The following is a 55,155-nucleotide window of genomic DNA, read 5'->3' on the forward strand; positions in this document are numbered from 1 at the left end:
GGGACGGGTGGCGCGAGGCGCACTGACCGTTCGCCCGGGACTGTCGGCGGGGCGTGGGATGCTGGAGCGCGATGGCCACCAAGAACTCGACCGACCACGTCGCCCGGCACCCACCATCGGCGCGGCCCCCGCCCCGCAGGGGCGCAACGGACCCGCACCCGCCCCCGGGAAGGCGCACCCCGTGCCAGACCCCGCCCCGCAGCGACACGCCCCCGGGCCGGGCCGGGCCCGCGAGCGCCACGCCCCCGACCGGATCAAGCCCGCCAGGGACGACACGCCACCGGCCGGGCCACGCCCGCAGGGCGCGACACGCCCCCGGGCCGGGCCGGGGCGGACAGGGCGCGGCCATGCCCGAGCGTGCAGCGCTCCAGGAAACTACTCGCGGCCCTCCCGGCCGTTCTCCTTCGTGGAGTGCAACCGGGCCCGCACGTCGTCCACCGGCAGGAACTTGGACCAGCGCTCCGGGAATTCGGACGGCATGTCCCCGCCGCCCTCCTCGTCGTCCGCGTCGTCGTCCGCGTCGCCGTACATCTCCGCGGCGCGTGCCCGCGCCAGCAGTTGCGCCGCGTCGGCGGCACGCGCCCGCTCGTTCGCGGCGCGGGCCGCGGCCGTGGCGACCGACGGCCAGACCCGGTCGATCGCGGCGTTGACGGCCGCGCCGACGAGGACGGCGAACGCGGAGATCCCCATCCACAGCAGGAAGGCGATGGGCGCGGCGAGTGAGCCGTAGATCGTGGGGCCTTCGACCTGGCTGGTGAGGTAGATGCGCAGCAGGAAGCTGCCGAGGATCCACATGCCGAGGGCCACGAGCGCGCCGGGGATGTCCTCGACCCAGGGGGACCGGACGGGCACGGACACGTGGTAGAGCGTGGTGAGGAAGGCGATGGAGAGCAGGATGACGACGGGCCAGTAGAGGAGCCGGACGACTTCCGTCCCCCAGGGCATGAGTTCGACGACCCGGTCGGGGCCGACGACGGCGAGCGGCAGGACGACCGCGCCGATCAGCAGGGCGACGATGTACAGCAGGAACGCCAGCAGCCTGGTGGCGACGATGCCGCGGTGGCCGTCGAGCCCGTACATGACGGTGATGGTGTCGATGAAGACGTTGACGGCCCGCGACCCGGACCACAGGGCGATCGCGAAGCCGATGGAGATGAGGTCGGGCCGGCCGCCGTGGGTGACGTCCTCGAGGAGGGGCTTGGCGATGTCGTTGACGCCGCGGTCGGACAGGACGGTGCCGACGGCGGTGAGGATGTTCTCCTCGATGGAGGCGACGGTGGTGGTGTTGGTCCAGTCGTCGATGTAGCCGAGGAGGCCGATCAGCCCGAGCATCAGCGGTGGGACGGACAGCAGTGTGAAGAACGCCGCCTCGGCCGCCAGGCCGAGGATGCGGTACTCGATGCACGAATTGACGGTGTCTTTCAGCAGCAGCCAGGCCATCTTCCGCTTCGAGACGTTGCGGTAGAGGACTCGGGCCCGGTGGAGCCGGCCCGACGGCCGCTCGGGTGTTTCGTTTGCTGCCTGCACCTCCTTACCGTATCGGCATGGCAGCCAGCACCCACACAGTGACCAACCAGCCTCCGCCCCTGGTGGGGCACGACGTGTTCGCCGCCGACCGTGCCCTCGTGGAGGCGGTCGACCGACATGTGGCGGCGGAGGCCGGTGACGCGGCGCGCGAGGAGCTCTCCGGGCTCGGACGGGCGGCGGGCTCGGCGGAGGCCCAGGAGTGGGGGGCGCAGGCGGACCGGTATCCACCGAGGCTGCGGACGCACGACCGGTACGGGCACCGGATCGACGAGGTGGAGTTCCATCCGGCCTGGCACAGGCTGCTGGACCGCGCCGTCTCCGCAGGTCTGGTGAGTGCCTGGGGCAGGCCCGGCGGACATGTGCGCCGGGCGGCCGGATTCCTGGTGTGGACGCAGGTGGAGGCGGGCCACGGCTGCCCGCTGTCGATGACGCACGCCTCGGTGCCGGCGCTGCGTACCGATCCGCTGCTGGCCGCCGAGTGGGAGCCGCGGCTGACGTCGACCGTGTACGAGGAGGGGCTGCGTCCGGCGTCGCTGAAGCGCGGGGTCCTGCTGGGCATGGGCATGACGGAGAAGCAGGGCGGCAGTGACGTGCGGACGAACACGACGCGTGCCGAACCGCTGGCGCAGGACGGCGAGTACGTCCTCACCGGGCACAAGTGGTTCTGTTCGGCTCCGATGAGCGACGGTTTCCTGGTGCTGGCGCAGGTGGCCCCGGCCACCGGACGGGGCGGGCCGACCTGTTTCCTGGTGCCCCGGGTGCTGGAGGACGGCAGCCGGAACGTCTTCCGGATCCAGCGGCTGAAGGACAAGCTCGGCAACCGGTCCAACGCCTCGGCCGAGGTCGAGTTCGAGGGGACGTGGGCGCGGCGGGTCGGCGAGGAGGGGCGGGGGGTGCGCACCATCATCGGGATGGTGGCGGCGACCCGGCTGGACTGCGTCCTCGGTTCGGCCGCGCTGATGCGGCAGGCGGTGGCGCAGGCGATCCATCACACGGCGTACCGGAGCGCGTTCGGCGGGCTGCTGATCGACAAGCCGTTGATGCGCAATGTGCTGGCCGATCTGGCTCTGGAGTCGGAGGCGGCGACGACGCTGGGGATGCGGCTGGCGGCGGCGTACGACGCGGACACGGAGCAGGAGCGGGCGTTCCTGCGGCTGGCGGTCCCCGCGGCGAAGTTCTGGGTGGCGAAACGGTGCACGCCGGTGGTCGCGGAGGCGCTGGAGTGTCTGGGCGGCAACGGCTACGTGGAGGAGTCGGGCATGCCGCGGCTGCTGCGCGAGTCGCCGCTGAACTCGATCTGGGAGGGGTCGGGCAATGTGCAGGCACTCGATGTGCTGCGTGCGCTGCAGAGGGAGCCGTCGGCGCTGAACGCGTTCCTCCAGGAGGTGGGCAAGGCGCGTGGCGCGGACCACCGCCTGGACGGGGCGATCAAGGGCCTGCTGACGGAGCTGGCGGACCTGGACGGCATCGAGGCGCGGGCGCGCCGGCTGGTGGAGCGGATGGCGCTGGTGCTGCAGGGTTCGCTGCTGGTGCGGTGGGCCCCGCCGGAGGTGTCTGACGCGTTCTGCGCGTCGCGTCTGGGCGGCGACGGCGGGTCGGTGTTCGGCACGCTTCCCCACACGCTGGACCTGGCCTCGATCGTGGAGCGTGCCCGCGCGGTGGCGTGAGCGCTGGGCCGCGCGGTGGCGTGAGCCCTGGGCCCGCGCGGTGGCGTGAGCCCTGGGGGCGGACCTCGCGTGCGGGCCCCGGGGCGGACACCGGGCCTGAGACACCGAACGGGTGCGGCCCGCTGTGAGACGGCCCGCACCCGCGACGGTTGACGGGTGGTGCTGCGCCGACACGGCACCACCCACACCGGCGAACCGGTGTTCCGTCACCTTCGTACACGCGCACGCCCCTTCGCGACGGTTGCAAAGGGTTGCATCCTTGTGTGGCATATCGCAGCGCACGGCGGCCGGGCGGGTGGAGGATCAGGACGGCCACCCCCGCACACCGGACGCCGGCGTCGCCGAGGAGGACCCCGTGAAGAATGCATCGCTCGACCTGGCCGGACTCGCGGCCATGGACACCGCTGAGGCCTTGCGGCTGCTGAAGGGTGTGCGGGACGCCGCCCTGTCCGGCCGCCGGCCGAAGGTCGGGCCCCGCGCGGACATCGACGAGTCGTGGCAGCGGATGCTGCGCCGGGGCCTGGACCCGGAGCGGGACCGCAGGGCCGGGCTGCTTCCGTTGGAGGAGCTGGAGCGGCGCAGGCTGGCCTCGCCGCTGCTGGAGGTGCTGCCGGTGCTGCGTGAGGGGCTGGTCGCCCTGGCGGAGGGCGCGCAGCACATCATGGTCGTCGCGGACGCCGAGGGCAGGCTGCTGTGGCGGGAGGGCAGCGCGGCGGTCCTCCGCAAGGGCGATTCGCACGGTTTCGTGGTGGGCGCCGACTGGAAGGAGGAGCTGGTCGGCACGAACGGTGTCGGTACTCCTCTGGTGTCCCGGCGTCCTGTGCAGGTGCACTCCGCCGAGCATTTCGTCTCCACGCACCACACGTGGACGTGCGCGGGGGCGCCGATCACCGACCCGCGCGACGGCAGGCTGATCGGTGTCGTCGACATCAGCGGTCCGCTGTCGACGATGCATCCGGCGACGCTGGCGCTGGTCACGTCGGTGGCCCGCCTGGCGGAGGCCGAGCTGCGCAATCGCCACCACGAGGCGCTCGACCGGCTGCGCAGTGTCGCCTCGCCGCTGCTGGGGCGGTTGGGCGGCCGGGCGGTGGCGGTGGACGCGAACGGCTGGCCGGCGGCGGTGACGGGCATGGCGCCGCCGGGACGGCTGCCGCTGCCGAGGTCGGTCAGGGCCGGCCGGCTGTGGCTGCCGTCGCTCGGCCTGTGCACGTTCGAGCCGCTGCCCGGTGGCTGGCTGGTACGTCTCGACGAGGCGTCTCCCGAGCCCGCGGAGCAGGGCCGGGTGGTGCTGGACCTGAGCAGGCCGCGGCGGCCCTGTGTCACCGTCACGGGCGCCTCGGGGAGCTGGTCGCACGAGCTCAGTCCCCGCCATGCCGAGCTGCTGTACGTCCTGGCGCGGTACCGCGACGGGCGGTCGGCGGCGGAGCTGGCGCAGGATCTCTTCGAGGATCCGTCGCGGACGGTGACCGTGCGGGCGGAGATGTCCCGGCTGCGGCGGCATCTCGCGCAGGTCCTGGCCCACCGGCCGTACCGCTTCGCGGAGGAGGTGGAGGTGGAGCTGGTGCTGCCCGAGCGGCCGGCGGACCTGCTGCCGCACTCGAGCGCCCCGGCCGTGCGTCGGGGGCGGCTGCCGTGATTCCCTGTCGCGCATGAGCACCGTCACCGTGACCACCTGGTCCCTCGAGCAGACCTCCTCCGACGACCAGCGGCCGGCGGCCGCCCCCGGGGGCGGCATACGTGTCGTCCGCGCCGAGGTCCCTTCGCCCGAGTTCAGCCGGTTCCTCTACACGGCGGTCGGCGGGGACGTCCGGTGGACGGACCGGCTGGGCATGACGTACGCCGAGTGGCAGAAGCTGCTGGACCGCCCGGGGGTCGAGACCTGGGTCGCGTACGAGAAGGGGACGCCGGCCGGTTACGTGGAGCTGGAGGCGCAGGACGACGGCGTGGTGGAGATCGTCTACTTCGGGCTGATCCCGGCCTTCCGGGGCCGCCGGATCGGCGGTCATCTCCTGTCGGCCGGGGTCGCCCGTGCCTGGGACCTGGCGGAGCGGTGGCCGGGGATCGCGCCGACGAAGCGGGTGTGGCTGCACACCTGTTCCCTGGACGGTCCGCACGCGATGGACAATTACCTGCGGCGCGGGTTCCGTGTCTTCGACACGAAGGTCGCGGAGGAGGCCGAGGTCTCCGCTCCCGGCCCCTGGCCGGGCGCCGCGGTCTGAGCGGTCCAACGGCTCCGCCCGGGGCAAGGCGCCGTGCCGCGGTCTGAGCGGTCCAACCGCCCCACCCAGGGGCACGGCCGGGTGCCGCGGTCAGAGCGGTCCCACCCCCGTGCCCCGGGGCCCGGCGTCCGTCCTCCGGTGACCCATGCCACACTGTCTCGCGATGCGGGACAGTGTTGTCCACATTTTGGATGAAGGTGGACTGGGTCCAAAGTCCCATGACACGCTTCCGTCATGTCCAGCACTGGAATTGCCTTGGTGAGTCGGCGGCACGTCGACCTCGGCCGCATGTCCAGCGCCATCTGTCCGGCCTGCTGAGAGCTCAGCACCGCCGCACTTCCGACTTTCTTCACCCCGCCCTGCGCACCGTCGCGCTTCCCCGCGAGTGTGCAGCTCAGAGCCGCCCTCCTGCAGTCTCGAAGGACTATCACCATGGCCGCCAGCCCTGAAAAGCCCGACTCCGTCACGCCCCGCCGCAAGGCCGGACGCCACCGTGGCGAGGGCCAGTGGGCCATGGGGCACCACACGCCTCTGAACGGCAACGAGCAGACCAAGAAGGACGACGACGGTCTCAATGTGCGGACACGCATTGAGACGATCTACGCGCACCGGGGCTTCGACTCCATCGACGGCGCCGATCTGCGCGGACGCATGCGCTGGTGGGGCCTCTACACCCAGCGCAAGCCCGGGATCGACGGCGGCAAGACCGCGATCCTGGAGCCGGAGGAGCTGGACGACGAGTTCTTCATGCTGCGCGTGCGTATCGACGGCGGTCGGCTGACGACCGAGCAGCTGCGGGTCATCGGCGAGATCTCGCAGGAGTTCGCCCGCGGCACCGCCGACCTCACCGACCGGCAGAACGTGCAGTACCACTGGATCCGGATCGAGGACGTCCCGGAGATCTGGCGTCGGCTCGAGGCCGTGGGCCTGTCGACGACCGAGGCCTGCGGTGACACGCCCCGCACCATCCTCGGTTCGCCGGTCGCCGGCATCGCCCAGGACGAGATCGTCGACGGCACCCCGGCCATCGAGGAGATCCACCGCCGGTTCATCGGCAACAAGGAATTCTCCAACCTGCCCCGCAAGTTCAAGACCGCGATCTCCGGATCGCCGCTGCTCGACGTGGCGCACGAGATCAACGACGTCGCCTTCGTCGGCGTCGAGCACCCCGAGCACGGCCCCGGCTTCGACCTCTGGGTCGGCGGCGGCCTTTCCACGAACCCCAAGCTCGGTGTCCGCCTCGGCGCCTGGGTCCCGCTGGACGAGGTCCCCGACGCCTGGGAGGGCGTGGTCTCGATCTTCCGCGACTACGGCTACCGCCGGCTGCGCAACCGCGCCCGGCTGAAGTTCCTGGTCGCCGACTGGGGCCCCGAGAAGTTCCGCCAGGTCCTCGAGGACGAGTACCTGAAGCGCAAGCTCGTCGACGGTCCGGCCCCCGAGCAGCCGGCGCAGCAGTGGCGTGACCACATCGGCGTCCACCGCCAGCAGGACGGCCGCTTCTACGTCGGCTTCGCGCCGCGTGTCGGCCGTGTCGACGGTGCGACCCTCAACAAGATCGCCGAGTTGGCGGAGAGCCACGGCTCCGGCCGGGTGCGCACCACGGTCGAGCAGAAGATGATCGTGCTGGACGTGACGGAGGACCAGGTCGACTCGCTGGTCTCCGGCCTGGAGGCGCTGGACCTGCGGGTCACGCCTTCGCCGTTTAGGCGGGGCACGATGGCCTGCACCGGCATCGAGTTCTGCAAGCTGGCCATCGTCGAGACCAAGGGCCGCGGTTCCGCCCTCATCGACGAACTCGAGCGGCGGCTGCCCGAGTTCGAGGAGCCGCTCACCATCAACCTCAACGGCTGCCCCAACGCCTGCGCCCGGATCCAGACCGCGGACATCGGTCTCAAGGGCCAGCTCATGCTGGACGACGAGGGCAACCAGGTCGAGGGCTACCAGGTCCACCTCGGCGGCGCGCTGGGTCTCGACCCGGCGTTCGGCCGCAAGGTGCGCGGCCTGAAGGTCACGTCGGCCGAGCTTCCGGACTACGTGGAGCGGGTCCTCAAGCGCTTCGAGGCGGAGCGCGCGGACGGCGAGCGCTTCGCCACCTGGGCGGCCAGGGCCTCCGAGGAGGCCCTCTCATGAGCGAGCGGGCGGCGCCGTTCTACTGCCCCTACTGCGGCGACGAGGATCTGCGTCCCAGCGAAGAAGGTCACGGCGCCTGGGAATGCGCGGCGTGCAACCGGGCCTTCCAGTTGAAGTTCCTCGGTCTGCTGACGCGAGGACTTCGGCGCAACGACGGTGGAGGGGAAGAGATATGACGACGGTTCAGGCCGAGCGGGATCTCAAGACGCTGGCCGAGCAGGCGGGCCGGGACCTCGAGGAGGCCTCCGCCCTGGAGATCCTCGAGTGGGCCACGAAGACCTTCGGCCCGCGGTTCTGTGTCACCTCCTCGATGGAGGACGCGGTGGTCGCCCATCTCGCCTCCCGGGTGCTGCCCGGCGTGGATGTCGTCTTCCTCGACACCGGCTACCACTTCGAGGAGACCATCGGCACCCGCGACGCCGTGGACGCGGTGATGGACGTCAACGTCATCACGCTCACACCCCGTCGGACGGTGGCCGAGCAGGACGCCGAGTACGGCCCGAAGCTGCACGACCGCGACCCCGACCTGTGCTGCGCCCTGCGCAAGGTCAAGCCGCTCGAAGAGGGCCTGACCGCCTACGACGCGTGGGCAACGGGCCTGCGCCGCGACGAGTCCCCCACCCGGGCGAACACCCCGGTCGTCGGCTGGGACGAGAAGCGGCGGAAGGTCAAGGTCTCCCCGATCGCCCGCTGGACGCAGGACGACGTGGACGCCTACGTCGCCGAGCACGGCGTGCTCACCAACCCGCTGCTGACGGACGGCTACGCCTCCGTCGGCTGCGCGCCCTGCACCCGCCGGGTGCTCGAGGGCGAGGACGCGCGCGCCGGCCGCTGGGCCGGGCGGGGCAAGACCGAGTGCGGGCTGCACGGCTGATGACGTACACACCGGAGATTCAGGAGAAGGAAGTGACCGGAGCCACCATCTGGCTCACGGGTCTGCCGAGTGCCGGCAAGACCACCATCGCCTACGAGCTGGCGGGCCGGCTGCGTGCGGAGGGCCACCGTGTCGAGCTCCTCGACGGTGACGAGATCCGGGAGTTCCTCTCCGCGGGCCTCGGCTTCACCCGTGAGGACCGGCACACGAATGTGCAGCGGATCGGTTTCGTCGCCGAACTGCTGGCGTCCAACGGTGTGAAGGTTCTGGTTCCGGTCATCGCCCCGTACGCGGACAGCCGGGACGCGGTACGCAAGCGCCACCAGAGCGAGGGCACGCCCTATCTGGAGGTGCACGTCGCCACTCCGGTCGAGGTCTGCTCGGTACGTGACGTGAAGGGCCTGTACGCGAAGCAGGCCGCGGGTGAGATCAGCGGACTGACCGGTGTCGACGACCCGTACGAGGAGCCCGAGTCGCCCGATCTGCGGATCGAGTCGCACAACCAGACCGTGCGGGAGTCCGCAGCGGCGCTCCACGCGCTGCTGACCGAGAGGGGCCTGCTGTGAGCCGCGCATGCGCGGCAGCCGGGCCGCAGCCGACCGCGATTCCCGCACCTCAGCGCCGTGCAGGCGGAGAAGCTCACGAAGGGGTCACCGCATGACGACCGTCGCCACTGTCCACGAGGGCACCGACAGCCCGTACGCGCTCTCCCACCTGGACGCCCTCGAGTCGGAGGCCGTGCACATCTTCCGCGAGGTGGCGGGCGAGTTCGAGCGGCCGGTGATCCTCTTCTCCGGCGGCAAGGACTCGATCGTCATGCTGCACCTGGCGCTGAAGGCGTTCGCGCCGGCGCCGGTGCCGTTCACGCTGCTGCACGTGGACACCGGTCACAACTTCCCCGAGGTGCTCGAGTACCGGGACCGCACCGTCGCCCGGCACGGGCTGCGGCTGCACGTCGCCTCGGTGCAGGAGTACATCGACGCCGGCAAGCTGCGCGAGCGCCCCGACGGCACCCGCAACCCGCTGCAGACCGTGCCGCTGACGGAGGCCATCCAGCAGCACCGTTTCGACGCGGTGTTCGGCGGCGGCCGGCGCGACGAGGAGAAGGCCCGCGCCAAGGAGCGGGTGTTCTCGCTGCGCGACGAGTTCTCGCAGTGGGACCCGCGCCGTCAGCGCCCCGAGCTGTGGCAGCTCTACAACGGCCGCCACGCGCCCGGTGAGCATGTGCGGGTCTTCCCGCTGTCCAACTGGACCGAGCTGGACGTGTGGCAGTACATCCAGCGCGAGAAGATCGAACTCCCGCAGATCTACTTCGCGCACGAGCGTGAGGTGTTCAAGCGCTCCGGCATGTGGCTGACCGCCGGCGAGTGGGGCGGGCCCAAGGACACCGAGACGGTCGAGAAGCGGCTGGTCCGCTACCGCACCGTCGGCGACATGTCCTGCACCGGCGCCGTCGACTCCGACGCCACCACGCTGGACGCCGTGATCACCGAGATCGCCGCCTCCCGTCTCACCGAGCGGGGTGCGACCCGCGCCGACGACAAGCTGTCAGAGGCCGCGATGGAAGACCGCAAGCGCGAAGGGTACTTCTAAAGATGACCAGCCCCACCGAGCAGCTGGCCGAACAGCTCTCCGCCACCACCCTGCTGCGCTTCGCCACCGCCGGGTCCGTCGACGACGGCAAGTCCACCCTGGTCGGGCGGCTGCTGCACGACTCCAAGTCGGTCCTGGCCGACCAGCTCGAGGCCGTCGAGCACGCTTCCCGCAGCCGCGGCCAGGAGACCCCCGACCTGGCGCTGCTCACCGACGGCCTGCGGGCCGAACGTGAGCAGGGCATCACCATCGACGTGGCCTACCGCTACTTCGCCACCCCCCGGCGGCGGTTCATCCTCGCCGACACCCCGGGCCATGTGCAGTACACCCGCAACATGGTCACCGGCGCGTCGACGGCGGAGCTCGCGGTCGTGCTGGTCGACGCCCGCAACGGCGTCGTCGAGCAGACCCGCCGCCACGCCGCGGTCGCCGCGCTGCTGCGTGTTCCCCATGTGGTGCTCGCCGTCAACAAGATGGACCTCGTCGACTACGCGGAGCCCGTCTTCGCGAAGATCGCCGAGGAGTTCACCGCGTACGCCGCCTCGCTGGGCGTCCCGGAGATCACCGCCATCCCGATCTCCGCGCTGGCCGGCGACAACGTGGTGGACCCGTCCGCGAACATGGACTGGTACGGCGGCCCGACCGTGCTCGAGCACCTCGAGACCGTCCCCGTCAGCCATGATCTGACGACCTGCCACGCCCGGCTGCCCGTGCAGTACGTGATCCGCCCGCAGACCGCCGAGCACCCCGACTACCGCGGCTACGCGGGGCAGATCGCCGCCGGTACCTTCCGCGTCGGCGAGTCGGTGACCGTCCTGCCCTCCGGCCGCACGTCCAAGGTCTCCGGGATCGACCTGCTGGGCCGGTCCGTGGACGTGGCCTGGACGCCTCAGTCCGTCACGCTGCTGCTGGAGGACGACATCGACGTCTCCCGCGGCGACCTCATCGTCCCGAGCGACGACGCGCCCGCCACCACGCAGGACGTCGAGGCGACCGTCTGCCATGTCGCGGACGAGCCGCTCACCGTCGGCCAGCGGGTGCTGCTCAAGCACACCACCCGCACGGTCAAGGCGATCGTCAAGGAGATCCCCTCCAGGCTCACCCTCGACGACCTCTCCCAGCACCCCGAGCCCGGCCGGCTCGTCGCCAACGACATCGGCCGCGTCAAGGTCCGTACCGCGGAGCCGCTGGCCCTCGACTCGTACGCGCACTCCCGCCGTACCGGCTCGTTCCTGCTGATCGACCCGGCCGACGGCACCACGCTCGCCGCCGGCATGGCCGGGGACGCGTTCGCCGCCGAGGACGACGCTCCCGCCGTGGACGACGAGGGCTGGGACTTCTGACGATGACCGACATCTACTCGACCTTCGCCAAGGAGGGCGGCCGCGTCGGCAGCGGGGCGCTCGGCGCGGGCACGGGCGGGGTGGCGCGATGTGCGCGATGACGTACGCGCACCGCATGCGCGCCCGCGCCCCGCACCGCCGAAGACCCCGCCTGTCCGCCGACGACCCGGCAGCGTCGCACATGACGTGAGACCGGGCCTACGAGAGGAAATCCTCCCGTGCCAGCCACCCGCACCTTCCTGAGGCGCGGCTTCGCCGCCGCAGCCGTAACGCTCCTCGCCGTCGTCCTGACGGCCTGCGGCTACGGCTCCCAGGCGAAGGACGACTCGGTCGCTCCCGCCGCCAAGGGCGAGAAGACCGGCGGTCTCGACACCGTGAAGATCGGGTACTTCCCGAACCTCACCCACGCCACCGCCCTGGTCGGTGACCAGCGGGGCATCATCCAGAAGGAACTGGGCGGCACCAAGGTGTCGGCCTCGACCTTCAACGCCGGTCCCTCCGAGATCGAGGCCCTCAACGCCGGGTCCATCGACATCGGTTTCATCGGCCCCTCGCCGGCGATCAACGGCTATGTGAAGTCCAAGGGCGAGAGCCTGCGGATCATCGGCGGCTCCGCCTCCGGCGGGGTGAAGCTGGTCGTGAACCCGAAGAAGATCAAGAGCATCGGGGACCTCAAGGGCAAGCGGATCGCCACCCCGCAGCTCGGCAACACCCAGGACGTCGCGTTCCTCAACTGGATCGCGGAGCAGGGCTGGAAGGTCGACGCCCAGACCGGCAAGGGCGACGTCTCCGTCGTCCGCACCGAGAACAAGGTCACCCCGAACGCCTATCTGTCCGGTTCGGTCGACGGCGCCTGGGTGCCGGAGCCGACCGCGTCGAAGCTGGTGAGCGACGGCGCGAAGGTGCTGCTGGACGAGTCGGACCTGTGGCCGGACAAGAAGTTCGTGATCACGAACATCATCGTGTCGCAGACGTTCCTCGCCGAGCACCCGGAGGTCGTCGAGGCGGTGCTGCGCGGCACGGTGAGGACCAACGCCTGGATCAACGCCAACCCCGACGAGGCGAAGGAAGCGGCGAACGCGAAGCTCCAGGAGCTGACCGGCAAGCCGCTGCCGCCCGAGGTCGTCGACCCGGCGTGGAAGTCGATCCGCTTCACCGACGACCCGCTGGCCGCCACCCTCGACGCGCAGGCGGACCACGCGGTGCGGACGGGCCTGCTCCAGCAGCCCGACCTCGCCGGGATCTACGACCTCGAGCCGCTGAACAAGGTCCTCGCGGCCGAGGGCCGGCCCGAGGTCTCCGACGCCGGGCTCGGCGTCAAGTAACCCGTAACAGCAGCCGAGTTCCCAGGAGGTGACGACCATGGCCACTGCCATCGCCAAGGCCGAGGACCGCGTCGGTGTCGAGCACGAGTACGCGGCTCGCATCGGGCATGTCTCCAAGTCCTTCAACGGGCCCACCGGGCCGCAGCTCGTCCTGGACGACATCACGCTCGATGTCGCGCCGGGCGAGTTCGTCACCCTCCTGGGGGCTTCGGGCTGCGGCAAGTCGACGCTGCTGAACCTGGTCGCCGGGCTCGACCGGCCGACCGTGGGGTCCATCGAGACGCCCGGCGGCCGGCCGGCCCTGATGTTCCAGGAGCACGCGCTGTTCCCGTGGCTGACCGCCGGCAAGAACATCGAGCTCGCGCTGCGGCTGCGCGGTGTGCCGAAGGGCGCCCGGCGCGAGGAGGCGGAGCGGCTGCTGGAGCTGGTACGGCTCAGCGGCGCGTACGGCAAGCGGGTGCACGAGCTGTCCGGCGGCATGCGGCAGCGGGTCGCGATGGCGCGCGCACTGGCGCAGGACAGCCAACTGCTGCTGATGGACGAGCCGTTCGCGGCGCTCGACGCCATCACCCGCGATGTGCTGCACGACGAGCTCACCCGTATCTGGCGGGAGACGAACGTGTCGGTCCTGTTCGTCACGCACAACGTCCGCGAGGCGGTGCGCCTCGCGCAGCGGGTGGTGCTGCTGTCGTCGCGGCCGGGTCGGGTGGCGCACGAGTGGACCGTGGACATCGACCAGCCGCGACGTATCGAGGACCCCGCCGTCGCGGAGCTGTCCGTCGAGATCACCGAAGAACTGCGTGGGGAGATCCGCCGACATGGCCAGCACTGACACGACCGGGACGGCCACCGGGAAGGGCCCGGCGAGGTCCGACGATCTGGCCGGTCTCGAGGCGGGCCTCGACGCGCTCGACGCGGTGCAGGTGAACCGCACGCCGGTGCGCGAGGTGCTGCTGAAGAAGGTCCTGCCGCCGATCACCGCCGTGGCGCTGGTGCTGGTGGCCTGGCAGGTGCTCGTGTGGGCGGAGGTCACCCCGGACTACAAGCTGCCCGCACCGTCCACGGTGTGGGACGGCCTGTCCGACATGTGGCTTCAGGGCACGCTGTTCGACGTCATCTGGACCAGCGTCTCCCGCGGCCTGCTGGGCTTCCTGCTCGCGCTCGCCATCGGCACACCGCTCGGCCTGCTAGTGTCACGGGTGAAGTTCGTGCGCGCCGCGATCGGTCCGATCCTGTCCGGGCTGCAGTCGCTGCCGTCGGTCGCCTGGGTGCCCCCGGCCGTGATCTGGCTCGGCCTCAACGACTCGATGATGTTCGCCGTCATCCTGCTGGGCGCGGTCCCCTCGATCGCCAACGGCCTGGTGTCCGGCGTGGACCAGGTGCCGCCGCTGTTCCTGCGGGCGGGCCGCACGCTCGGCGCGACCGGGCTGCGGGGCACCTGGCACATCGTGATGCCGGCGGCGCTGCCGGGCTATGTGGCGGGGCTGAAGCAGGGCTGGGCGTTCTCCTGGCGGTCGCTGATGGCCGCCGAGATCATCGCCTCGTCGCCCGATCTGGGCCTCGGGCTCGGCCAGTTGCTGGAGAACGGCCGCAACAACGCCGACATGCCCGGCGTGTTCCTCGCCATCCTCCTGATCCTGATCGTCGGTATCGCGATCGATCTGCTGGTCTTCAGTCCGCTGGAGCGGTGGATCCTGCGCAGCCGCGGTCTTCTCGTCAGGAGCTGAGCGCCGATGCACAGGCCCGTCCTCCTTGTCGTGGCGCACGGCAGCCGTGACCCGCGGCACGCCGCGACCGTCCACGCCCTGACCCGGCGGGTGTCCTCGCTGCGGCCGGGACTGCGGGTGGAGACGGCGTTCCTCGACTTCAACGCCCCGGCGGTGCCGCAGGTCCTCGGCCGGCTGGCGGCCGAGGGGGTCCGGGACGTGGTGGCGCTGCCGCTGCTGCTGACCCGCGCCTTCCATGCCAAGGCCGACATCCCGGCGGTCCTGCGCCAGGCACCACCGCAGCTGCGGATCCGCCGGGCCGAGGTCCTCGGGCCGTCGCCGCTGCTGCTGTCCTCCGTCCAGCGGCGGCTGTACGAGGCGGGCCTCACGCCGGCGGACATGAGCTCGACGGGCCTGGTGCTGGCCGCCGCGGGCTCCACAGACCCGGAGGCGATCGCAGTGATCGCTCAGACAGCGCGGGAGCTGCGGCACACCGGTTGGTGCGCCGTGCGGCCTGCGTTCGCCTCCGCATCCCTTCCCCGTACCGAGGACGCGGTCCGCGCGCTGCGGGCGGACGGCTGCGCGCGCGTGGCCGTCGCACCGTACGTGATCGCTCCCGGACGGCTGCCCGACCGCATCGCGGCGGGCGCCGGTGACGCGGACGTGGTGGCGGACGTGCTGGGCGACTCGCCGGAGCTGGCGCGGCTGCTGCTGCGCCGCTACGACGAGGCGGCGGCGCGGCGCCTGCTGGCGGCCACCGCCTGACGGCCCCCGACGCCGGGGCGGGGCGCCGCCCGGGGAGCGCGACGGCGCCGCTCAGTCGAAGACCAGGCTTCCGGTGCGGGCGCGCTTGAGTTCGTACAGGTCCGGGTGGTTCGCGAGGACGCGGAAGCTGTCGAAGAGGCGCACCGCCTCCTCGCCGCGTGGTATCGAGCCCAGCACCGGGCCGAACCAGACGGTGCCGTCCACATGGATGGTGGGCGTGCCGACATAGCCGTGGGCGGCCGGGTCGTGCCCCCGTTCGTGGCTGCGGCGCACCGCGTCGTCGTACGAGGCGTCGTGGGCGGCGGCGGCGAGTGCGGCGGGCAGTCCGAGCGCGGCCAGGGACTCCACGACGACCTCGTCGAAGTCCTCGTTCTTCTCCTGGTGGATCCGGGTGCCGAAGGCGGTGTACAGGTCGCGCAGCACCTCCTCACCGTGCCGGGCGGCCGCGGCTGCGGCGACCCGCACGGGCCCGATCGACTTGTCGACCAATGCGCGGTACCAGCCGGGGAGTTCGTTGCCGATGTTGTGGAGGTGGAGGCTCATCACCCGGAAGCGGAGATCGAGTTCCCGCTCGCGTTCGACCTCCAGCATCCAGCGCGAGGTGATCCAGGCGAAGGGGCAGGCGGGGTCGAAGTAGAAGTCGACGACGGTCCTGCCGTCGGTGTCGGAAGCGGTCATGGTGAGGACCCTATGCAGTGAATGGCAGGCGTCTCTGGTCCATTCACGCCCCGTCCGGCCGGGCCAATTCCGCCGCGAGGGCCGCAGGCCCGCCGGTGGCCGCAGGCCCGCCGGTGGTCGTCCGGCGGCGTCCGGCTCGCGCGGGGTCAGGTGCGGGTCATCTCCACCAGCTTGACGACGGTGTTCCAGTTGCGGCTGGTGGCGACGACGCCCTTGAGCAGACCCGGCCTGGAGAGCGCCGCCGCGAGCTTGGAGCGGCCGAGGCCTTCCGGCGCGTACAGATAGAGCGCGCGGTCGCCCAGCCGGAACTCCTCCGGCAGAAAGGCACCGGCGTCGACGGACGCGAACCGGTCGGGGGTGACCCGCTCGGAGAAGTAGGTGACGTGCAGCTGCTTGCCCTGGAGCGAGGCGGCGGGGAACGGGCAGGCGTCGGCGACCGCCCTCAGATACCGCCCGTCGCGCACCAGGACGTCGACGTGGAAGCCGAACGTCGCCTCGATCGCCTGCTCAAGACCGGCGGCAAGGGCGTCCTCGTCCTTCTCCTCGCTGCTGAAGACGGCGTTGCCGCTCTGGAGATAGGTCGCGACATCGCCGTGGCCCACATCGCTGATGAGCCCGCGGAGTCGTGCCATGGGGACCTGCTTGCCCGCGCCCACGTTGATCCCGCGGAGGAGTGCCGCGTACCTCGTCGTCATGGTCGAACAATAAGACGGTCGCCGTGCCCCGTGGGGGAGGGCACGGCGACCGCCGGTTCAGCGAGGTGGGCCGTCGGTCACTCGACGACCTTCAGCAGCTTGTTGGGCGTGCCCGCGCTCGGGTTGCTGATCTTGTCCGCCGTGGCCCCCTCGGTGAGGGCCGTGGCGACCTGCTCCGGCGTCGCGTCCTGGTGGCCCGCGAGGTAGACCGCCGCGGCACCGACGACGTGCGGAGTCGCCATCGACGTGCCGGAGATGGTCTTGGTGCCCTCGTCGCTGTCGTTCCACGACGAGGTGATGTCGGAGCCGGGGGCGTAGATGTCCACGACCTCACCGAAGTTGGAGAAGTCCGACTGGGCGTCCTCCTTGGTGGAGGAGGCGACCGTGATGGCCTCCTTCACCCGCGCCGGAGAGCCCTGGCCGGCGTCGGAGGACTCGTTGCCGGCCGCGACGCCGAAGGTGACACCGGCGGCGACGGCCTTGCGGACCGCCTCGTCGAGGGCCTCGTCGGCGCCGCCGCCGAGGCTCATGTTGGCGACGGACGGGCCCTGGTGGTTCTGGGTGACCCAGTCGATGCCCGCGACGACCTGCTCCGTGGTGCCGGAGCCGTTGTCGTCGAGCACCCGGACGGCGACGATCTTCGCCTTCTTGGCGACACCGTGCGCCGCGCCGGCGATGGTGCCCGCCACGTGCGTGCCGTGGCCGTTGCCGTCGTCGGCGGAGTCGTCGTTGTCCACGGCGTCGAAGCCGTGGGTGGCGCGGCCCTCGAAGTCCTTGTGGGAGATACGGACCCCGGTGTCGATGACGTACGCGGTCACGCCTTCACCGGCGCTGTCCGGGTAGTTGTACTTGCTGTCCCCGGCCGTGTCGGCCTGGTCCACCCGGTCGAGGCCCCAGGACGGCGGGTTGTCCTGGGTGGCGTTGATGGTGAACTTCTTGTTCTGGACGACCTTGGCGACGGCCGGGTCGGCGGCGAGGCGCTTGGCCTCCGTCTCGGTCAGACCGCTGGCGGAGAAGCCGTTGATGGCGGAGCTGTAGTTGCGCTGCAGCTTGCCGCCGTACTCCTTGGCCAGACCCTTCTTGTCGGTCTTCTCGTCCAGCATGACGATGTAGCTGCCGGCGACGGCGCCTTCGGCGTTCGCACCGTAGATCTTGCCTTCGGCCGGAGCGGCCGCCCCGGCGAAGGACGTGTTGAGAAGCGTGACGCCTGCTGCGGCGGCCACGGCGGTTATGGCGGCGGTGAGCTTGATCCTGCTCGCGCGCTTGTGAGTTGCCATGAAGAGGGGTCTCCTCGTCATCATTTTTGTGGGGGGATCGCCCCGCGGACGGAAGATCTCCGGGGGCTGGCTCGAAACCCTGACCGATTGACGCGCCCAGATCAAGGCCTTCATGCAGCTGTGACTCAGTCAACAAGGTTTCGTAATAAGAAATCGGCCATGCCGTCCCAAGTCGGGCCGGACCTTCGAACTCCCTTAGTTGTAAGGGGCTTCCATCGTTCTCGTCAGGGATGCGCACCGTCCCCGAGAAGGAGAGGACACCCGCCCCAAGTCACCGTCCGGCAGGACGAGACGACCTGAAGACGCCCATAGCTTCGAAGTGCGCGGCGGGCCTTTGCGCAGATTCCGCACACAGCCACCTCACGCGCGGATCACGGATATGGGCATTCCCGCACGCCATTCACACATTCGCTCACACATTCACCGACGAACGCGGTCGCACAACGAGGGGACATGCCTGTCATGGGGAGAGCAGGAAGCGGTCCGCGCGGTATCGCCGCGCGGGCCGGCGGCTGGAGCGCCCGGCACCGCTGGGCAGCCGTGGGGATCTGGGTACTGTTCGTGCTGCTCGCCATGGTGGCGGGTTCGGCCGCGGGCACCGTCGAACTCAAGGACAGCGAGCAGTTGTCCGGCGAGACCACGCAGGCGGCACGCATCACCGAGCAGGCCGGCATCGAGGAGCCCGCCTCGGAGAGCGTGCTCGTCCAGGCGAGGGACGGGTCCCTCACGTCGGACGACCCCGCCTTCCGCAAGGCCGTCGACGACGTCGTGCGGGCCGTCGAGGGAACGGGTGAGGTCACGGCCGTGACGACGCCCTACGAGACGAAGAGCATCTCGAGGGACGGCCGCAGCGCCCTGGTGCAGTTCGACGTGCGCGGCGACCCCGAGACCGCGAGCGAACGGATCGACCCCGTACTGAAGGCCGTCACGGACGTCCAGGACCGGCACCCGGAACTGCGGGTCGAGGAGCTCGGCAGCGCCAGCATGGGCAAGACGTTCGACGAGGCGTTCGGCGACGACTTCCGGCGGGCCGAGTTCTCCGCCGTGCCCGTCGCGCTGGGCATCCTGCTGATCGCCTTCGGAGCGCTGGTCGCCGCACTGCTGCCGGTGCTGCTCGCCATCACCGCGATCATGGCCACGATGGGCCTGATGGGCGTCGTCAGCCATGTGATGCCGATGAGCGAGACGGCCAACTCCGTGATGCTGCTCGTCGGTCTCGCCGTCGGCGTCGACTACTGCCTGTTCTATCTGCGGCGCGAACGCGAGGAGCGGGCCGCCGGACGCGACGGCCGCACCGCCATCATGATCGCGGCGGCCACCAGCGGCCGGGCCGTCGTCGTGTCGGGCGTGACGGTGTGCGTGGCCATGGCGGGCATGCTGTTCACCGGCATCGGGGAGTTCGAGTCGATGGGACTCGCCTCGCTGATCGTGGTGGCGGTGGCGATGGTCGGCTCGGTCACCGTACTGCCCGCGCTGCTCTCCCTGCTGGGCGAGCGGGTGGAGAAGGGCCGGCTGCCCTTCCTCAACCGCCGAAAGCGGGCCGCCGGTGCGCACGGCAGTGGTCACGGCGGTGCTCACGGCAGTGGTCGCAGTGCTCACAGCAGTGAGAGCCGGGTGTGGAGCCGGGTCCTCGGCGGTGTGCTCAAGCGGCCGCTGGTGTCCTTGATCGTCGCCGCGGGCGCGCTGGTCGCGATCGCCCTCCCCGCCCTCGGCATGAAGACCCAGAACTTCACCCTGGACCAGGAGTTCGGCGACTCGGTGCCGATCGTGGCGACGTACGAGCGGATCAACGAGGCCTTCCCCGGCGGCGCCGACCCGGCGCAGGTCGTCGTCAAGGCGGACGACATCGACTCCGTGCAGGTGAGGCAGGCCATCGCCGGCTTCCGTGAACGGGCCGTCAGCTCTGGCGCGTCCGAGGGGCCCGTGGAGGTCGTCACCCACAAGGCGCAGAACGTCGCCTTCGTGTCCGTCCCCCTGGTCGGCGGATCCGACCAGGACCGGGCGGAGAAGAGCCTCGAGAAGCTGCGGGACGAGGTGCGGCCCGCGACCCTCGGTCAGGTCGACGGCGTCGAGGCGCCGATCACCGGCCAGGTCGCGGGCTCGAAGGACTTCAACGACCAGCTGACCGGGGCGGTCGTGCCCGTGTTCGCGTTCGTCGTCCTCTTCGCCTTCGTCCTGATGCTGCTGTCCTTCCGCTCCCTGACGATCGCGATCACCTCGATCGTCCTCAACCTGCTGTCGGTGGGCGCGGCGTACGGCATCCTGACCGCCGTCTTCCAGCACGGCTGGGGCGCGTCGCTGGTCGGCGCGGAAGGCGTCGGCGCGATCATCGCGTGGCTGCCGCTGTTCCTGTTCGTGATCCTGTTCGGGCTCTCGATGGACTATCACGTCTTCGTGGTGTCACGGATCCGCGAGGCGAGGGCCAGGGGCCGCGACACCCGCGAGGCGATCACGCACGGCGTGGTGACCACGGCGGGCGTGGTGACGAGCGCGGCGGTCATCATGGTCGCGGTGTTCGCGATCTTCGGAACCCTGTCCATGCAGTCGATGAAGCAGATGGGCGTCGGCCTCGCGGCGGCGGTGCTGATCGACGCGACGGTCATCCGCGGGGTGCTGCTGCCCGCGATCATGGCGCTGCTGGGTGAGCGGAACTGGTACTTCCCGAAGTGGCTCCGCTGGCTCCCGGACATGACCCACGACGAGCCGCCGGCGCCTGGACCCTCCCGGGCGGAGGACGCGCGGGGGGCGGACCCGGTCCACGTCTGAGGCGGGCGGGGGGCGGGGACGGGTTGCGCCTGCGGCGGGCCTTTTCCCCACCCCGCCCCTTCCCGAAACCGGGGCAAGCCCCGGGCCCCGTACCGCCCTGCGGGCCCCGTGCCGCCCTGCGGGCCCCGTGCCGCGCTTCGCGCGGTGCCCTCAATCGCCGGGCGGGCTGACTTTGTCAGCCTCGCCGGCGATTGAGGCGCGGGGGTCCGGGGGCAGAGCCCCCGAAACACCGCGCGCAGCGCGGTACGGGTCCGGGCGGAGCCCGGTTACGGGAAGGGGCGGGTAGGGGAAACGGCCCCGCCCCGGCTACCGCACCGCCCCCGTCAGCTCCGCCTCGATCAGGTCCGCCGCCCGTCGTGTGCCCCCCTCCCCCGCCATCTCCGCGCGGATCGACGCGAGCCGCGCCGCGACCTCCGGGTCGGAGGTCAGCGACAGAACCGCCTCGCGCAACTCCTCCGCGGGCGCCTCCGTCGCGACGCGTCGCGCCACTCCCAGTCCCACCAGCATGTCGGCGTTGCCGAACTGGTCGACCGCCTGCGGCACCGCAACCATCGGGGTGCCGGTGGCCAGGCCCTCCTGGCTGCCGCCCGCGCCGGCGTGGGTGATGAACGCGTCCGCCTGTCGCAGGACCGACAACTGCGGTACCCAGGAGTGGACTTCGACGTTGCCGGGCAGCGCGCCGAGTTCGGACTCGTCCACGTGCCGGCCGATCTGGAGCACCATGTGCCAGCCGGGCAGGTCCCCGAAGGCCTTCACGCACTCGCGGTAGAAGGCGGGCTGCTTGGTGAAGGACGAGCCGAGGGACACGAGGAGGACCTTCTCCGCGTCCGCGGGGCGCTTCCACTCCCCCTGGCTCGCGCGGTCGCCCTGGCACGCGCCCACGAACGAGTACACCGACTCGTCCACCCGGTCGGCGTTCGGCTGGAGCGCCCGTGGGATGAGGACGATGCTGCGGCGCGGCCGGCCGACGAAGGTGTCGGGGTGCGTGGTGATCCCGTTCTCCGTGAGCCAGTCGGTGAAGCGCGCGTAGTACGCCTTGCCGCGCTCGGAGGCCCTGAGCTCCGCGGTCATCGGTTCGGCGACCTCCTCCTCGTATCCCTCCCAGGCGACGAGGTTGGGCGAGAGGGAGACGGCGGGCACGCCCCATCGGTGGGCGAGGACGATCGCCGGGTAGGAGGTGATGTCGTGGATGACGAGATCCGGCTTGTCCCCCGCGAACGCCTCGGCGAGCTGCGGCAGTACCTGGACGGCGTCGTTCAGGAAGGGCTCGATGTTGTCGATCAGTTCGGTGCCCCATGCCTCGGGCTCCTCCTCGGTGGGGAGGGTGGAGCGGTAGACGACGGGCTTCGCCCCCGTCTCGGCGATCCGGTCGGCGTACGACTCCGGGATCGCGTAGCTGACGCGGTGGCCGCGGGCGACGAGTTCCCGGATCACTTCCAGGCTCGGGTTCACATGGCCGGGAGCCGCGATGGAGAACATGGCGATGTGAGCACGCTGGGGTTCGGTCATGCGAGCCACAGTAAACGAGACGAGACGTCTCGTGCAACCCGGTAATGAATTCCGAAACATTCGAATACCGAATCCCGAGACTGACCGGAATACATACGATCCGACCACCCCCGCATCCCCGCTTTTCTGCAATGGCCAGCATCAATGCACCTCAGAGGCCATACCAAGCCTTTTGAGCCAGTTGAATGTTTCGAGAAGTTTCGAGAAATTTTCTGTTGACGGCGAATCAGGACCCTCGCATACTCTCCAGCGATCGCACCTCCCGCCGAGGCGGAATCAGAGCCTCGATGCGGACGCAAGGCACCACGACAGGTCCATCCCGCAAGGCACCACGACAGGTCCATCCACCTTGCCCGGGCGGCATTCCCGTTCACCGCCCGGTCTCTGGCAGAAGAGGTCGCAGTGATCAGCAGATCCGCACGCCGACGTGCCCGCACGGCACTTGTGATGGGAGCGGCGGCCGTCATGGCAGCCGCCGGCACCGTCGCCATGGAGGGCACCGCGTACGCCGCCGGCACACTCGGCGCGTCCGCGGCGGAGAAGGGCCGCTATTTCGGCACGGCCGTGGCCGCCAACCACCTGGGGGAGTCGCCCTACGTCTCCACCCTGAACACCGAGTTCAACTCGGTGACGCCCGAGAACGAAATGAAATGGGACGCGCTGGAGAAGTCCCGCAACTCCTTCAGCTACGGCCCGGCCGACCAGATCGTCAGCCACGCCCAGAGCCGGAACATGAAGGTCCGCGGTCACACGCTGGTCTGGCACTCCCAGCTGCCGAGCTGGGTGGGCTCGCTGAACGCGACCGAGCTGCGTTCCGCGATGAACAACCACATCACCCAGGTGATGCAGCACTACCGCGGCAAGATCCACTCCTGGGACGTGGTGAACGAGGCGTTCCAGGACGGCAGCAGCGGCGCCCGGCGCAGCTCGCCCTTCCAGGACAAGCTGGGCAACGGCTTCATCGAGGAGGCGTTCCGCACGGCCCGCGCCGCCGACCCCGCGGCGAAGCTCTGCTACAACGACTACAACACCGACGGCCAGAACGCGAAGAGCAATGCCGTCTACAACATGGTCAAGGACTTCAAGCAGCGCGGTGTCCCGATCGACTGCGTCGGCTTCCAGTCCCACTTCAACAGCGCCTCGCCGGTGCCCGGTGACTACCAGGCCAACCTCAAGCGCTTCGCCGACCTCGGCGTCGACGTGCAGATAACCGAGCTGGACATCGAGGGCTCCGGTTCGTCACAGGCCGACAGCTACAGCCGCGCCGTCAACGCCTGTCTGGCCGTCACCCGCTGCACCGGCATCACGGTGTGGGGCATCACCGACAAGTACTCGTGGCGCGCGAGCGGCACCCCGCTGCTCTTCGACGGCAACTACACCAAGAAGCCGGCGTACCACTCGGTGCTGGCCGCGCTCGGCGGCTCCGGAGGCACTCCTGGTCCCGGCACTCCCGGTGGAGCCACCTGCTCCGTCTCCTATCGGCAGACAGCCGCCTGGGGCGACCGCTTCAACGGTCAGGTCACGGTGACGGCCGGGAGTTCGCCGATCACCAACTGGTCCGTGAACGTGACCGTCGCCTCCGCCCAGGACATCGTGACCACCTGGAACGGCACCCCGACCTGGGACAGCAGCGGCAACGTGATGACCATGAGGCCGAACGGCAACGGCAACTTGGCGGCCGGCAGCTCCACGAGCTTCGGCTTCACCGTCATGACCAACGGCAACTGGAACGCGCCCACCCTGGGCGCCTGCACCGCCTCCTGACCCTCCCTCACCACGCCCGGCCGGCGCGGCGACCGTCCACCGGTCGCCGCGCCCAAAGTCGGGCCCGCACACGCATGCCGGGGGCCGCGCCCCATGCCGGCGGGGCATGTGGCAGGCCCGGACGGAACGGTGTGCCGAACCGCCGGGTGGGCCACGGTCTCAGCGCTGATATCGGGCCAGCACCAGATTCCCGTCCTTCACCAGCCGCTCCTTCAGCTCCTTCTCGTCGATCGCACCGCTGTAGAACTCCTGGTACGCGGGCGTCGCCACCTTGTCCTTCCACTCCGGATAGCCGCGCACCGACTGGGCCGGGGCCGACCGCAGATGCCGGGCGAGGTCCGCGCCGGTCGCCCAGCCGTCCTTCTCGGTGTGCAGGGCGGGGTCGCCGAGGGCCTGTGTGCCCGTCGGCAGCATCCAGTCGCCCTTGGCCAGCCGGACCATGTTCTGCGGGCGCAGCATGAAGTCGATGAACTGCGCCGCTTCCTTCTTGTGCGCGCTGTCCTGCGCGACGGAGAGCGTCTGCGGGCTGACTCCCTGGGCGGGCCCGCCCGGTCCGGCGGGCGCGGGCAGGACCGTCCAGCGGAAGCCCTCCGGTGCCTGCTGGGCGATCTGCTGCCGGTACGAGAAACCCAGCGGCACCATCGCGTACTTGCCGCCGAAGAAGCCGGGCAGGGTGTCCGACCCGCCCATGCCCAGGGTGCTGCGTGAGGCGCTCCTGTCGACGTTGACCTGGTCGTGGATCGTGCCGGGCACGACGCCGTCGCCGTCCCTGAAGTCGATGGTGACCTTGCCGTCCTGCCCCCGGTGGAACAGCCTGCCGCCCGCGGACAGCCCCAGGTTGAGCGTGACGGACACGGGCTCCTTGAGCGGCCAGGCGACGGCGTACTTCCCCTTGCCCATCGTCTTCGTCAGGTCCTTGGTGACCTGGCGGAACTCCTCCCAGCTCCAGGGCCGCTCGGCCGTGGGGAGCCGGACCCCGGACGTCTCGAGGATCTCGGTGTTGGCGATCAGCACCCGCGGTTCCTGGAGGAACGGGACGCCGTACACGCCGTCGCCGAACGTTGTCGTCTCCCAGCTCTGCCGCGGGATGTCCGCCCTCAGGCGCTCGGGCAGCAGCTCGGTCAGGTCCGCCAGATAGCCCCCGTAGGCGAAGTCGGCGAGGTCGTCGGAGGCGTCATGGATGATGTCGGGCGCCTCACCGCCCTCGAAGGAGGTGAGCAGCTGGTCGTGGACGCTGTCCCAGCTGCCCTGGACGTACTCGACCTGGACGTCGGGGTGGGCGGCGTTCCACTCCTCCACCAGTTCCTTGTTGGCGTCGACGGACTCCTTCTGCCAGGCCAGCGACTGGAAGCGGAGCCTGATCGTGCCGTCGTCGCGGGCCGGGCCGTCCGAGCAGCCCGTCATCAGCAGGGCGAGTGCGGCGGCGGCCGCGAGCAGCCGGCCCCGTGGTTTCCGTGTGCGCATCAGCTCTTCACCGCCCCGGCCAGCATGCCGCCCGTGATCCGCTTCTGGATGATCGCGAAGATGACGAGCGAGGGGATCGTCGCGAGGAACGCGACCGCGGCGAGCGGCCCCAGGTCGGCGACGCCCTCCGCGCCGAGGAAGTGGGTCAGCACGACCGGCAGGGTCTGCTTCTCCGGCGTCTTGAGCAGGACGAGCGCGAAGAAGAACTCGTTCCACGCGGTGATGAACGCGAACAGCGCGGTGGCGACGATGCCCGGCGCCAGCAGCGGCGCGGTGACCGACACCAGCGTACGGAGCCGGCTCGCACCGTCGACCGCCGCCGCCTCCTCCAACTCGCGAGGTACCGCCCGGACATAGCCGACGAGCATCCACAGCGCGAACGGCAGCGACCAGACGACGTACACCATGATCAGGCCGGACAGGGTGTTGATCAGCTGGAGGTTCTTCAGGACCAGGAAGAGCGGAATGATCACCAGGACGAACGGGAAGGCCTGGCTGACCACGACCCAGCCTGTCGCCGCCGTCGTGAGCCTGCCGCGGCGGCGGGCCATCGTGTACGCCATGGGGGTCGCGATCACGACGGCGATCAGCGCGGCGGTGAGGGCCGCGACCAGGCTGTTGCCGGCGGCCTGGAGAAGCGGCTGCTCGTCGAAGGCCTGCCGGAAGTTCGCCAGGGTCGGGTTCACCGGGATCCATGTGGGGTGCAGCGACCCGAGCTCGCGCGGCGGCTTGAACGCCGTGGAGATCAACCACAGGAACGGGAAGGCGAGGAAGACCAGATAGCCGAGGAGCGCGGCGTACTGTCCGGCGCGCCCCGCCCTGCCGGTACGCAGAGCCGTCATGCGTCCTCGCCTCCCTTGAGCCGTCCCACCAGGTAGAAGGCGAGCATCACCGAGATGAGCGCGACCATGACGCAGCCCATCGCCGCCGCGTACCCGAACTGGCCGTAGCGGAAGGCCTGTTCGTAGGCGAAGAGCATGGGCAGCCGGGTCCGGCCGCCCGGCCCGCCGCTCGTGAGCACGTACACCAGCGCGAAGGCGTTGAAGTTCCAGATGAAGTTCAGGGCGGTGACGGCGAGCGCGACCGGTCTGATCGCCGGCCAGGTGACGGTGCGGAACCGGCGCCAGGCGCCCGCGCCGTCGAGGGCGGCCGCCTCGTGCAGCTCGTGCGGGGTGTTCTGCAGTCCGGCGAGCAGGGCGACGGTGGTCTGCGGCATTCCGGCCCAGATCCCGACCACGATGACCGCCGGCAGGGCGGTGGCGAGGCCGGTGAGCCAGTCCTGTCCGCTGCCCAGGCCCAGATCCCGGAGGGTCTCGTTGAGGATGCCCGCGTCGGGGTTGTAGACGAGCCGCCACATGATGCCGACCACGACCTCGGGCATCGCCCACGGGACGATCGCCAGCGCCCGGGCGAGCCAGCGAAGCCGCAGCCGCTGGTCGAGCAGCAGGGCGAGACCGAGCGCGAGCAGGAACTGCGGGACGGTCACCCCGACCGCCCACAGCAGGCCGATCCGGAACGACTCCCAGAAGAGTGTGTCGTGGAGCAGATCCTGGAAGTTGAGCGTGCCGACCCACTCGGTGGGTTCGGTGCGCCCGGCCTGAGCGTCGGTGAAGGCCAGCGAGATGCCGTAGAGCAGCGGTCCCACGCTCAGCACCAGGATGGGGATCAGCGCGGGCAGTACGAGGAACCAGGCCCCGTGGTCCACCGTTCTCCCGGTGCTCCGGGCCGCCTTCCTCCCGGACCGCGCCGTTGCGGTCGCCGATATCACGTATTCGACTCCTTCGGGCGGCTGGTCATGGATTGTCCGGCCGCCCCGGCGGCCTCCGTCATCGTGCTGACGGGCCGTCGGTTCGTCAAGGCGACCTGCACGGATGCGAGACTTTGTCGGATTCACGACGGTGCTGGGAGAGGACGATGGACGAGACACGGGCACGCGAGGTGCTGACGGCAGCCGGTTTCCCGGCGGACGCGGCCTTGCTGGCGCTCGGCGAGAACGCCGTGTTCGCGGCGGACCGGACCGTGGTGAAGGTCGGCCGGGACGCCGAGACACTGCCGCGGGCCGAGCGGGAACTCGCGGTCGCCGGCTGGCTGGAGAGCGCCGGAGTGCCGGCGGTACGGGCCGCCGAGCGCGCGCCGAGGCTGGTCGACGGCCACCCGGTGACGGTGTGGCACCGCCTTCCCGACGCCGTACGGCCGGTGGGGCCGGCCGACCTCGCGGAACTGCTGCGCCTCTTCCACGCGCTCCCGGCCCCGTCCTTCGCGCTGCCCCGCCGGGAGCTGCTCGGCGGTGTCGAACGCTGGCTGCGGCTCGCGGGCGACGCGATCGATCCGGCCGACGCCGCGTACCTGCGGGAGCGCCGCGACGGGTTCGAAGCCGCCGCGGCCGGTCTCGTCCCGCACCTCACGCCGGGCCCGATCCACGGCGACGCGCTCCCCCGCAACGTCCTTGTGGGCCCGGACGGCCCGGTCCTCGTCGACCTCGAGACCGTCTCGTCGGACCTGCGCGAGCACGACCTGGTGGTCATGGCCCTGTCCCGCGACCGCTACGGCCTGCCCGCCGAGGCGTACGACGCGTTCACCGGCACCTACGGCTGGGACGTGCGGGAGTGGGAGGGCTGCGCCGTCCTGCGCGGCGCCCGTGAGACGGCCAGCTGCGCCTGGGTCGCCCAGCACGCTCCGGCGAACCCGCGGGCGCTGGCCGAATTCCGCCGCCGGGTGGCCTCCCTGCGCGACGACGACCCCGAGGTGCGCTGGTACCCGTTCTAGGGCCCCTCGTCGGAACGAGAGGCACCAGCCGACGAGAGGCCCTGGCCGACGACCGGCGCCGGCTCCCGCATCGGCCAGGAGGTGTCGATCACGGCGTCGGCGGTGCCCTTGCGGCGCAGGAAGCTCTGGAATCCGACAGCCCACTCCGCGTACCAGTCGATCTGCCGTTCGTGCAGCTCCGCCACGGTGAGGGAGGCGACCGTGGCGTGCCGCTCGGCTATCGCGCAGGCCACCAGGACCGCGGCGCGGGCGTCGGCGTCGGCGTGGTGGGCGCTGCCGAGCACCACGCCGTATTCGACGCAGACCGCTTCGAGGGTGCGCTTGCCCTTGCGGTAGCGGTCGACCGCCCGGTCGATGGTGTACGGATCGATGACGGGGCCGATCGGACGGCCGTCCAGCCGCTCACCGAGCGAGGGCAGGCCGTGCCGCCGCAACTCGGCCGCCAGCAGCGTCAGATCGAATGCGGCGTTGTACGCGACGACCGGGACGCCCTGCCGCCAGTGTGCGGTCAGCGTGCCGGCGATCTCCTCGACCACCTCGCGCGCGGGGCGGCCCTCCGCGGACGCCCGCTCGTTGCTGATGCCGTGGATCGCGGAAGCCTGCGCGGGAATGCTTATCCCCGGGTCGGCCATCCAGCCGTGGCTCCGCACCGGCTCGCCGGCCCGCAGCTCGACGACGGCCGCGGTGACGATGCGCGCGTCGAGCGGATCGGTCCCTGTCGTCTCCAGATCGAAGCCGACGAGCAGCTCGCGGTGCCAGGACATGGGTGCCCCCTTCTGTGTGGTGCGGTGGTGCTTCCCCCAGTTGACGACCACTCTCGCACGGGCCACTGACAGCCGGTTCGGACCGGGGCACTCAGGACACCGGGCGCGAATCGGCCCAGACCGACTCGAACTCCTCGCGATATGTCTGGAAGAGTCCGGTCTCGGCGTCATGCCCGGCGCGCACGACCGAACGCCCGCCGCCCCGCAGCACGAGCACCGGGGCCTCCATGCCGCGGGCCCGGCGGAGGTAGGACTGGACGACGGCGAGGCCGTCCGGCCCGTCGCCGTCGACGAGGTAGGCGGTGAAGCGGGGGGTCTCGTCGAAGACCTGGATCTCGAAGGCGCCCGGGTCCCTCAGCCGGGACCTGACGCGCCGCATGTGGAGGATGTTCATCTCCACCGTGCGGCTCAGCTCGCCCTTCTTCAGGCCGAGTTCACGCTCGCGGCGCTTGACGGCGCTGCTCGCCGGGTTCAGGAAGAGCAGCCGGACCCGGCAGCCCGACTCGGCCAGGCGGACGAGCCTTCGGCCGGAGAAGTTCTGGACCAGCAGGTTCAGCCCTATGCCGATCGCGTCGAGGCGGCGCGCCCCGCCGAAGAGGTCTTCCGCGGGCAGCTGGCGCTGGAGCCTGACGCGGTCGGGATGGACGGAGACGACGTCCGCGTAACGGTCGCCGACCAGGTCCTCGACCGCGTCGACGCGGAGCCGCTCGGCGGAGGGGACCCCGGCGCCGTTGCCGAGTATCTCCAGCAGCCGGGACGAGGCGCGCTCGGCCTGGGCGAGCACCGCCTCGTTGAGCGCGCGGTTGCGGGAGACGACGTTCCTGGCGACCTCGAGCTCGTCGAGCGCCAGCTCGACATCGCGCCGGTCGTCGAAGTACGGCTCGAAGCAGGGCCAGTGCTGGACCATCAGCTCGCGCAGCTGGGGCAGCGTGAGGAAGGACAGGACGTTGTCGTCCGCAGGGTCCAGCAGATAGCCCTTGCGGCGGGACACCTCCCGGACCGCGACGGCCCGCTGCACCCATTCCTGGCCGGCCGGGCCGGCCGCGGCGACGACCCAGTCGTCGCCGTGCACCGGCTCGTAGATGGGACGCAGCACGGCGGCCACCACCGCCCGCAGCCGCTGTTCCACCAGATTCAGCCAGATGTAGGCGCGCCCGGCCCGCTGGGCACGTGTGCGTACCTCACTCCAGGCGTCCGCGCCCCAGTCCAGTTCCGCCCCGATCTCCATGGGCCGCGCGAGCGAGACCGCTCCTGGCGGGACCTCGGCGGAGTCTCCCCCCTCGTGACCCGTGTCACCGGGGGGTAGCTCCAGCCCTCCCGAGCTCACCCACGCACCGCCTTCCCTGCCCCCTCGAACGATCAAGGAAGCCTACTCCGGCCGCGGGAGCCGGTGCAGCCGGATCCGTCGGCAGATTCCCCAACTCACGTAACAATGCGCCTGGTTCCCTTCGAAGCCGGCTTCCCGGAGTGAGGGGATTCATAGCGTTGACGTTCACCGGCCCCTCACAGAGCCGTGTCTATCCGGGCGGGGCGACCAGGTCGTCGGACCGGCCCGCGCGCCGCAGGGCCTCGGCGACGAAGCCTGTGGCCTTCAACTCCTCGACGACCTCCCGGAGGTAGGCGACGGTCTCGGGCCGGCGGGTCCTGGTGGTGCCGACCGCCTGCCCGATCTCCATGAACCTGCCGTCGACCAGCCGGAATCCGGGGTGGGCGGCGACGAACTCGGTCATCGGCTGCCTGATGCCGGCGGCGGCCTCCAGGCCCTGGGCGCGGAACTCGTCGATCCCGTCCTTCCCCCGGACGACGCTCGCGTGCCGGAGGGTGCGGGAGAGGAAGAGGTCGTAGGCGGATCCCTCCTTCACCCCGATCCGCACGCCGGGCCGGTCGACATCGGCGGCCGTGGTGAGCTCCGAGTCGCCGGGCACCGCAAACACACCTTCGATGAGTACATACGGTGCCGTGAAGGCGACCTCGGCCTCACGGGCCGGGTCGACGGCCAGGAAGCAGAGATCGGCGTGTCCCTCGGCCATGGCCTGGAACGACTTCCGGGCCGCGTCGAAGCAGAGCAGTTCCACCGGTACGCCGAGCCGGGCGCCGATCTCGCGTGCGAGGTCGACGGTGACTCCGGTCGGCTCGGCGGGCGTGCCCCGGGCCAGTACCGGGTTCCCCAGGTTGATGGAGGCCCGCAGCACGCCGCTCGGCGCGAGGTCCTGGACAACGGCAGCAGTCGCGGTCTTCATGGGCCGGAGTGTATTCCCGCCGCCGGCCGGGCCCGGCGGGGCCCCCGATCGGCTCATCTCCCCGCCTTTTTCGGTCCTTGTTCCGAGCGGTCACCCGGTAGGAGGGTACGAAGTCCTAGGAGCTTGCCCCACTTTGCGGGAGGATCTTGTCCGAGTAGCTCCCATTACCCGGATCAGAAATGGAAGAGTCGAATCTATGCAGGTCTGGCCGGGACAGGCGTATCCCCTCGGCGCGACGTACGACGGCGCCGGCACGAACTTCGCGGTGCACTCGGAGGCCGCACACCGGATCGAGCTGTGTCTGCTGCACGACGACGGTTCGGAGACGGCCGTCGAGCTGCGGGAGACCGATGCCTTTGTGCGGCACGCGTATCTCCCGGGCATCATGCCCGGGCAGCGCTACGGCTTCCGGGTCCACGGCCCGTACGAGCCGGCGCGCGGGCAGCGCTGCAACTCCGCGAAACTACTGCTCGATCCGTACGCGCGTGCGATCAGCGGCTCCATCGAGTGGAACGAGTCGGTCTACGGCTATCACTTCGGCCGGCCCGACTCGCGCAACGACCTCGACTCCGCACCGCACACCATGACGTCGGTGGTGGTCAACCCGTACTTCGACTGGGGTGACGACCGGCTGCCGCGCACCGACTACCACCGGACGGTGATCTACGAGGCCCATGTGAAGGGCCTGACCATGCTCCACCCCGAGCTGCCGCCCGAGCTCCGCGGCACCTACGCCGGGCTGGCGCACCCCGCCGTGATCTCCCACCTGACGGAACTGGGCGTCACCGCGCTCGAGTTGATGCCGGTGCACCAGTTCGTGAACGACCACCGGCTGGTCGACGCCGGGCTGAACAACTACTGGGGCTACAACACCATCGGCTTCTTCGCCCCCCACAACTCCTACGCCTCCTGGGGCGACCGCGGCGAGCAGGTCCTCGAGTTCAAGCAGGCCGTGCGCGCCCTGCACCAGGCGGGCATCGAAGTCATCCTCGACGTGGTCTACAACCACACCGCGGAAGGCAACCACCTGGGCCCCACGCTCTCCTTCCGCGGCCTGGACAACGAGTCGTACTACCGGCTCATGGAGGACGACCGCCGGTACTACATGGACACCACCGGCACCGGGAACTCGCTGCTGATGCGCAGTCCCCACGTGTTGCAGATGATCATGGATTCACTGCGCTACTGGGTGACCGAGATGCACGTCGACGGGTTCCGCTTCGACCTCGCCGCGACGCTCGCCCGCCAGTTCCACGAGGTGGACCGGCTGTCGTCGTTCTTCGACCTGGTCCAGCAGGACCCGGTGGTCAGCCAGGTGAAGCTGATCGCGGAGCCGTGGGACGTGGGCGAGGGCGGCTACCAGGTGGGGAACTTCCCGCCGCTGTGGACCGAGTGGAACGGCAAGTACCGCGACTGCGTGCGCGACCTGTGGCGTGGTGAGCCGCGTACGCTCGCCGAGTTCGCGTCCCGGCTGACCGGCTCCTCCGACCTGTACCAGGACGACGGGCGGCGCCCGCTGGCCTCGATCAACTTCACCACCTGCCACGACGGCTTCACCCTGCACGACCTGGTCTCCTACAACGACAAGCACAACGAGGCCAACGGCGAGAACAACCGCGACGGCGAGAGCCACAACCGGTCGTGGAACTGCGGCGCGGAGGGCGAGACCGACGACGAGGGTGTGCTGGAGCTGCGCGAGCGGCAGATGCGCAACTTCATCGCGACGCTGATGCTGTCGCAGGGTGTGCCGATGCTCAGCCACGGCGACGAGTTCGGGCGCACCCAGGGCGGCAACAACAATGCCTACTGCCAGGACAACGAGATCGCCTGGGTGCACTGGCCGGATCCGGGCGAGGACGAGGAGGGGTCGCTGCTGGCCTTCACCAAGACGATGGTGTGGCTGCGGCGCGACCACCCCGTCTTCCGGCGGCGGCGGTTCTTCCACGGCCGCCCGGTGGAGGGGACGCACGACGAGCTGACCGACATCGCCTGGTTCACCCCCCAGGGCGACGAGATGGTCGCAAGGGACTGGCAGGCCGCGCACGCCAAGGCCCTGTCCGTCTTCCTCAACGGCCACGCGATCTCCGAGCCGGGGCCGCGGGGCGAGCGGATCTCGGACGACTCGTTCCTGCTGATGTTCAACGCGAGCGCGGAGGAGCTGGACTTCACGGTGCCCGTGAGCCACGGCGAGGAGTGGCAGGTGGTGGTCGACACGGCGAGCAAGGTGGGGGTCCCGCCGGGCAACGGCCCGATGGTGTCGGCGGGCGACGAGCTGCGGCTGGTCGGCCGGAGCATGACGGTACTGCGACGACCGGCCTAGACAGGGAGCGAGGCGGCGGGCGGCTTCCGCGTCACGGCGGCGGCCGGGCTCGGCGTTACGGCGGCGCGCGGGCACGAGCACACCCGTGCCGCCGCCACCCCCGCCCATGGCGCCGAGCACGTCGCACGAGCGCCCGCCAGGCGGCACGCCCGCACGGGCCCGCAGTTCACCCGATCGGCCGACACCGCCCCCGGGGCCGGGCGCAGGAACCCCTCCGGCCGGGTACGTATGTTCGCATGACGCCCACCGCCACGTACCGGCTCCAGCTCCAGCCCGGTTACCCGTTCCCGGCCGCCGCCGCCGCCGTGCCGCACATAGCCGCGCTCGGCGTCTCCCATCTGCATCTGTCGCCGGTGCTGGAGGCGGTGCCCGGTTCCACGCACGGCTACGACGTGACCGACCACAGCCGGATCCGCGAGGAACTGGGCGGCGAGGCGGGCCTGAGGGAGCTGTCCCGTACGGCACGGGAACACGGCCTCGGGCTCGTCCTCGACATCGTCCCCAACCACATGGCCGCTGTGCCACGCCACAACCGGGCCCTCTGGGAGGTGCTGCGCGAGGGGCCGAGGTCGCCGTTCGCGCGCTGGTTCGACATCGACTGGGAGGCGGGTGACGGGAAGATCCTGCTCCCGGTGCTCGCGGGGCGCGTCGGCGACGAGATGGACAAGATGCACGTCGAGGGCGACGTCCTGCACTACGGGGAGCAGCGCTTCCCGCTGCGCGGGACGACCGGCCACCTGCCGCCGGCCGAACTGCTCGACGCCCAGTGGTACCGCCTCTGCTGGTGGCGGCTGGCCCGCACCGAGCTCAACTACCGCCGGTTCTTCACCGTCTCCGAGCTGATAGGCGTCCGCGTCGAGGACCCGGAGGTGTTCGACGCGACACACGCCAAGATCGTGGAACTGGTGCGTGACGGTGTGGTCGACGGCCTGCGGGTCGACCACCCGGACGGGGTCGCGGACCCGGAGGGATATCTGCGCCGGCTCGACGAGGCGACCGGCGGTGACTGCTGGATCGTCGTGGAGAAGATCCTCACCGGCGACGAACCGCTGCCGCCCGGCTGGGCCGTCGCCGGGACGACCGGGTACGACGCCCTGCGCCAGATCGACGGCCTGTTCACCGATCCGGCCGGAGCGGCCGAACTGGCCGCGGACCACCAGCAGTTCACCGAGGCGCCCGAGGAGCTCGGCGGCCGCTGGGAGGCGACACAGCGGCACGCCGCGTACGAGGTCGTGACCCGTGAACTGGCCGCGGAGACGGCGATACTCGTCCGCCTCGCCGGGCTGGTGTGCGCGGCCGAACCCCGCCTGCGCGACCACGCGCCCTGGGCGCTGCGGAAGGCGGTCCGGGAGCTGCTGGTCCGCGTTCCCGTCTACCGCCCGTACGGGGTGGGGGACGAGGAGGCACTGACCGAGGAGGCCGCGGCCGGCGCGAAGGAGACCTTCACCGTGCCGGAGGAGGCGGCGGCCGTGGACGTGGTCCGGGACCTGGCCCTCGGACGCCTCGGCGCGGGACCGGACCATGAGGCGTTCCGCGCCCGCTTCGCCCAGACCGCGTCGGCGCTGCGGGCGAAGTCGGTCGAGGACAAGGCGTTCTACCGTTACGGGCCGCTGCTCTCCGCGAACGAGGTCGGCGGCGACCCCGGTGATCCGGCGGTCCCTCCCGAGGCCTTCCACGCCTACTGCGCCGGGCTGGCCCGCGACCGGCCCGCGACCGGCACCGTCCTGACCACGCACGACACCAAGCGCAGCGCGGACGTCCGGGCGCGCATCGCGGTGCTCTCCGAATGCCCGGAGCGCTGGGCCGACTTCCTCGCGCAGATCACCGAGGAGGCGGAGGGCCTGCCCGGCGGCAGCGCGCCCGACCCGCAGGTGGCGTGGACGGTGTGGCAGACGGCGGTCGGTTTCACCGTGCCCGATGCCGGCCGCCTGGAGACGGCGCTGCTCAAGGCCGTGCGGGAGGCGGGACTGCGGACCAGCTGGACGGAGCCGGACGCGGCGTACGAGAAGGCGGTGTCCGCGTTCGTCGACGCGGGCCCGGCGGGACAGGCGCAGCACTCCGTCGCCCGGTTCGTCCACGAGCTGGCCCCCTACGCCCGGGCGAACGTGCTCGGCGCGACGCTGCTGCATCTGACGATGCCCGGAGTGCCGGACGTCTACCAGGGCTCCGAGCGTGAGTACCTGGCGCTGGTCGACCCGGACAACCGCCGCCCGGTGGAGTTCGGCGGTCCGCCCCCCGACGGGCTCGACGCGGAAAAGGAGGCCCTCACCAAGGCGGCCCTGCGGCTGCGCCGCTCCGCGCCCGAGGTGTTCGGCGCGTCCGCGACGTACACGCCGCTCGGCGCGGAGGGGCCGGCGGCGGACCACTGTGTGGCGTTCTGCCGCTCCGGCGAGGTGGTCACGGCGGTGACCCGCCTGTCGCTGCGGCTCGAACGCGAAGGCGGCTGGCGGGACACGGAACTGGCGCTGCCGGCGGGCCGGTGGGCGGACGTCCTGTCCCCGGAGCGGGAGTTCACCGGCGGCCCCGTCCGCGTGTCCGACCTGTTCACGCGCCGGCCGGTGGCGCTGCTGGTGCGGGAAGGCGGCGTGCGGTAGCGGTCCGCCGCGCTGGCTCGTCCCGCACCGCGCTCCAGCCCGTCAGCAGGTCGACGAACGCCTCCGCCGCACCCGTCGGTTCCACCCGTGAGAACACCGTCAGCGCCCGCCGCCACGGCGGGTCCGCGGGGAGGACCACACAGTCCTCCCCCACCGCCCCGCGGACCACGTGCAACGGTGCTGTCGCGACGCCCACCCCGGCCGCCGCCATCCGCACGGCGGAGGACGTGTGCTGCGTCCACACCGCCGTACGGGGCCGGAAGCCGGCCTTTCCGCAGGCCCGATCAAGGAACCGCATGCCTTCCACCTCAGGTTCCATCGCGCAGCGCACCCATGCGTGGTCCGCCAGTTCCTCGAGACGGACGGACGTGCGGCCCGCGAGGCTGTCGTCGAAGGGGACGACGAGAACGATCTCCTCCTCGTCGAACGGGACGACCGGACCCTGCCAGTGACGTGGCGCCGGCCCCACCGCCAGGTCTGCGGTGCCGCGTTCGATCTGCTCCTCCAGGGCCTCGGTCGTGCCGTATTCGTGCAGGACGAGCGCCACGCCGGGGTGTTCGCGCCGCCAGCGGGCGAACAGGTCGGGGAGCACGCCCACGGCGACCGCGTGGAGGGCCGCGATGTGCAGCTCGCCGCCCTCCGCCCCGGCCGCCGCCCTGGCCGCACGACGCGCCTGGGCGGCGCTGCGGACGGCGAGTTCGGCGTGCGGCAGGTAGGCCCGGCCCATCTGCGTCAGCCGGACTCCTCGTGGCAGCCGTTCCAGCAGCTCTCCGCCGACGGACCGCTCGAGCGCCTTGATCTGGTGCGACAGCGCGGGCTGTGTGACGTGCAGCAGTTCGGCGGCGCGGGTGAAGGAGGACTCCTCGACGACGGTGAGGAAGTACTCCATCTGCCGAAGGCTCACGCCGTCCTCCATGACCGCTGCGAAACGGGCGTCGCCGCGCACGGCCGCCACGCTCTCCCATAGACGCTGTGCATCGATGTCACAAGAACATTGCCTTGGACTCATGGCAAGGGCGGAACGGACAGTGGGAGCCATGACACAGACCCGTGAAACCGACGTGATCGTGATCGGCGGAGGGACCGGCGGCTATGCGACCGCGCTGCGGGCGGCGGCCCTCGGCCTGGAGGTCGTGCTCGCGGAGCGCGACAAGGTGGGTGGCACCTGCCTGCACCGCGGCTGCATCCCCAGCAAGGCGATGCTGCATGCCGCCGAACTGGTCGACGGGACGGCGGAGGCCAGGGAACGCTGGGGCGTCAAGGCGAGTGTCGAGTCCGTCGACTGGCAGGCGCTGGTGGCGACGAGGGACGACATCGTGTCCCGTAACCACCGGGGCGTGGTGGGCCGTCTGGCACACGCCCGGGTCGAAGTGCTGTCCGGCGGCGCCCGGTTGACGGGCAAGCGGAGCGTGCGGGTGGAGGGGCACGGGGAGGTGACCGCGCGCCGCGGCGTCGTGCTCGCGACCGGCTCCCGGCCGCGTACCCTGCCCGGTCTCGCACCGGACGGGCGGCGCGTGGTCACCAGCGACGACGCCCTGTTCGCGCCGGGGCTGCCCCGGTCGGTGCTGGTGCTCGGCGGCGGGGCGATCGGGGTCGAGTACGCGTCCTTCCACCGCTCCATGGGCGCGGCGGTGGTGCTCGTGGAGGCGGCGGAACGGCTGGTGCCGCTCGAGGACGCCGATGTGTCCCGCCATCTGACCCGTGGTCTGAAGAAGCGCGGCATCGAGGTGCAGACGGGCGCCCGGCTGCTGGAGACGGCCGTGCTGGAGGACGGGGTACGGGCGACGGTACGGACCGCACGCGGCGAGACGCGCACGGTGGAGGCGGAGCGGCTGCTGGTCGCGGTGGGACGGGAGCCGGTGACGGACGGCCTCGGACTGGCCGGCGCCGGTCTGAGCACGGACGCGCGGGGCCATGTCGCGCCCGCCGACTTGTCACGGCTGGAGACCGCGGTCCCCGGGATCCATGTGGTGGGTGACCTTCTGCCGCCGCCGTCGCTCGGTCTCGCGCACGCGTCGTTCGCGGAGGGCATGGTGGTGGCGGAGGCGCTCGCCGGTCTCCCCACACGGCCCGTCGACTACGCGGCCGTCCCCCGGGTCACGTACTCCTCGCCGCAGACCGCGTCCGTGGGGCTGGGCGAGGAGGAGGCGCGGGCCCGGGGCTTCGAGGTGGACGTCAACACGATGCCGCTGACGGCGGTGGCCAAGGGCATGGTGCACGCGCAGGGCGGGATGGTGAAGATCGTCGCCGAGCGGGGCGGCCGGGTGCTCGGTGTCCATCTCGTGGGCCCGCACGTCTCCGAGATGATCGCCGAGAGCCAGCTGATCGTCGGCTGGGACGCGGAACCTGCCGACGTCGCGGCCCACATCCATCCGCATCCGACGCTGTCGGAGGCTGTGGGCGAGGCTTTCCTGACGCTCGCGGGCCGCGGACTGCACCAGCAGTAGCTCCTCGTGGGGCGGCTGGGTCAGCGGGCGGTGAGGCGGTAGCTGACGCTGCCGAAGCCGACCATGTCCCCGTCGTTGACGACGATCGAACCGGTCACCCGGCGGCCGTTGACCGTGGTGCCGTTCGTCGAGCCGAGGTCGCGCAGGACCCACATCGTGCCCTGGTGGCTCAGTTCGGCGTGCAGGCGCGAGACGGTGTCGTGGCTGAGCCGCAGGCCGTTGGCGGGGTCGCGGCCGATCCGGAGGGGATGGGGGCCGGGCTCGGGCAGGAGCAGCGGCGGCAGCTTCTCCGCCTGCCAGGCGCGGCGCAGCCGGACGGAGAACGCGGAGACCTTGCCGACCGCGCGGTAGAGCCGGCGCGACCAGCGGCCCTTGTCGACCAGGTCGGCGGTGAGGGCGTCCAGTTCCTCGGTGCGGCGTGCGGCGAAGGCCAGTTCCATGCGGTGCACGAACGTCTCGTGCGACAGCCTGCCCTGGGCCGCGCCCTCTCTGAGCACGTCGAGGACACGCTCACGCTCGGCATCGGAGAGCCGGGCGGGGTACGTGTTGGACTCGAAAGAGGACGTCACGTTCCAGATTGTCGGCCCGAAGGCCCCGAGGTGTCCAGACGATGCGGTTTCCGAGGCCGCCCTGACCTGCACGGAAGCATCAATTCCGGCACAGTGGGGGCCCGGTCGGCCTCGTGCGCGCCCCCGAAAGCGCTGGACGGGCCTCCGGCCGGGCCTCTAATGTGACCGTTACGCCACAGACGAGGGAAGGAGGCGAGTGCCGTGTACATCACACCGTTCCCGCGCTCCCGCCCCGTCCGCCCGGCGTCCGCAGTCTGACCGGGAGCGCGCAAGCATCTCTTCCGGAGGACATCCTCATGACCGAGACGGTCATCCGCGCGCTCGGTGAGAGCGACGCGCATCTCTTCGACACCCTGCCCGACCCGCTCGGCGTGGGACGGGCCCTCTCCCGCGCGACGCACCGCCCCGACTGGAAGCGGGTGGCGCTGCGCGACGGCAAGGTGGTCGCCAGGGCCGCCTGGTGGGGCGGCCCCGACGACGAATCACCCGTCAACGTCAACTGGTTCGACATCGCGGAGGGAGAGGAGGAGGCGGGTGCCGAACTGCTGCGCACCTCCCCCTTCCAGGTCGAGTACGAACTGATCCTCCCGGCCGGCTGGCGCGACGACGCGGCCGCCCGCGCGGCGGGTGAGGCCCGCATGAGGGCCGCGAAGGCCGCCGGCATGGAGGTGCTGGTCGAGCGTTACCAGTACCGGTGGACGCCCGATTGCGGGCTTCCGGAGCGGCCCGGGCGGCTGGTGTTCCGTCCGGAGCCGGACGACGCCGTGTTCTTCGACGCGCTGCGCCGCATCCACTCCGTGACGCTGGACGCCCACGCGCTGCGGGCGGTCGCGGAAGGCGGCCTCGACAAGGCCGCGCAGGAGGAACTGGACTTCTTCAACTGGTGCCCGTCGCCCCGTGAATGGTGGCAGCTCGCCCGGACGCCGGACGGCGACCTGGTGGGCATCCACATCCCCGCACGCAACCCGTCGGGGCCGTGCGTCGGCTTCATCGGGGTGGTCCCGGAGCACCGCGGCCGCGGATACGCGTACGACCTGCTGGCGGAGTGCACGCACTTCCTGGCGGAACGGGGCGCCGAGTTCATCGCGGGCTCCACCGACCAGGGGAACGTCCCGATGGCCGCGAACTTCACCAAGGCCGGCCATCCGGTCGTCCAGGAACGGGTGCACTTCGTGCCCGCGCCCCGGAACTGACCAGGCGCCGCAGGGGTGTCCGCGAGGTGGGCGCCCCTGCGGGCCGGTCAGTGGTCCGGGTCGCGCTTCTGCGCGGCGATCATGTCCCGGTACCAGTGGTAGGACGCTTTCGGCGTGCGCCGCAGCGTCTCGTAGTCGATGTGGACGAGACCGAAGCGCCGGGACGCGCCCTCGACCCACTCGATGTTGTCGGTGAGCGACCAGGTGAAGTAGCCCCGGACGTCGGCCCCTTCGTGTATCGCCCGGTGCAGGGAGCGCAGATGGGCGTCGAGGAAGGCGATACGGCGCCGGTCGTCGAGGCCGTCGTAGGAGCAGCCGTTCTCTGTGATGATCACGGGCGGCAGCCGGTCGCCGTAGCGCCCGGTGAGTGACACGAGCAGTTCCCGCAGTCCGTCGGGGACGACGGGCCAGCCGAAGTCGGTGTGCTCCGCGGAGTCGATGTCCCGCAGCCCGAAGGGGAGTCCGGCGGGCATGCCGACGCCCGCGAAGCCGCCCGGGGCGTCGTCGGCGGGGGCGCCGACGAGCATCGGGTGGTAGTAGTTCACCCCGTAGAAGTCGAGCGGCTGGGCGATGACGGTGAGATCGTCGGCGACCGGACCGGGCATCAGTGCCGCGAAGTTCTCGTCGGGGTACGCGCCGGTGAGGAGCGGGTCGGCGAACAGCCGGTTGGTCACCGTGTCGTACAGCTCGGCGGCGAAGCGGTCCTCCTCGCTGTCCCCCGCGGTCCACACCGGCGAGTGGGAGACGGCGATCCCGACGCTCCGGGCTCCGGCGGCCCGCAGGGCCTGGACGGCGAGTCCGTGGGCGAGCAGTTGGTGGTGGGCGGCCGGCAGCGCGTCGAAGAGCAGTTGCTTCCCGGGGGCGTGCTCGCCGAGCGCGTAACCCAGGAGGGTGACCTCGGCGGGTTCGTTCAGGGTCATCCACAACGGCACGCGGTCGGCGAGCCGCTGCGCGACGGCGGAGGCGTAGTCGGCGAAGCGCAGGGCCGTGTCCCGGCGGAGCCAGCCGCCGGCCTCGTCGAGCGGGAGCGGGGTGTCCCAGTGGTAGAGGGTGGGCGCCGGGGTGATGCCGTGGGCGCAGAGTTCGTCGACGAGCCGGTCGTAGAAGTCGAGGCCCCGCGCGTTGACCGGGCCGCTGCCGCCGGGTACGACACGCGGCCAGCTCACCGAGAAGCGGAACGCGTCCGCTCCCAGCCCGGCGAGCAGGGCGACGTCCTCGCGGTAGCGCTCGTGGAAACCGGTGCCGCGGGCGGCGTCGGAGCCGTCCTTGATACGGCCCTGGGCGGCGAAGGCGTCCCAGCCGGACGGTCCCTTGCCGTCGGCGTCGGCCGCGCCTTCGGTCTGGAAGGCGGAGGCCGAGGCCCCCCACAGGAAGCCGGGCGGAAAGGCGGGCATCGGCTCCATCGGTTCCGGCGGTATCGACATGGTTCGTGACCTTAATGGCCCAAGCACACCGCCTGAAGACCTTGGTCTTGCCAGGATGTGGGAACAGAACATGGGTCGAGGGGCATCGACGACGAGGGGACGCCAGTGCTGCTGTTCGAGGTGTGGGCGCCGAACGCCGAGGAGCGGGTCACTCTGTGGCTGGAGGGTGCCGAGCACCCGATGGAGCGCGCGCAGGGGCGGGACGGATGGTGGGTCGCGGAGGCGCCGGCAGAGGACGGCGCCCGGTACGGGTTCCGTCTGGACGGCGGCCCCGTACGGCCGGACCCCCGCTCCCGCCGCCAGCCCGACGGCCCGGACGGTCCCAGCGCGGTCTTCGAACAGGACCGGTACCGCTGGCGGCGGGACTGGTCCGGGCGCGGACTGGAGGGCGCCGTCCTGTACGAGCTGCACATCGGCACGTACACCACCGAGGGGACGCTGGACGCCGCCGCGGACAGGCTGGGCGAACTGGCGGAGCTGGGCGTCACACATGTGGAACTGATGCCGCTGTGCTCCTTCCCCGGTGTCCACGGCTGGGGTTACGACGGGGTCTCTCCCTGGGCCGTCCACGAGCCCTACGGCGGTCCGGAGGCGCTCAAGCGCTTCGTCGACGCCGCGCACGGGCACGGTCTCGGCGTGGTCCTCGACGTGGTGCACAACCACCTGGGCCCGTCCGGCAACCATCTGCCCGCGTTCGGACCGTACTTCACCGACACCCACCACACCCCCTGGGGTTCCGCGGTCAATCTGGACGCCCCGGGCTCGGACGAGGTGCGCGCCTATCTGCTGGGCAGCGCGCTGGCCTGGCTGCGTGACTACCGTCTCGACGGGCTGCGGCTGGACGCGGTGCACGCGCTGGCCGACGACCGGGCGCTGACGTTCCTGGAGGAGCTGTCGGCCGCCGTCGACGGGCTCGCCGGGGACCTCGGCCGCCCGCTGTTCCTGATCGCCGAGTCGGACCGTTGCGACCCGCGCACGACGACGCCGCGCGCGCAGGGCGGCATCGGGCTGCACGCCCAGTGGAACGACGACTTCCACCACGCCCTGCACACGGCCCTGACGGGCGAGTCGCAGGGATATTACGCGGACTTCGCCCGTGCGCCGATGGCCGCGCTGGCGAAGACACTGACCCGTGGCTTCTTCCACGACGGCACGTACTCGGCCTTCCGCGGCCGGACCCACGGGCGGCCGGTCGACGTGGTCAACACTCCCGCGCACCGTTTCCTCGGTTACGCGCAGACGCACGACCAGATCGGCAACAGGGCGCTGGGAGACCGCCTTTCCGCCACCCTCTCCCCCGGTCTGCTGGCCTGCGCGGCGGTACTGGTGCTCACGGGCCCGTACACGCCCATGCTCTTCATGGGCGAGGAGTGGGGCGCCTCGACGCCCTGGCAGTACTTCACCGACCACACCGACCCGGAGCTGGCTGAAGCCGTACGGGCGGGCAGGCGGAGGGAGTTCGCGGCGCACGGCTGGTCGGCCGAGCAGGTGCCGGACCCGCAGGACCCGGCCACCCGGGAGCGTTCGTGCCTGGACCGGTCGGAGCGGGAGCGGGAGCCGCACGCCCGGCTCCTGGCGTGGTACCGCGAGCTGATCGCCATGCGACGCGCCCTGCCGGACCTGTCGGACCCGGACCTGGCGGCGGTGAAGGTCGCTTTCGACGAGCAGGCCCGCTGGCTGGCCTACCGGCGCGGCGATCTGCGGGTGGCGGTCAATCTCGCCAAGGAGACGGCCGCCGTCCCGCTGGGCGGCGGCGGCCGGATCGCGGCGGCGTGGGGCGACGTCGTCCCGCCGGAGGGGGACGGGATGCTGCACCTGCCGCCGCAGAGCTGCGCGGTACTCGCCGACTCCTGAAGGCCGTTGCCCACGACCGGGCCGCCGGGCCGCCGGCGTCCGGTCCGGGCGGCAGCGGCAGCGGCAGCGGCAGCGGCAGCGGGACCGTCAGCGCCGGCCGGAGCCGTACGCGTCGCGGCACAGGGCGGTGACGTCGGAGTGCGTCACACCGTCCGAGGCCTCGCACAGGCTGCGCATGTCGTAGCTCGTGCGGGGCCGCGGCGGCCGGGGGCGGGGCGCGGGGCGCTGCGTCCGCCGCTCGGGTACGGCGGCGCGGCGCTCGGGCCGGACGGGGACGGTACGCGCGGGGCCCGCGGCGGGGCGCCGCGGGCGCACCCGCCGGCCGGGTTCCTCCGCCGCCTTCCTGCCCTCCCCCTGCGCCTTCGCACCGCCCCGGTCGCCCGCCTTGTCCTCCGCCGGGTCCTTGGGGCCGGTGGAGGCCAGCGCCTCGCGCGCCGACGGCTGGACGACGCGGCTCGGCACGACGGGCGACGCCGAGCGTTCGCCGGCCGGGGCCAGGCTCGGCGCCGGCGCGGGCCGAGGAGCCGTCGGAACGGCCACACAGCCGCTCACACCGAGCAGGAGAAGAACGGCCGAGGCCAGGATCCGGGGAGTGCGCATCCGCCAACTCTGCCGGACGACACGCCTGTGACCTGCGCGGGCGTCCATGGAATCACCGACATGAGTGACCGGTCGACCGCGTGGTCGGCGCGGCTCAGTTCTCGTCGCCGGGGGGCCGTTCCTCCTTGGCGACGAGCCGCTCGAGCAGTTCCTGGAACTCCTCGCCGATCATGATCTGCAGACCTTCGCCGTCCTCGTCACGGTCGCTGAGCTGAGTGAGCGTGCCGCCGTGCCACCAGTAGACGTACGGGCTGATGGCACCGGGTGTGTCCTCGTAGCCCGTGGCGGCGAAGGCGGCCATCGCGTTGAGGGCGGGGAGCATGCCGGTGTCGTGGATGGCGTGGAAGGCGAGCTGGTGCCGGAAGGGCATGGCCACCAGGGCTCCGTCCGGGGTCAGCTCCTCGCCGGTGACCTGCCGTACCAGCGTCTCCAGTGCGAGGACCCGGCTCGCCGTGTAGAAGGAGTCGCCGAGCACGACCTCGAAGCGCATGCCCTCGGAGTCCTTCACGGTCTCGTGCGCCTCGATGGGCAGGCCGCGGAGGTTGTACAGCGCCTGGTCGCGCAGATAGGGCAGGTCGCCCAGGGGTTCGAGCGCCTCGTCGGTGAGCATCATGACGCTCTCGGGGAGGTCGAGCGCGAGGATCTCGTACAGGCCGGGGGCGACTGCGCGGGCGTACGCGAAGTTCCGCGGGTCGAGTCCCTCGGCGCCGACGACGCGGGGGTAGAGCTGGGCGCGGATCTGTTCGGCGGGCAGGGTCTCCAGCGCGGACGGCGCGTCCATGGTGCGCAGCACCATGCCGACATGCTGGTGAATCAGCTCGGGCCACACACGGGGCCCGCGTTCGTCGTTGTGGCACACGGCGGCGAGGTTGCCGAGGCCGAACTGCCGGCCGGCGCTGTCGGAGACCATGTCGGTGTAGACCGTCACCTCGAGGCCCTGCTCGGCGAACGCCTCGCGCACCTGGGCGCGGAACCTCGCCCCCTCGTCGGCGGAGAAGAAGGAGAACTCGGGGTCCCGGGGCGCATCGCGTCCGTCACGCTTCGGCCCTCGCCGGAACAACCCCACGTCAACGCCCTCCGCTCGCCTGTCACTGATTCGAGCGTACCGACCGCGGGTGAACTGCGGGGCCGCGCCTTTCGATCAGTTCATCGGCACGACGAGATCGGCCCGGTCCCGGCCGTGGCCGATCAGTCGCGCGTTGGGTTCGTCGGAGTCGTGGACCCAGCGCTCGGCGTGGGTGCGTTCCTTCCCGAAGCGCACATGCCGGTCGACCAGCCGGCGCAGCCGCTCGTTCTGGTCGAGCTCGAGGAACCACACCTCGTCGAGGAGAGGGCGGACCCGGGCCCACGGCCCTTCGTCGTGCAGCAGGTAGTTGCCTTCGGTGACGACGAGCGGGACGGCGGGGGCCACGGGGATGCTCCCGGCCACCGGCTCCTCCAGTGTCCGGTCGAAGGCGGGCGCGTAGACGACGGCGTCCGGATCGGGCTCGCGCAGCCTGCCGAGCAGCGCGGCGTATCCGGCGGCGTCGAAGGTGTCGGGGGCGCCCTTGCGGTGTTCACGGCCGAGGCGCCGCAGTTCACGCCGGGCGAGGTGGAAACCGTCCATGGGGACGAGGACGGCGAGGCCGTCGAGCGCTTCGACGAGCCGGCCGGCGAGGGTGGACTTCCCGGCGCCGGGCGCCCCGGCGATCCCGAGGAGCCGGCGGCGGCCCGGCGCCGCGAGGGACCGGGCGCGTTCGACGAGGTGGTGCGGCAGGGCGGGCATGCCGTCCATTGTCGCCGGTCATACGTATAACCTCGGTGCATGCAGAACATCGCCCTGATCACGCTCGTCGTCCGCGACTACGACGAGGCCATCGCCTTCTACACCGACGCGCTGGGCTTCCACCTGGTCGAGGACACCGACCGGGGGGACGGCAGCCGCTGGGTGGTCGTCCGCCCGGCGGGTTCCGGGGCCGGCACGGGCCTGCTGCTGGCCCGCGCCGGCGACGACGAGCAGCGCGCGAGCGTGGGCGCCCAGACCGGCGGCCGGGTGGGTTTCTTCCTGCACACGGACGACTTCGCGCGTGACCACGCCCGGATGACGGCGGCGGGTGTGCGCTTCCTCGAGGAACCGCGGCACGAGGCGTACGGCTCGGTGGCCGTCTTCGAGGACCTCTACGGCAACAAGTGGGACCTGCTTCAGCCGAGCTGACCGGGCCGCCCCGGCCGACGGCGGTCACCGTGGCCGACGCGTCCTCCCCCGGTACGCCTAGAGCGGCAGCGCGCACACCGCGACGGGTGACGTGAACGCCGGTCCCGCCGGGCGGAGTCCGCCCGTGCGCCGGTCGACATGAAAGACCGTCACCGTGCTCGAGCGCTGGTTCGCCGCGAACAGCAGCCCGCCCGACGGCGAGAGCGCGATGTGCCGGGGGAAGTCGCCCCCGACGGGGACGGTGTCGAGCGGGCGCAGGCGCGACCCGCCGGCCTCGACGGCGTACCGGGTCAGGCTGTTGTGCCCCCGGTTGGCGAGGTACGCGTACCTGCCGTCGCCGGTCACCACGAACTGGGCCGGATAACTGGTGCCGGGCCCGGTGCCGGTGGGCTGCGGCGCGCCCGGCCGGAGCCTGCCGGTCCGTGGGTCGTAGGCGCAGACCACGACGGTGTTGTCGAGTTCGTTCGCCACGTAGGCGTGCCGGCCCGAGGGATGGAAGGTGAGGTGGCGGGGGCCCGCACCGGGCCGCAGCGTCGTCCGCGACACCTCGGCGAGCGTGCCCGCCCGCGTGTCGAGGCGGTAGGTGTACACGGTGTCGTTGCCCAGGTCGACGGCGAGCACATGCCCGCCGTCGGGGCTGGTGACGATCTGGTGGGCGTGCGGCCCCTGTTGACCGGGTCCTGGCGGCGGATCGGCGTGGGTGATCAGCTCCGTGCGTTCACCCGGCGCGCCGGAGGCGGCGAGCGGGTGGACGGCGACGCTGCCGGAGCCGTAATGGGCGCTGAGCAGCCACCGTCCGGACGGGTGCACGGACAGATGGCACGGCGCGGACCCGCCGGTGGAGCGGCTGCCGAGCACCTGGTGGGCGCCGCCCTCGTCGAGCCGCACGGCGGTCACGGCACCGGCATCGCGTTCGTTCACCGCGTACAGGGTGCGGCCGGAGGGGTGGACGGCGAGGTACGAGGGGTCACCGACGCCTTCGACGACCCCGGTCCCGGTGATCTTGCCGCTCGTCTCGTCGTACGTGGCCGTCGCGATCCCTGAGCCGCCCCCTTCGGCGGAGGTGTACGTGCCGATGAACAGGGGGCGCGCCGTGCGGGGACGGGCCGTGGGAGTGGTGGCCACCCGCGCTCTGGGCCGCGGCGCGGACTCCTCGCCCTGCGAGCACGCCGCAAGCGCGCCGCCGGCGGCGAGCGCGCCCAGGCCGCCGAGGAAACGGCGCCGCCCTGTGTGCGCGGCGCCGCCCTTGACGGAGTCCCTGCCCGTGCCGAATCCATTGCCCGTGCCGGTGCTGATGCCCATGACAGGCAGGGTAGGGGCCGCTACCGGTCCGGCGGCGGGTTCAGCGGCGCTCTCCGGACCGTGTTCCCGCCTTCACCCGCTCCTTCTCCTCGTAGTCCTCCTCGTCGCCTTCGAGGTCCTCGTCCTCGTCCTCGTAGTCGGCGTCCTCGTCCTCGTACCGCCGGGGTCCGCCTTCCTCGTCCTCTTCCTCGTCGTCCTCTTCCTCGTCCCTGTCCTCGGCTTCGCCCTGGTCCTCGGCCTCGTCCTCGTAGTCGTAATCGCGGTCGTCGCGTTCCTCGTCCTCGCCGCCCTCGCGCTCCTCCTCCTCGCGCTCCAGTGCCTCTTCGTGGCTGACGACGACCTCACCGTCACGCACCTCGCCGCGCCAGCCCTCGGCCTCTTCGTCCGTGAGGGTCACATGGCGCTGGAAGTGCTTGAAGTCGAGCCGCAGGCGCCGTCCTTGGGCCCGCCAGAGATTGCCCGTCTTCTCGAAGAAGCCCGAGGGGTAGTACTCGACGACGAGCACGATGCGGGTCAGGGAGGGGGCCAGCTCGTGGAAGCTCACACATCCGCGGGTGCTCCCCTTCGCGCCCTCCGACGTCCACACGATCCGGTCGTCCGGTATCTGCTCCTGGACCGTCGCCGACCAGCCGCGGGTGGACGGACCCACCTTGACCTTCCAGTCGGAGGTGGTCTCGTCCTTCTTGGAGACGCTGCGCACGCCCTTGGTGAAGCCGCTGAACGCCTCGTACTGGGTCCAGTGGTCGTACGCGGTGCGGAGGGGCACGCCCACGTCGAGGGTCTCGACGATGTTCATGACCTTCGTGTCGCCGGACTTGCGTCCGCCGCCTCCGCCGCCTCCGAGCTTTTCCTTGACCTTGCCCACGACATTGTCCTTGGTGCTCTTGAGCTTGGCGCCGATGAGGGCCTTCATCATTCCGCCGACGGGCAGCCCGCCACCGTTCTCGGCGACGTCGAGAAGCTTGTCCGAGAGGCCTGCCACCTTGTCGCCGGCCGTGTCGGCCAGCCGTCCCGCGCGGGCGGTGGCGTAGCCGGCGAGCTCCTCGCGGAGCTGGTCCAGGCCGGAACCGGCCTGGCTCGCGGGTCGCTGATCCGTGCTGGTCATGGCCTTACCTCCGCCGTGTGCCGGACCTGGACGTCGCATCCGTGCCCGAGGGAGCTCTCCGGGCGGCTGCCTTCCCTGTCGTGGCGGCCTTCTTGGCCGGGGCCTTCTTGGCGGCGGCCTTCTTCGCGGGGGCGGTCATCGCGGAGGCCTTCTGCGCGGCCTTCCCGGCAGAGGCACCGCGGGACCGGCGCTCGCGCCGCGCACCCTCCTGCTCCTCCTCGGGCTCCTCCGCCCGGTCCTCCGCCTCCGCCTCGCGGTCCGCCCCGTCCTCCTCGTCACGCCCCTCCAGGCGCAGCGTGCGCTCGTGCAGCGCGTCGGCCAGTCCGGCCATCTTGCGGTCGGCGGTCGCTGCCAGCGCCTGGCGCCCGGCTTCCATGAGCTCGCCCCGCACCTGGTCGCCCAGCCCCGCGAGCTGCGGGGCGTCCTTGAGCGTCTTCATGCCCTGGGCCATCAATTTCTGCGGGTCGAGGCCGGCGCGGCGCCCGGCGAGGTAGGTGCCCACCGCGAAGGCCATACGGCCCTTCTTCGTACGGCCCAGGACGTAGCCACCTGCCACGGCGGCCGCGAGGGCCATTCGGTTGACGTCCTTCATGTGCTGCTCCCTGTGCGACAGGTCCTGGCCCGGTTGCTCGCTCCCCTGCTGGTGCCTCTCAACGTCCATGCCGGTGCGGGCCTGTTGGGGCCGGGGAGAGCCGGTAGGTCCACGAGTTCCACAGCGAACCTCGAATATGCCTATATGCTGAAATTGTACGTTTCTGTATGGCAAGCGGTCCTGTCGTGATGAGCGTGATGAGAAGGGGCGATGACTTCCTCAGATCCCGCCGGACGGCGTCCCAAGATCAAGGCGGCGAGCGTCATGCGCTCCGCGGCGGACCAGCTGGCGGAGCTGCTCGGCCGCCCGCCCGAGTCGGTATCGGCACTCAGACACACCGAGGACGGCGGCTGGGAGGCCGACGTGGAGGTGTTGGAGGTGGAGCGGATCCCCGACACCACGAGCGTGCTGGCCAGCTACCGGGTGACGCTCGACGAGGAGGGCGATCTGGTGGAGTACCGGCGCACCCGGCGCTACACCCGCGGTCAGATCGACCGACCGAACTGAACGAGCGACCGACCGACCGACCGAACTGAACGACCTTCGAAGGCCCGCCGCGGGCTTTGCGACGAAGGGAGACACCATGACGGTGGTACCGCAGGGCGGAGACGTTTCCCGGGGAGGCGGCGGCGGCTCCGGCACCCTCTACGACGTCCTCGACCTCATTCTCGACCGCGGACTGGTCATCGACGTGTTCGTGCGCGTGTCCCTGGTCGGCATCGAGATCCTGAAGATCGACGCCCGTGTCGTCGTGGCCAGCGTCGACACGTACCTGCGCTTCGCGGAGGCCTGCAACCGCCTCGATCTCGAGTCCGGCAGAAAGGCGCCCGCACAGCTGACCGACGTCGTCGGCGACACCCTCGAGAGCGGGGCGAAGGGCAAGTCGAAGGGGGCGCTCGGTGGCGCGATGGAGGCCGTGGCCGATTCCCTGACGGGCGGCGGCAAGAAGAGGCAGGCCGACGACGACCGCGCCGAGCTCGAGGAGGGGACGGACGCCGAGGAACGGGAACCCGTGGAAGAGCGCAGGTCCACCCGGCGGGCCTCCCGGCGGGAACGGGAAAGGTAAGGCGGGCGGGAGTGATCCCGCAGTGAGGAGCGACCATGGCCGTGTACGTCTACTCGATCACCGCCGAGGATCATCCGGTCCGTCTCGACGGCGTCGAGGGAGTCGGAGAGGAACCGGCCGAACTGCGCAAGGTGGTCGCCGGGTCGCTGTGCGCCGTCGTCAGCGACGCGCCGGACGGACTGCGCCCCAAGCGCCGCGACGTCATGGCGCACCAGGCCGTCCAGGAACGCCTCATGGCCGACGGTGCGGTGCTGCCCCTGCGCTTCGGGCTGACGGCCCCCGACGACGACGCGGTGCGGGACGCCCTGGAACAGGGATCGGCGCAGTACACGCAGCGTATCGAGGCGGTACGGGGGTGCGCCGAGTACAACCTCAAGGCGTCGCAGGACGAGGACGCGATCCTTCGCGAGATCCTGCTCGAGTCGGAGACGGCCCGGGAGCTGAACGACCGGATCCGCGGTGGTGACGCGACGCCCGATCTGCCGGTGCGGCTGGGCGAGTTGGTGGCGGGCGAGGTACAGGCGCGGCAGGAGGCGCTGGCCTCCGGCGTCATCGAGGCACTCCGTCCCCACAGCCGCGAGGTGAGCACCGCGCAGCCGACCGGTGACGACTTCCTCAATGTGTCCTTCCTGGTGGCCGAGGACCAGGAGGAGTTGTTCCTCGCCACCCACCTCAGTGTCACGAACCAGTTGGGCGAGGGTTACACGTTCCGGCTCAGCGGACCGCTCCCTCCCTACAGCTTCGTCTGAAGGGCTGATGCGCCATGGGTCTGTTCACCCAGATCGTCACTCTGCCGCTGGCACCGGTGCGGGGGGTCGTGTGGGTCGTGGACCGGGTGCGGGAGGCCGCGGAGGAGGAGTACTACGACCCCGCGCCCGTGCATCAGGCGCTGGCCGAGCTGGAGGCCCAGCTCACTTCGGGGGAGATCGACGAGGAGACGTTCGACCGGAGGGAGGACGAGCTGCTGGACCGCCTCGAAGAGATCATGGCGTACCGGGCCGACATCGGGCGGTGACGGCCGGCCGTGCCACCGGTCGGGCTCGCGGCCGGGGCCGCTGACAGCCGGGCTCCTGGTGCCGATCTCGGCAGCCGGACTTCTGGGCAGGGCCTCGGCAGCCGGGCCTCTGGACGGGAGGACGCCGTGCACCGCACGCACCGCGAAACGTGAGGTTCCGATCGTGACCGAACCACTCGCCAACCGGACCGGCTCCTACCCGTCCCGGGCGGCGCCGGCGTACGCCCAGGGCTCGTCCTCCTCCAATCTCGCCGACATCCTCGAACGGGTCCTCGACAAGGGCATCGTGATCGCCGGCGACATCCGGATCAATCTTCTCGACATCGAGCTGCTGACCATCAAACTGCGCCTGCTCGTCGCGTCCGTGGACAAGGCGAAGGAGATGGGGATCGACTGGTGGGAGCACGACCCGTCCCTGTCGTCCCGGGCGTCGCACGACGGCACGGAGCGGTCCCTCGCCGCGGAGAACCGGCGGCTGCGCGAGGAGATCGACGCGCTGCGGCGCGAAGGCTCGCTGCCCGGCCGGAACGAAGAGCCCCTGGAGACGCCGCGGCCCGCCGTGGAAGGCCGGGTGCTCGAGGAAGTCGGGGAAAGCCGGGAGCCCGAGGAGCGCCGGGAAGACAGGGTAGGCGGGGAAGACAAGCGGGCCCGGGGCCGCGGCGCGGGCAAGGAGCGCGGCGAACGCGGTGAGCGCCGGCAGCGGCCGGAACGTTCCGGACGCGATGAACGCCCCGCCGCCCGCGAGCGTCGCGAGAGCGTCGAACCCTCCGAACGGCCGGAACGCCCCGAACGGCCGGAACGCCCCGAACAGCCGGAACGCCCCGAACGGCCGGAACGCCCCGACCGGCCGGAACGCCCTGACCGCTCCGAACGCTCCGAACGCCGAGGAACTCGCGCCGATGACCGCTGAGGAAACGACTCCTGGGACGACCGCCGCCGAGGGCCTTCCGCACGGCGGCGATGCCGTCACCTACGTCTACGCCGTCGCCCGCGACTCGGTCGCGCTGCGGGAGGCCGCGGCGAAGCTGGCGGGCGTGGGCGGCGCCGCGGTGCGTGTCGTCGCGGGAACGGACGGCCACGGCGACAGCTCCGGCTCCGGCTCCGGCTCCGGCTCCGGCCAGGAAGGACCCGACGAGCCCGGGCAGGTGGCCTTCGTCGCGAGTTCGGTGAGCGCCCGGGACTTCGACGAGGACGCCCTGCGGCGCCATCTCGAGGACCTCGAGTGGCTGGAGGCGGTCGCGCGTGCCCATCACGCGGTGATCGAGACGCTCGCCGGAGCGACGACGGTGCTGCCGCTGCGGCTCGCGACCGTCTATCTCGACGACGACCGCGCCCGGGAGGCACTGGACGCCGGCCGCGCCGGATTCGTCCAGCTCCTGGCGCGACTCGAGGGACATGTCGAGTGGGGCGTCAAGATCTACGTGGACGCCCCCTCGGAGTCCCCCGGCCCGGACGCCGCTGCCACCGCACCGGCCCCCGGGACGGCCGACGCCGGCCTCGGTCCGGGGCGCTCGTACCTCCGCACCCGCAGGGTGCAGCGGAGCAGCCGCGAACGGGCGCACGAGGCGGCACGGACGGCGGCGGAACGGATCGAGGCCGCGGGCCACGCGTACGCCACCGACCGGGCACGCCACCGGGTCCAGCAGGGTGAACTGGCCGGCTCGAACGGCGAGAACGTCGTGAACGACGCCTATCTGCTGCGGGACGACCGTTCGGACGCGTTCCGGGCGGAGGTGGCGCGGGCGGCGGAGGACCTGCCCGGCGTACGGGTCGAGATCACCGGCCCGTGGGTGCCCTACTCCTTCACCACACCGCCCGACGACACGCTCGACGCGTCCGAGGCGTCCGGCGCGGCCGGCGCGGCCGGCGCGTCCGGTGCGGCCGGCGCGTCCGGTGCGTCGAGCGCCGAGGGCGGACCGTCGTGACCGGGCCCGTGACCCCCCGCTACGACGACCCGCTCCCGCAGCGGCAGGTCGCCCTGATCGACCTGCTGGACCGGCTGCTCAGCGGCGGGGCGGTGATCACCGGTGATGTGCTGCTCTCCATCGCCGACATCGATCTCGTGCGCGTCTCGCTGCGCGCGCTGATCGTGTCCGTCGACGCGGAGACCCGGCCGCTGTGGGCGGGGCCTGCACCGGAGGGCGGTCTCCCGGATGTCCGGTGACGCCCGCCCCGACCGGACGGACCGATCCGACCGGACGGACCGATCCGATCGGGCCGAGCGCCGGGCCGGCCCTCCCCCGCCCGCCCGACAGCGGCTCGACGAGGTCGCGGACGCGGCCTCCCGCGCCTTCCGGCTTCTTCCCGCCGCTCCGCAGGACGTTCCGGCGACCGCGAGCAGGCCGTCCACGCCGGCCCGGAGAATCCGTACCGACCCGGACACCGTCGAACGCGACCTGATGAAACTCGTCCTCACGCTCGTCGAGCTGCTGCGCCAGCTCATGGAGCGACAGGCACTGCACCGGGTCGACCAGGGCGATCTCACGGAGGAGGAGGAAGAGCGGCTGGGGTCGACGCTGCTCCTGCTGCACGACCGCATGACCGGCCTGTGTGCCCAGTACGGCCTGACCATGGACGATCTCAACCTCGATCTCGGTCCCCTCGGAACGCTGCTGCCGCCCGGCGACTCCGCCCGTCCGCCCGACTGACCTGCGGGGACCGGACCGTCGGCTCGGTCACCGGGCCGCCGCCGACTCCGGCAGGTCGAGCTCCACCCGCACGGTCTTCCCCACCGGTACGCGGTCCAGCACCTGCCACCGGTCCGCGAGCGCCGCGACGAGCACCAGCCCGCGGCCGGAGTCCGCCAGGTCCGGCGGCGCGGTGACGTGACGCGGGGGCCGGCGTTCGCCGCGCGTGTCGGACACCTCGATCCGCAGGGCGCCGGGGGTACGGGTGAGCCTCAACTCGAAGTCCCGCCCCGGCACGCGGCCGTGCGTCACGGCGTTCGCCGCCAGTTCCGCGACGACGAGCGCGGCCGCGTCGGACGCGTCCGAGCCGTGCGGGACGTCCCAGGCCTGGAGCTGGTGCAGGGCGAGGTGCCGGGCGAGCCGCGCGCCGAGCGGCGTGGAGCTGAAGCGCTGGGTGAACACACGTACGGTGCCCGCCTGTTGAGGCGTGATGGGTGGCTGCATACGCCCAACTTCGCTTCCGCGTACCGCGTTTCCCCAGATCAGACGCCCGTACGCTGAGCCAGCGTACGGGTACGGAGGGTGGACAGTACGGGTAACGGACCGTGACGATGGCCGCGTTGCGGAGTTGAACGGGCACGGCACACGTACGCGGGAGGTGGCCGCACATGACGGAGACGGCGGGCGGGGCGGGCGGATCGAACGGGTCCGCGGCGGAACCGGAGGTGTCCGACAGCCTGAAGGCGTTCGGCGAGGTGGTCAAGGCGTTCCGGAAGCGGGCGCGCCTGACGCAGGAGGAGTTCGCGCCACGGGTGCGGTACTCGCTCCCCACGGTCGCCTCCATCGAACAGGGCAGGCGCTTCCCGCCGGCGGACTTCGTGGACCGCGCGGAGGAGGTGCTCGACGCCTTCGGGACACTGAGGGGCGCGGCACGGCACCTGTCGCGCCGGCCGGGACTGGCGAGCTGGTTCCGGCAGTGGGCGGGGCTGGAGGCGGAGGCGGTGAGCCTCGATACCTACGAGTGCCGTCTTGTGCCAGGCCTGCTCCAGTCGGAGCTGTACGCCCGGACGGTGTTCGCGCAAAGTGTGCCGCCCTTGACAGACGAACAGTTGGAGGCACAGGTCTGCGCGCGTACGAGCCGACAGCATCTGTTCCGCGAGAAACCCAACGTGCCGTTCAGC

Annotated in this window: 52 protein-coding genes and 1 pseudogene (1 of these 53 only partly in view); 32 read left to right on the top strand and 21 right to left on the bottom strand. The window is 71.4% G+C overall.

Annotation, left to right across the window (positions count from 1 at the left end; genetic code table 11):
- Positions 1-375: 375 nt before the first annotated feature.
- Positions 376-1,527 (bottom strand): YihY/virulence factor BrkB family protein, encoded by a 1,152-nt coding sequence (locus AB0K36_RS21465; protein WP_364596702.1) that lies wholly within the window; start codon positions 1,525-1,527, stop codon positions 376-378.
- A gap of 17 nt (positions 1,528-1,544) precedes the next feature.
- On the opposite strand from AB0K36_RS21465, the gene AB0K36_RS21470 reads away from it, so the two are divergent.
- The 14 genes from AB0K36_RS21470 to AB0K36_RS21535 all read left to right on the top strand — a co-directional run bounded on the left by AB0K36_RS21470 (position 1,545) and on the right by AB0K36_RS21535 (position 15,149).
- The gene (locus tag AB0K36_RS21470) at positions 1,545-3,194 is read left to right on the top strand and encodes an acyl-CoA dehydrogenase family protein (protein ID WP_364596705.1); all 1,650 of its coding nucleotides are present in this window, start codon (positions 1,545-1,547) and stop codon (positions 3,192-3,194) included.
- Between the two features lie 394 nt (positions 3,195-3,588).
- Positions 3,589-4,830 carry a GAF domain-containing protein gene (locus AB0K36_RS21475; RefSeq protein ID WP_435877906.1) on the top strand — a complete coding sequence of 414 codons (1,242 nt, stop codon included), beginning with the start codon at positions 3,589-3,591 and terminating at the stop codon, positions 4,828-4,830.
- Between the two features lie 13 nt (positions 4,831-4,843).
- Entirely contained in the window at positions 4,844-5,413 is a 570-nt protein-coding gene (locus AB0K36_RS21480; protein ID WP_364596710.1) for a GNAT family N-acetyltransferase, read from the top strand.
- A gap of 234 nt (positions 5,414-5,647) precedes the next feature.
- A complete protein-coding gene (locus AB0K36_RS21485; RefSeq protein ID WP_310650533.1) occupies positions 5,648-5,731 on the top strand; it encodes a putative leader peptide in 84 nt (27 codons plus the stop codon).
- A 114-nt stretch (positions 5,732-5,845) separates the two neighbouring features.
- On the top strand, positions 5,846-7,543 hold the full coding sequence (locus tag AB0K36_RS21490) for a nitrite/sulfite reductase (RefSeq protein WP_189475021.1): 1,698 nt from the start codon (positions 5,846-5,848) through the stop codon (positions 7,541-7,543).
- Positions 7,540-7,719 carry a hypothetical protein gene (locus tag AB0K36_RS21495; protein ID WP_159685254.1) on the top strand — a complete coding sequence of 60 codons (180 nt, stop codon included), beginning with the start codon at positions 7,540-7,542 and terminating at the stop codon, positions 7,717-7,719. The genes AB0K36_RS21490 and AB0K36_RS21495 overlap by 4 nt, the downstream gene beginning before the upstream one ends.
- Complete coding sequence (locus AB0K36_RS21500) at positions 7,716-8,417, top strand: phosphoadenylyl-sulfate reductase (RefSeq protein ID WP_189475023.1); 702 nt, start codon at positions 7,716-7,718, stop codon at positions 8,415-8,417. Before AB0K36_RS21495 ends, AB0K36_RS21500 begins: the two co-directional genes overlap by 4 nt.
- A complete protein-coding gene (gene cysC / locus AB0K36_RS21505) occupies positions 8,417-8,983 on the top strand; it encodes an adenylyl-sulfate kinase (protein ID WP_364596715.1) in 567 nt (188 codons plus the stop codon). Before AB0K36_RS21500 ends, cysC begins: the two co-directional genes overlap by 1 nt.
- 91 nt (positions 8,984-9,074) lie before the next feature.
- On the top strand, positions 9,075-10,010 hold the full coding sequence (gene cysD, locus AB0K36_RS21510) for a sulfate adenylyltransferase subunit CysD (RefSeq protein WP_364596718.1): 936 nt from the start codon (positions 9,075-9,077) through the stop codon (positions 10,008-10,010).
- Between the two features lie 2 nt (positions 10,011-10,012).
- Positions 10,013-11,353 (top strand): sulfate adenylyltransferase subunit 1, encoded by a 1,341-nt coding sequence (locus AB0K36_RS21515; protein WP_364596721.1) that lies wholly within the window; start codon positions 10,013-10,015, stop codon positions 11,351-11,353.
- A 218-nt stretch (positions 11,354-11,571) separates the two neighbouring features.
- Positions 11,572-12,678, top strand: a complete 1,107-nt coding sequence (locus AB0K36_RS21520; protein ID WP_364596723.1) for an ABC transporter substrate-binding protein — start codon at positions 11,572-11,574, stop codon at positions 12,676-12,678.
- Positions 12,679-12,715: 37 nt separating this feature from the next.
- On the top strand, positions 12,716-13,510 hold the full coding sequence (locus tag AB0K36_RS21525; protein WP_364596726.1) for an ABC transporter ATP-binding protein: 795 nt from the start codon (positions 12,716-12,718) through the stop codon (positions 13,508-13,510).
- A complete protein-coding gene (locus AB0K36_RS21530) occupies positions 13,497-14,405 on the top strand; it encodes an ABC transporter permease (protein ID WP_364596729.1) in 909 nt (302 codons plus the stop codon). Before AB0K36_RS21525 ends, AB0K36_RS21530 begins: the two co-directional genes overlap by 14 nt.
- 6 nt (positions 14,406-14,411) lie before the next feature.
- Positions 14,412-15,149 carry a sirohydrochlorin chelatase gene (locus AB0K36_RS21535; protein WP_364596732.1) on the top strand — a complete coding sequence of 246 codons (738 nt, stop codon included), beginning with the start codon at positions 14,412-14,414 and terminating at the stop codon, positions 15,147-15,149.
- Positions 15,150-15,200: 51 nt separating this feature from the next.
- Here the strand turns inward: AB0K36_RS21535 and AB0K36_RS21540 are convergent, their stop codons facing one another.
- The 3 genes from AB0K36_RS21540 to AB0K36_RS21550 form a co-directional block, all read right to left on the bottom strand.
- Positions 15,201-15,827, bottom strand: coding sequence for a mycothiol-dependent nitroreductase Rv2466c family protein (locus AB0K36_RS21540; RefSeq protein WP_364596734.1), 627 nt, complete (start codon positions 15,825-15,827; stop codon positions 15,201-15,203).
- A 146-nt stretch (positions 15,828-15,973) separates the two neighbouring features.
- The gene (locus tag AB0K36_RS21545) at positions 15,974-16,522 is read right to left on the bottom strand and encodes a DUF1697 domain-containing protein (protein WP_364596737.1); all 549 of its coding nucleotides are present in this window, start codon (positions 16,520-16,522) and stop codon (positions 15,974-15,976) included.
- A gap of 77 nt (positions 16,523-16,599) precedes the next feature.
- Positions 16,600-17,799 carry a S8 family peptidase gene (locus AB0K36_RS21550; RefSeq protein ID WP_189471505.1) on the bottom strand — a complete coding sequence of 400 codons (1,200 nt, stop codon included), beginning with the start codon at positions 17,797-17,799 and terminating at the stop codon, positions 16,600-16,602.
- 453 nt (positions 17,800-18,252) lie between these two features.
- Here AB0K36_RS21550 and AB0K36_RS21555 point away from each other — a divergent pair, with 453 nt between their 5' ends.
- On the top strand, positions 18,253-20,565 hold the full coding sequence (locus AB0K36_RS21555) for an MMPL family transporter (protein WP_364596740.1): 2,313 nt from the start codon (positions 18,253-18,255) through the stop codon (positions 20,563-20,565).
- 306 nt (positions 20,566-20,871) lie between these two features.
- On the opposite strand, the pseudogene mgt reads toward AB0K36_RS21555, so the two are convergent.
- Positions 20,872-22,120 (bottom strand): annotated as a pseudogene (mgt, locus tag AB0K36_RS21560) (macrolide-inactivating glycosyltransferase).
- Between the two features lie 419 nt (positions 22,121-22,539).
- On the opposite strand from mgt, the gene AB0K36_RS21565 reads away from it, so the two are divergent.
- Positions 22,540-23,838 (top strand): glycoside hydrolase family 10 protein, encoded by a 1,299-nt coding sequence (locus tag AB0K36_RS21565; protein WP_435877901.1) that lies wholly within the window; start codon positions 22,540-22,542, stop codon positions 23,836-23,838.
- 159 nt (positions 23,839-23,997) lie between these two features.
- Here the strand turns inward: AB0K36_RS21565 and AB0K36_RS21570 are convergent, their stop codons facing one another.
- Genes AB0K36_RS21570 through AB0K36_RS21580 form a run of 3 tightly spaced genes read right to left on the bottom strand, consistent with a single transcriptional unit; the run spans position 23,998 to position 27,070 of the window.
- The gene (locus AB0K36_RS21570) at positions 23,998-25,302 is read right to left on the bottom strand and encodes an ABC transporter substrate-binding protein (RefSeq protein WP_364596746.1); all 1,305 of its coding nucleotides are present in this window, start codon (positions 25,300-25,302) and stop codon (positions 23,998-24,000) included.
- Positions 25,302-26,144 (bottom strand): carbohydrate ABC transporter permease, encoded by an 843-nt coding sequence (locus tag AB0K36_RS21575; protein WP_364596749.1) that lies wholly within the window; start codon positions 26,142-26,144, stop codon positions 25,302-25,304. Before AB0K36_RS21575 ends, AB0K36_RS21570 begins: the two co-directional genes overlap by 1 nt.
- Positions 26,141-27,070, bottom strand: a complete 930-nt coding sequence (locus AB0K36_RS21580; RefSeq protein ID WP_435877902.1) for a carbohydrate ABC transporter permease — start codon at positions 27,068-27,070, stop codon at positions 26,141-26,143. Before AB0K36_RS21580 ends, AB0K36_RS21575 begins: the two co-directional genes overlap by 4 nt.
- 146 nt (positions 27,071-27,216) lie before the next feature.
- Between AB0K36_RS21580 and AB0K36_RS21585 the strand changes: the two genes are divergently transcribed.
- Positions 27,217-28,068 (top strand): phosphotransferase enzyme family protein, encoded by an 852-nt coding sequence (locus tag AB0K36_RS21585; protein WP_364596752.1) that lies wholly within the window; start codon positions 27,217-27,219, stop codon positions 28,066-28,068.
- Here AB0K36_RS21585 and AB0K36_RS21590 read toward each other — a convergent pair.
- From AB0K36_RS21590 to AB0K36_RS21600, 3 genes are all read right to left on the bottom strand, one after another.
- Positions 28,065-28,832, bottom strand: a complete 768-nt coding sequence (locus AB0K36_RS21590) for a 3'-5' exonuclease (RefSeq protein ID WP_364596755.1) — start codon at positions 28,830-28,832, stop codon at positions 28,065-28,067. The two genes, AB0K36_RS21585 and AB0K36_RS21590, sit on opposite strands and share 4 nt — an antisense overlap.
- Before the next feature lie 91 nt (positions 28,833-28,923).
- On the bottom strand, positions 28,924-30,159 hold the full coding sequence (locus tag AB0K36_RS21595) for a DUF5919 domain-containing protein (RefSeq protein ID WP_364596758.1): 1,236 nt from the start codon (positions 30,157-30,159) through the stop codon (positions 28,924-28,926).
- A 190-nt stretch (positions 30,160-30,349) separates the two neighbouring features.
- On the bottom strand, positions 30,350-31,072 hold the full coding sequence (locus AB0K36_RS21600; RefSeq protein ID WP_364596761.1) for a transporter substrate-binding domain-containing protein: 723 nt from the start codon (positions 31,070-31,072) through the stop codon (positions 30,350-30,352).
- 196 nt (positions 31,073-31,268) lie between these two features.
- On the opposite strand from AB0K36_RS21600, the gene glgX reads away from it, so the two are divergent.
- Both glgX and treY read left to right on the top strand, forming a co-directional pair.
- Positions 31,269-33,392: a glycogen debranching protein GlgX gene (gene glgX, locus AB0K36_RS21605; RefSeq protein ID WP_364596764.1), complete on the top strand. Its 2,124-nt coding sequence runs from the start codon at positions 31,269-31,271 to the stop codon at positions 33,390-33,392.
- Between the two features lie 236 nt (positions 33,393-33,628).
- Complete coding sequence (gene treY / locus AB0K36_RS21610; RefSeq protein WP_364596767.1) at positions 33,629-35,986, top strand: malto-oligosyltrehalose synthase; 2,358 nt, start codon at positions 33,629-33,631, stop codon at positions 35,984-35,986.
- Here the strand turns inward: treY and AB0K36_RS21615 are convergent.
- Positions 35,937-36,890, bottom strand: a complete 954-nt coding sequence (locus tag AB0K36_RS21615; protein WP_364596770.1) for a LysR family transcriptional regulator — start codon at positions 36,888-36,890, stop codon at positions 35,937-35,939. The genes treY and AB0K36_RS21615 overlap by 50 nt on opposite strands.
- A gap of 133 nt (positions 36,891-37,023) precedes the next feature.
- Here AB0K36_RS21615 and lpdA point away from each other — a divergent pair, with 133 nt between their 5' ends.
- Complete coding sequence (lpdA, locus tag AB0K36_RS21620; RefSeq protein ID WP_364596773.1) at positions 37,024-38,433, top strand: dihydrolipoyl dehydrogenase; 1,410 nt, start codon at positions 37,024-37,026, stop codon at positions 38,431-38,433.
- 20 nt (positions 38,434-38,453) lie between these two features.
- Here lpdA and AB0K36_RS21625 read toward each other — a convergent pair whose 3' ends face one another.
- A complete protein-coding gene (locus AB0K36_RS21625) occupies positions 38,454-39,002 on the bottom strand; it encodes an FHA domain-containing protein (RefSeq protein WP_364596776.1) in 549 nt (182 codons plus the stop codon).
- A 296-nt stretch (positions 39,003-39,298) separates the two neighbouring features.
- Between AB0K36_RS21625 and AB0K36_RS21630 the strand changes: the two genes are divergently transcribed.
- Entirely contained in the window at positions 39,299-40,195 is an 897-nt protein-coding gene (locus AB0K36_RS21630; protein WP_364596779.1) for a GNAT family N-acetyltransferase, read from the top strand.
- A gap of 47 nt (positions 40,196-40,242) precedes the next feature.
- Here the strand turns inward: AB0K36_RS21630 and AB0K36_RS21635 are convergent, their stop codons facing one another.
- Complete coding sequence (locus AB0K36_RS21635; RefSeq protein WP_364596781.1) at positions 40,243-41,619, bottom strand: GH1 family beta-glucosidase; 1,377 nt, start codon at positions 41,617-41,619, stop codon at positions 40,243-40,245.
- A 108-nt stretch (positions 41,620-41,727) separates the two neighbouring features.
- On the opposite strand from AB0K36_RS21635, the gene treZ reads away from it, so the two are divergent.
- Positions 41,728-43,473: a malto-oligosyltrehalose trehalohydrolase gene (gene treZ, locus AB0K36_RS21640; RefSeq protein WP_364596884.1), complete on the top strand. Its 1,746-nt coding sequence runs from the start codon at positions 41,728-41,730 to the stop codon at positions 43,471-43,473.
- A gap of 87 nt (positions 43,474-43,560) precedes the next feature.
- Here the strand turns inward: treZ and AB0K36_RS21645 are convergent, their stop codons facing one another.
- From AB0K36_RS21645 to AB0K36_RS21655, 3 genes are all read right to left on the bottom strand, one after another.
- A complete protein-coding gene (locus AB0K36_RS21645; RefSeq protein WP_364596782.1) occupies positions 43,561-44,073 on the bottom strand; it encodes a hypothetical protein in 513 nt (170 codons plus the stop codon).
- A gap of 94 nt (positions 44,074-44,167) precedes the next feature.
- A complete protein-coding gene (locus tag AB0K36_RS21650) occupies positions 44,168-45,139 on the bottom strand; it encodes a DUF1444 domain-containing protein (RefSeq protein ID WP_364596784.1) in 972 nt (323 codons plus the stop codon).
- Positions 45,140-45,214: 75 nt separating this feature from the next.
- Positions 45,215-45,847: a nucleoside/nucleotide kinase family protein gene (locus tag AB0K36_RS21655; RefSeq protein ID WP_364596787.1), complete on the bottom strand. Its 633-nt coding sequence runs from the start codon at positions 45,845-45,847 to the stop codon at positions 45,215-45,217.
- A gap of 30 nt (positions 45,848-45,877) precedes the next feature.
- Here AB0K36_RS21655 and AB0K36_RS21660 point away from each other — a divergent pair, with 30 nt between their 5' ends.
- The gene (locus tag AB0K36_RS21660) at positions 45,878-46,267 is read left to right on the top strand and encodes a VOC family protein (protein WP_364596790.1); all 390 of its coding nucleotides are present in this window, start codon (positions 45,878-45,880) and stop codon (positions 46,265-46,267) included.
- Between the two features lie 57 nt (positions 46,268-46,324).
- On the opposite strand, the gene AB0K36_RS21665 is transcribed toward AB0K36_RS21660, so the two are convergent.
- Genes AB0K36_RS21665 through AB0K36_RS21675 form a run of 3 tightly spaced genes read right to left on the bottom strand, consistent with a single transcriptional unit; the run spans position 46,325 to position 49,266 of the window.
- On the bottom strand, positions 46,325-47,569 hold the full coding sequence (locus AB0K36_RS21665) for a lactonase family protein (RefSeq protein ID WP_364596793.1): 1,245 nt from the start codon (positions 47,567-47,569) through the stop codon (positions 46,325-46,327).
- Positions 47,570-47,609: 40 nt separating this feature from the next.
- Positions 47,610-48,674, bottom strand: coding sequence for an SRPBCC family protein (locus tag AB0K36_RS21670; protein ID WP_364596796.1), 1,065 nt, complete (start codon positions 48,672-48,674; stop codon positions 47,610-47,612).
- Positions 48,675-48,678: 4 nt separating this feature from the next.
- Entirely contained in the window at positions 48,679-49,266 is a 588-nt protein-coding gene (locus AB0K36_RS21675) for a hypothetical protein (RefSeq protein WP_364596799.1), read from the bottom strand.
- A 210-nt stretch (positions 49,267-49,476) separates the two neighbouring features.
- Between AB0K36_RS21675 and AB0K36_RS21680 the strand changes: the two genes are divergently transcribed.
- From AB0K36_RS21680 to AB0K36_RS21715, 8 genes are all read left to right on the top strand, one after another.
- Entirely contained in the window at positions 49,477-49,773 is a 297-nt protein-coding gene (locus AB0K36_RS21680; RefSeq protein ID WP_364596802.1) for a gas vesicle protein GvpO, read from the top strand.
- A gap of 76 nt (positions 49,774-49,849) precedes the next feature.
- Positions 49,850-50,332, top strand: coding sequence for a gas vesicle protein GvpJ (gvpJ, locus tag AB0K36_RS21685; protein WP_189471548.1), 483 nt, complete (start codon positions 49,850-49,852; stop codon positions 50,330-50,332).
- 35 nt (positions 50,333-50,367) lie between these two features.
- Positions 50,368-51,081 carry a GvpL/GvpF family gas vesicle protein gene (locus tag AB0K36_RS21690; RefSeq protein ID WP_364596805.1) on the top strand — a complete coding sequence of 238 codons (714 nt, stop codon included), beginning with the start codon at positions 50,368-50,370 and terminating at the stop codon, positions 51,079-51,081.
- 14 nt (positions 51,082-51,095) lie between these two features.
- On the top strand, positions 51,096-51,347 hold the full coding sequence (locus AB0K36_RS21695; protein WP_364596808.1) for a gas vesicle protein GvpG: 252 nt from the start codon (positions 51,096-51,098) through the stop codon (positions 51,345-51,347).
- Positions 51,348-51,510: 163 nt separating this feature from the next.
- Entirely contained in the window at positions 51,511-52,257 is a 747-nt protein-coding gene (locus AB0K36_RS34740) for a gas vesicle protein (protein WP_435877903.1), read from the top strand.
- Complete coding sequence (locus tag AB0K36_RS21705) at positions 52,247-53,272, top strand: GvpL/GvpF family gas vesicle protein (protein WP_364596811.1); 1,026 nt, start codon at positions 52,247-52,249, stop codon at positions 53,270-53,272. Before AB0K36_RS34740 ends, AB0K36_RS21705 begins: the two co-directional genes overlap by 11 nt.
- Positions 53,269-53,511: a gas vesicle protein gene (locus tag AB0K36_RS21710; RefSeq protein WP_364596814.1), complete on the top strand. Its 243-nt coding sequence runs from the start codon at positions 53,269-53,271 to the stop codon at positions 53,509-53,511. The genes AB0K36_RS21705 and AB0K36_RS21710 overlap by 4 nt, the downstream gene beginning before the upstream one ends.
- Positions 53,501-53,995, top strand: coding sequence for a gas vesicle protein K (locus AB0K36_RS21715; protein WP_435877904.1), 495 nt, complete (start codon positions 53,501-53,503; stop codon positions 53,993-53,995). Before AB0K36_RS21710 ends, AB0K36_RS21715 begins: the two co-directional genes overlap by 11 nt.
- A 27-nt stretch (positions 53,996-54,022) precedes the next feature.
- On the opposite strand, the gene AB0K36_RS21720 is transcribed toward AB0K36_RS21715, so the two are convergent.
- On the bottom strand, positions 54,023-54,478 hold the full coding sequence (locus tag AB0K36_RS21720; RefSeq protein WP_364596817.1) for an ATP-binding protein: 456 nt from the start codon (positions 54,476-54,478) through the stop codon (positions 54,023-54,025).
- Positions 54,479-54,642: 164 nt separating this feature from the next.
- Between AB0K36_RS21720 and AB0K36_RS21725 the strand changes: the two genes are divergently transcribed.
- Positions 54,643-55,155, top strand: partial view of a helix-turn-helix domain-containing protein gene (locus AB0K36_RS21725; protein WP_364596820.1) — the 5' portion only. The gene runs 342 nt beyond the window's last position; the window shows 513 of its 855 coding nt (coding positions 1-513); its start codon is at positions 54,643-54,645; its stop codon lies off the right edge, out of view.

The organism is Streptomyces kurssanovii (assembly GCF_040677245.1).
Taxonomy (GTDB): domain Bacteria; phylum Actinomycetota; class Actinomycetes; order Streptomycetales; family Streptomycetaceae; genus Streptomyces; species Streptomyces kurssanovii.

What these genes read in the sequence shown, in the direction of transcription:
- AB0K36_RS21705 (WP_364596811.1), top strand. Translation starts at nt 52,247, where the DNA reads ATGACCGCTGAGGAAACGACTCCTGGGACGACCGCCGCCGAGGGCCTT.
- AB0K36_RS21715 (WP_435877904.1), top strand. Translation starts at nt 53,501, where the DNA reads ATGTCCGGTGACGCCCGCCCCGACCGGACGGACCGATCCGACCGGACG.
- AB0K36_RS21550 (WP_189471505.1), bottom strand. Translation starts at nt 17,799, where the DNA reads ATGGCAACTCACAAGCGCGCGAGCAGGATCAAGCTCACCGCCGCCATA.
- AB0K36_RS21475 (WP_435877906.1), top strand. Translation starts at nt 3,589, where the DNA reads ATGGACACCGCTGAGGCCTTGCGGCTGCTGAAGGGTGTGCGGGACGCC.
- AB0K36_RS21490 (WP_189475021.1), top strand. Translation starts at nt 5,846, where the DNA reads ATGGCCGCCAGCCCTGAAAAGCCCGACTCCGTCACGCCCCGCCGCAAG.
- AB0K36_RS21655 (WP_364596787.1), bottom strand. Translation starts at nt 45,847, where the DNA reads ATGGACGGCATGCCCGCCCTGCCGCACCACCTCGTCGAACGCGCCCGG.
- gvpJ (WP_189471548.1), top strand. Translation starts at nt 49,850, where the DNA reads ATGACGGTGGTACCGCAGGGCGGAGACGTTTCCCGGGGAGGCGGCGGC.
- lpdA (WP_364596773.1), top strand. Translation starts at nt 37,024, where the DNA reads ATGACACAGACCCGTGAAACCGACGTGATCGTGATCGGCGGAGGGACC.
- AB0K36_RS21545 (WP_364596737.1), bottom strand. Translation starts at nt 16,522, where the DNA reads ATGACGACGAGGTACGCGGCACTCCTCCGCGGGATCAACGTGGGCGCG.
- AB0K36_RS21720 (WP_364596817.1), bottom strand. Translation starts at nt 54,478, where the DNA reads ATGCAGCCACCCATCACGCCTCAACAGGCGGGCACCGTACGTGTGTTC.
- AB0K36_RS21570 (WP_364596746.1), bottom strand. Translation starts at nt 25,302, where the DNA reads ATGCGCACACGGAAACCACGGGGCCGGCTGCTCGCGGCCGCCGCCGCA.
- AB0K36_RS21470 (WP_364596705.1), top strand. Translation starts at nt 1,545, where the DNA reads ATGGCAGCCAGCACCCACACAGTGACCAACCAGCCTCCGCCCCTGGTG.
- AB0K36_RS21600 (WP_364596761.1), bottom strand. Translation starts at nt 31,072, where the DNA reads ATGAAGACCGCGACTGCTGCCGTTGTCCAGGACCTCGCGCCGAGCGGC.
- AB0K36_RS21495 (WP_159685254.1), top strand. Translation starts at nt 7,540, where the DNA reads ATGAGCGAGCGGGCGGCGCCGTTCTACTGCCCCTACTGCGGCGACGAG.
- AB0K36_RS21665 (WP_364596793.1), bottom strand. Translation starts at nt 47,569, where the DNA reads ATGGGCATCAGCACCGGCACGGGCAATGGATTCGGCACGGGCAGGGAC.
- cysD (WP_364596718.1), top strand. Translation starts at nt 9,075, where the DNA reads ATGACGACCGTCGCCACTGTCCACGAGGGCACCGACAGCCCGTACGCG.
- AB0K36_RS21480 (WP_364596710.1), top strand. Translation starts at nt 4,844, where the DNA reads ATGAGCACCGTCACCGTGACCACCTGGTCCCTCGAGCAGACCTCCTCC.
- AB0K36_RS21590 (WP_364596755.1), bottom strand. Translation starts at nt 28,832, where the DNA reads ATGTCCTGGCACCGCGAGCTGCTCGTCGGCTTCGATCTGGAGACGACA.
- AB0K36_RS21690 (WP_364596805.1), top strand. Translation starts at nt 50,368, where the DNA reads ATGGCCGTGTACGTCTACTCGATCACCGCCGAGGATCATCCGGTCCGT.
- AB0K36_RS21485 (WP_310650533.1), top strand. Translation starts at nt 5,648, where the DNA reads ATGTCCAGCACTGGAATTGCCTTGGTGAGTCGGCGGCACGTCGACCTC.
- AB0K36_RS21670 (WP_364596796.1), bottom strand. Translation starts at nt 48,674, where the DNA reads ATGACCAGCACGGATCAGCGACCCGCGAGCCAGGCCGGTTCCGGCCTG.
- AB0K36_RS21555 (WP_364596740.1), top strand. Translation starts at nt 18,253, where the DNA reads ATGCCTGTCATGGGGAGAGCAGGAAGCGGTCCGCGCGGTATCGCCGCG.
- AB0K36_RS21575 (WP_364596749.1), bottom strand. Translation starts at nt 26,144, where the DNA reads ATGACGGCTCTGCGTACCGGCAGGGCGGGGCGCGCCGGACAGTACGCC.
- AB0K36_RS21515 (WP_364596721.1), top strand. Translation starts at nt 10,013, where the DNA reads ATGACCAGCCCCACCGAGCAGCTGGCCGAACAGCTCTCCGCCACCACC.
- treY (WP_364596767.1), top strand. Translation starts at nt 33,629, where the DNA reads ATGACGCCCACCGCCACGTACCGGCTCCAGCTCCAGCCCGGTTACCCG.
- AB0K36_RS21660 (WP_364596790.1), top strand. Translation starts at nt 45,878, where the DNA reads ATGCAGAACATCGCCCTGATCACGCTCGTCGTCCGCGACTACGACGAG.
- AB0K36_RS21535 (WP_364596732.1), top strand. Translation starts at nt 14,412, where the DNA reads ATGCACAGGCCCGTCCTCCTTGTCGTGGCGCACGGCAGCCGTGACCCG.
- AB0K36_RS21500 (WP_189475023.1), top strand. Translation starts at nt 7,716, where the DNA reads ATGACGACGGTTCAGGCCGAGCGGGATCTCAAGACGCTGGCCGAGCAG.
- glgX (WP_364596764.1), top strand. Translation starts at nt 31,269, where the DNA reads ATGCAGGTCTGGCCGGGACAGGCGTATCCCCTCGGCGCGACGTACGAC.
- AB0K36_RS21695 (WP_364596808.1), top strand. Translation starts at nt 51,096, where the DNA reads ATGGGTCTGTTCACCCAGATCGTCACTCTGCCGCTGGCACCGGTGCGG.
- AB0K36_RS21680 (WP_364596802.1), top strand. Translation starts at nt 49,477, where the DNA reads ATGACTTCCTCAGATCCCGCCGGACGGCGTCCCAAGATCAAGGCGGCG.
- AB0K36_RS21645 (WP_364596782.1), bottom strand. Translation starts at nt 44,073, where the DNA reads ATGCGCACTCCCCGGATCCTGGCCTCGGCCGTTCTTCTCCTGCTCGGT.
- AB0K36_RS21525 (WP_364596726.1), top strand. Translation starts at nt 12,716, where the DNA reads ATGGCCACTGCCATCGCCAAGGCCGAGGACCGCGTCGGTGTCGAGCAC.
- AB0K36_RS21630 (WP_364596779.1), top strand. Translation starts at nt 39,299, where the DNA reads ATGACCGAGACGGTCATCCGCGCGCTCGGTGAGAGCGACGCGCATCTC.
- AB0K36_RS21530 (WP_364596729.1), top strand. Translation starts at nt 13,497, where the DNA reads ATGGCCAGCACTGACACGACCGGGACGGCCACCGGGAAGGGCCCGGCG.
- AB0K36_RS21585 (WP_364596752.1), top strand. Translation starts at nt 27,217, where the DNA reads ATGGACGAGACACGGGCACGCGAGGTGCTGACGGCAGCCGGTTTCCCG.
- AB0K36_RS21675 (WP_364596799.1), bottom strand. Translation starts at nt 49,266, where the DNA reads ATGAAGGACGTCAACCGAATGGCCCTCGCGGCCGCCGTGGCAGGTGGC.
- cysC (WP_364596715.1), top strand. Translation starts at nt 8,417, where the DNA reads ATGACGTACACACCGGAGATTCAGGAGAAGGAAGTGACCGGAGCCACC.
- AB0K36_RS21540 (WP_364596734.1), bottom strand. Translation starts at nt 15,827, where the DNA reads ATGACCGCTTCCGACACCGACGGCAGGACCGTCGTCGACTTCTACTTC.
- AB0K36_RS21565 (WP_435877901.1), top strand. Translation starts at nt 22,540, where the DNA reads ATGGCAGCCGCCGGCACCGTCGCCATGGAGGGCACCGCGTACGCCGCC.
- AB0K36_RS21635 (WP_364596781.1), bottom strand. Translation starts at nt 41,619, where the DNA reads ATGTCGATACCGCCGGAACCGATGGAGCCGATGCCCGCCTTTCCGCCC.